This window comes from Sphingobacterium bovisgrunnientis, from assembly GCF_009829085.1.
GTDB lineage: Bacteria > Bacteroidota > Bacteroidia > Sphingobacteriales > Sphingobacteriaceae > Sphingobacterium > Sphingobacterium bovisgrunnientis.
This window is the reverse complement of the sequence record NZ_WUQY01000013.1, coordinates 1-57,671: the sequence shown is the minus strand read 5'-3', so window position 1 is coordinate 57,671 and position 57,671 is coordinate 1. Positions and strand designations below refer to the sequence as shown.

Sequence of the window (57,671 nt, the reverse complement as noted above, 5' to 3'; positions counted from 1 at the left end):
GTCTCGTCAGATTTACGGCCTTTAGTAATATAATAAAGACCCAATACCATATCTTGTGAAGGTACAGTAACTGGAGAACCGTTTGCAGGGTTAAGAATATTGTGTGCCGCCAACATTAAGATTTGTGCTTCCAAAATTGCAGCATTACCTAATGGTAAGTGAACCGCCATCTGGTCACCATCGAAATCGGCGTTGAACGCTGTACACACTAATGGGTGCAATTGAATCGCTTTACCTTCTACTAATGTAGGTTGGAAAGCTTGAATACCCAAACGGTGAAGCGTAGGCGCACGGTTAAGTAATACTGGGTGTCCTTTTAATACATTCTCAAGGATATCCCATACGATAGGATCTTTACGATCTACGATTTTCTTAGCCGATTTTACAGTTTTTACAACACCACGCTCGATCATTTTACGAATGATGAATGGTTTGTAAAGCTCTGCAGCCATATCTTTAGGAAGACCACACTCGTGTAATTTCAAGTGAGGACCAACAACAATTACCGAACGAGCGGAGTAATCCACACGTTTACCTAATAAGTTTTGACGGAAACGACCTTGTTTACCTTTCAAAATATCAGATAATGATTTCAACGCACGGTTACCTTCTGTTTTCACAGCGTTAACTTTACGTGAGTTATCAAATAACGAATCAACAGCTTCTTGAAGCATACGTTTTTCGTTACGTAAGATTACTTCTGGTGCTTTGATTTCGATCAAACGTTTCAAACGGTTGTTACGGATAATCACACGACGGTATAAGTCATTTAAATCCGAAGTCGCGAAACGACCACCATCCAAAGGAACTAAAGGACGTAACTCTGGTGGAATGATAGGAACGATCTTCACAATCATCCATTCTGGACGATTTTCAATACGGTCTCTAGAACCACGGAAAGCTTCTACAACGTGGAGACGTTTTAACGCTTCGTTTTTACGTTGTTGTGAAGTTTCATTAGCTGCTTGGTGACGTAAATCGTATGATAATTTATCTAAATCAATGCGTTTTAATAATTCTTCCAACGCCTCAGCACCCATTTTAGCAACGAATTTTTGAGGGTCGTGATCATCAAGATATTGGTTTTCTTTTGGTAAAGTATCTAAAATATCTAAATACTCTTCTTCTGTCAAGAAATCCATAAAAGAAATACCATCATCTTCTTTGATACCTGCTTGAATAACAACGTATCTCTCGTAGTAGATGATCATATCTAATTTCTTCGTAGGAAGACCTAATAAGTAACCAATTTTATTAGGAAGAGAACGGAAGTACCAAATGTGTGCAACAGGCACAACTAATGCGATGTGTCCCATACGCTCACGACGTACTTTTTTCTCCGTAACCTCCACACCACAACGGTCACACACTATACCTTTATAACGGATACGTTTGTATTTACCACAGTGACATTCGTAATCCTTTACTGGACCGAAGATACGCTCACAGAATAAACCATCACGTTCAGGTTTGTATGTACGATAGTTGATCGTTTCTGGTTTAGTAACCTCACCGCTTGAACGCTCCAAAATAGTTTCTGGAGAAGCTAAGCTAATCGTGATTGAAGTAAAGTTACTTTTAATTTTATTATCTTTTTTGTAAGACATACGTTGTATAACTTAAAGATGTATGTTAGAGCATAAGAGGCTCTTCACCTCTTATGCTTGAATATTACTTGATTAATCTAATGTGATATCTAAACCTAGACCACGCAACTCGTGTACTAATACGTTGAATGATTCAGGAACTGATGGCGTTGGTAAGTTGTTACCTTTTACGATAGCTTCGTAAGTTTTAGCACGACCTACAACATCATCCGACTTCACAGTTAAGATCTCTTGTAAGATGTTAGATGCACCGAATGCCTCAAGAGCCCAAACCTCCATCTCACCAAAACGCTGACCACCGAATTGAGCTTTACCACCCAATGGTTGTTGTGTAATCAATGAGTATGGTCCGATCGAACGTGCGTGCATTTTGTCATCAACCATGTGACCTAATTTCAACATGTAGATAACACCAACAGTAGTTGGTTGATCAAAACGCTCTCCTGTCAAACCGTTGTACAAGTATGTACGACCTGATTTCGGTAATCCCGCTTTCTCTACCCACTCTTCTACTTGATCCATTTCAGCACCATCGAAGATTGGCGTAGCGAACTTCATACCTAATTTTTGACCAGCCCATCCAAGAACTGTTTCATAAATCTGGCCTAAGTTCATACGAGAAGGTACACCTAGAGGGTTCAATACGATATCTACTGGAGTACCATCTTCTAAGAATGGCATATCTTCATCACGTACAATACGTGCGACGATACCTTTGTTACCGTGACGACCTGCCATCTTATCACCCACTTTCAATTTACGTTTCTTAGCTACATAAACTTTAGCCATCTGAACAATACCAGAAGGAAGCTCATCACCTACAGAAACTGCAAATTTATCGCGTTTGAATGCACCTAATTCTTCATTTAACTTAATGTTGTAATAGTGCAATGCCAATTTGATTAACTCATTTTTATCTTCATCTGTAGTCCATCCAAACGGGTTAATGTTTGCATAGTCAAGATCAGTTAAGATTTTTTGAGTGAATTTAGCACCTTTAGCTACTAACAACTCTTTATAAACGTTATAGATACCTTGGCTAGTTTTACCATTCACAATAGTGAATAATTTCTCTACCAATCGCTCTTTTAGTACTCTTACGTTTTTCTCATGCGTAATTTCCAATTTTTCTAAAGCTTTTCTTTCGACTTCTTTAGACATTTTCTTCGCACGTGAGAATAACTTCGTATCGATAACTACACCTTTAATAGAAGGAGGAGTTTTCAAAGAAGCATCTTTTACGTCACCAGCTTTGTCACCAAATATTGCACGTAATAATTTCTCTTCTGGAGAAGGATCTGATTCACCTTTAGGTGTAATCTTACCAATTAAGATGTCACCCTCAACTACTTCAGCACCTACACGGATAATACCATTTTCGTCCAAATCTTTAGTAGCTTCTTCCGAAACGTTAGGAATATCAGCTGTAAGCTCTTCTTCACCACGTTTTGTATCACGTACTTCTAATTCAAACTCTTCGATGTGAAGTGAAGTAAAAATATCTTGAGAAACAACACGCTCAGAGATTACGATCGCATCCTCAAAGTTGTAACCTTGCCAAGGCATGAAAGCCACTTTCAAGTTACGACCTAATGCTAACTCGCCATCTTCTGTTGCATATCCCTCACACAATACTTGTCCTTTAGTAACTTTTTGACCTTTCTTAACGATAGGCTTCAAGTTGATACAAGTATTTTGGTTGGTTTTCTTAAATTTAATTAAACGGTAAGTTTTGATGTCATCATCAAATGATACTAAACGCTCATCTTCATTACGTTCGTAACGGATTTTGATTTCTTCAGCATCAACATATTCAACAACACCATTACCTTCTGCATTGATCAACGTACGTGAATCCGAAGCCACGCGACCTTCCAAACCAGTACCTACGATTGGCGCTTGAGGGCGCAATAATGGTACAGCCTGGCGCTGCATGTTCGATCCCATCAACGCACGGTTGGCATCATCATGCTCCAAGAAAGGAATTAATGAAGCCGCGATCGAAGTAATTTGGTTTGGAGCAACGTCCATATAATCCAATTTCTCAGGATCGATAATCGGGAAGTCACCCTCGTATCTAGCTTTTACTTTTGGATCTTCAAAATTACCTTTATCATCATAGTAAGCATTCGCTTGCGCGATTGTCTTACCATCTTCGTCCTCTGCAGATAAATAAACTACAGGCTCATCAACTACGACTTTACCGTCTCTTACTTTACGGTAAGGAGTCTCGATAAATCCTAAGTTGTTGATTTTAGCGTGAACAGATAAAGATGAAATCAAACCAATGTTTGGTCCCTCAGGAGTTTCGATAGTACACAAACGACCGTAATGCGTGTAGTGAACGTCACGAACCTCGAAACCAGCACGCTCACGTGAAAGACCACCTGGACCTAACGCTGATAAACGACGCTTGTGCGTAATCTCAGCTAATGGATTTGTTTGGTCCATGAATTGAGAAAGCTGATTCGTACCGAAGAACGAATTGATTACTGATGACAATGTACGTGCATTGATCAAATCAGTAGGTGTAAATACTTCGTTGTCACGAATATTCATACGCTCACGAATAGTACGTGCCATACGAGCTAGACCAACACCGAATTGTGCATACAACTGCTCACCAACAGTACGTACACGACGATTTGACAAGTGGTCAATATCATCTACCTCTGCTTTAGAATTGATCAAGTTGATCAAATATTTCACAATAGCGATGATATCTTGACGAGTCAATACTTTAGTTTCAGGAGGTGTATCTAACTTCAACTTACGGTTGATACGGTAACGACCTACATCACCTAAATCATAACGCTTGTCTGAGAAGAATAAACGATCGATGATACCACGTGCAGTTTCCTCATCAGGTGGTTCAGCGTTACGCAATTGACGATAGATATGTTCTACCGCTTCTTTCTCTGAGTTAGACGTATCCTTTTGTAAAGTGTTATATATGATTGAATAGTCCGCATTGTTTGACTCATCTTCTTTTGCTAAGATAATAGACTTAACTCCAGCTTCGATGATCAAATCAATATGATCTTCTTCTAATACAGTTTCACGTTCAAAGATAATTTCGTTACGATCGATAGACACTACTTCACCAGTATCCTCATCTACGAAATCTTCTGTCCATTTATTCAATACCCTTGCCGCTAGACGACGACCAACGTATTTCTTAAGACCCGTTTTACTAACTTTTACTTCGTCAGCTAAGTCAAACAATTCTAAGATATCTTTATCTGAATCGTAACCAATAGCACGTAATAAAGTAGTAACTGGGAATTTTTTCTTACGATCGATATACGCGTACATTACGTTATTCACGTCTGTCGCGAATTCAATCCAAGATCCTTTAAAAGGAATTACCCTTGCCGAATAAAGTTTTGTACCATTTGTGTGTCTACTCTGACCAAAGAATACACCAGGAGAACGGTGTAACTGAGATACGATTACACGCTCTGCACCATTGATAACGAAAGTACCTTTTGGTGTCATGTATGGAATTGTACCTAAGTATACATCTTGTACGATAGTTTCGAAATCTTCGTGTTCTTCATCATTACAAGACAACTTCAATTTTGCTTTCAAAGGCACGCTATAAGTCAAGCCACGCTCGATACATTCTTGGATATCATAGCGAGGAGGATCAATGAAATAATCCAAAAACTCTAGCACGAATATGTTTCTTGAATCAGAAATAGGGAAGTTTTCTGCGAAAACCTTGTACAACCCTTCCTGATGGCGGTTATCAGAAGTAGTTTCTAATTGAAAAAACTCCCTGAAAGACTCCAATTGCACGTCCAAGAAATCCGGATAATCAATTACCTTCTTACTTGTAGCAAAGTTTACTCTTTCGTTTTGAATATTATTGTTTGCCAAGGGAATAAGATTTTAGTTTAAAAAAACTGAACTTAATGTTTGCTGTTTTTGTATGATATATTCACACGCCAGCACACGTATGAAAAGACTAATATTATATTAAAACGGGAATAGACTCTGATAAATTACCAGAGTCTAATCTCGTTTTGATGGTATTTGAAATTATTTAATCTCAACTACAGCACCAGCTTCTTCTAATTGTTTTTTCAAAGCTTCAGCTTCGTCTTTAGAAACACCAGCTTTTAATTCTTTAGGAGCACCGTCAACTAAATCTTTAGCTTCTTTCAATCCTAAACCAGCTAAGTCTTTTACTAATTTAACTACAGCTAATTTTTGACCACCAGCTTCTTTCAAGATAACGTCGAATGAAGTTTTCTCTTCAGCAGCAGCAGGGCCTTCAGCTGGAGCAGCAGCAACTGCAACAGCAGCAGCAGCAGGCTCGATACCGTACTCGTCTTTTAAGATATCAGCTAATTCTTTAACTTCTTTTACCGTTAAGTTAACTAACTGTTCAGCAAGTTGTTTTAAATCTGCCATTTTATTTTGATTTTTGAATGTTCTTTTTAAAAATATTGTTAATTAAATCTCGAACTTTTTTATTGTAATAAGGTGTTCGTTAACCTCTTTGTTCTAAAGTCTTTAACACACCTGAAATAGTATTTCCGCCTGATGAAAGCGCAGAAATAACGTTTTTCGCTGGTGATTGAAGAGCCGCGATAATATCTGCAACAAGTTCGTCCTTCGATTTAAGAGTTACTAAAGCATTTAATTGATCGTCACCAACAAAAGCTGTCTCTTGAATATAAGCTGCTTTTAATACTGGTTTGTCACCTGCTTTACGTAAATCTTTAATCAATTTAGCTGGAGCGTTACCTGTCTCAGAGAACAATAATGTAGAAGCACCTTTCAATACGCCTACTAATTCTTCTGATTCGATACCTGCTTCGATTAAAGCTTTCTCAATTAAAGTGTTTTTAGCCACTTGCATGATAATACCTTGCTCGAAACATTTACGACGGATTCCATTGATCTTTTCAACAGATAAATCAGCAGTGTCAGTAATATAGAAGTTACCGTAAGATTTAATCTGCTCTGCTAAAGCTTGAACAATTTCTTGTTTTTCTTCTTTTCTCATGATTAAATACCTGCTACTGATTTAGTTTCTACATGAATACCCGGGCTCATCGTAGATGAGATATGGATACTCTTGAAGTATGTTCCCTTAGCCGCTGAAGGTTTTAATTTTGAAAGCACTTGTAATACTTCTAATGCGTTCTCATAAATCTTCTCTGCCGGGAAAGACACTTTTCCTACCGAAGTATGGATGATACCTGTCTTGTCAACTTTAAAATCGATCTTACCGCCTTTTACGTCTGTTACAGCTTTACCTACTTCTGTAGTTACTGTACCAGTCTTAGGGTTAGGCATTAAGTTTCTTGGACCTAAAATACGACCCAATTTACCTACTTTAGCCATTACCGAAGGCATAGTGATGATAATGTCAACGTCAGTCCAACCACCTTCAATTTTACTGATGTACTCATCAAGACCTACGTAATCTGCACCTGCAGCTTTAGCTTCTTCTTCCTTATCAGGAGTAACTAATGCTAAAACGCGAACAGTCTTACCAGTTCCGTGAGGTAACGTCGCAATACCACGAACCATCTGATTCGCTTTACGTGGATCTACGCCCAAACGTACGTCGATATCCACTGAAGCATCAAATTTTGTTGTAGTAATCTCTTTCACTAAAGCAGAAGCCTCAGCCAAAGTATACGCTTTACCAGCTTCAATTTTGGATAGTGCCGCTTTTTGATTTTTTGTTAATCTAGCCACTTTCTTAAACTGATTTCGTTAATTAATTTTTCCAAGGAGCGTCACCTGAAACAGTGATACCCATACTACGCGCTGTACCAGCTACCATGCTCATTGCAGATTCTACAGTGAAAGCATTTAAGTCAGTCATTTTGTCTTTTGCAATCGTCTCTACTTGCTCCCAAGTAATTGAAGCAACTTTCTTACGATTTGGCTCACCTGATCCACTTTTTAATTTAGCAGCATCTTTCAATTGAACAGCTACCGGTGGAGTTTTGATGATAAAATCAAATGACTTGTCAGCATAAACAGTAATCACTACTGGTAATACTTGACCTGGTTTGTCTTGCGTACGAGCATTGAACTGCTTACAGAAATCCATGATATTCACACCCTTAGCACCTAAAGCAGGTCCTACTGGAGGAGATGGATTGGCTGCACCGCCCTTTACTTGTAATTTTACTAACGCACTGACTTCTTTTGCCATTTTGTTTTGAATTTAATTTGTTAAATGTTTGTTAGTAAGTTGGAAGCAATACTTGTAACATTTATATCGGTTAGCGTTAAAACAGAAGTTTTCACAACTAAACGAGGTGCAAAGATAATAAGAATATTTGATTCACAAAATAGTTGCTCACAAATATTTATTAAATATTCTTTTTTATTTAAAATGATTGAGCCTACAGTCATTAGCCACGTCTATCGTGCGAAATAAATAATGATAGCGAAACACAAAAAAGCTTCATATTTTCATAAGAAGCTTTTTCGTATATTTTATAATAAATCTATTATTCCTTTTCTACTTGCATGTAGTTCAATTCAAGTGGAGTCTTACGACCGAATACTTTAACCATTACAGTTAACTTTTTCTTATCCTCATGAACCTCTTCAATCTCACCTGTAAATCCGTTGAAAGGTCCATCAGTAACTTTTACAGACTCTCCAACGTAATAAGTAACGTTGATTGATTCGCCTTGCTCAGCCATCTCATCCACTTTACCCAAAATTCTATTAACTTCAGATGGACGCAATGGAATAGCCACACCTGCTTTATCTCCTAAGAAACCAATTACACTGTTCAAATTCTTGATCGCGTGTTCAATCTCCCCATCAAGAGCAGCTTCAATCAACACATATCCAGGATAGTAATTACGCTCTTTAGCGACCTTTTTTCCGTCGCGCATTTGGTAATACTTTTCCATCGGAATTAATACTTGAGGCACTAAATGTTGAATACCCAATCTACTAACTTCCGCTTCTACGTATTGTTTTACTTTCTTCTCTTTACCACTTACAGCACGTACTACGTACCACTTTAAACTTTGATCAGCCATAATGTCTTCTAGATAAAACCTTACTTAGTACCGTACAACAACTCCAACACGTTACTTGAAGCTTTGTCCATTAACAATACTACTAAAGCTATGATCAACGAAGCTACAAGGACTACGACTGCATGATTTTGCAATTGAGACCAAGTAGGCCAAGTAACTTTCTCAGTCACCTCTTGATAAGACTCTTTAAAAAAATCAAGTACGTTAGCCATTGTTTGATTATTTAAGTTATTTAGCAGGGATACTAGGATTCGAACCCAGACCAATGGTTTTGGAGACCACGATACTAACCATTATACTATATCCCTGTGTTTTTTTTTGATGATGCAAATATAGTGTTCTAAACCTATTAGAACAAATATTTTTTGCATTTTTTATATGTTTTAAAGAACAATTTTGTGTTGGAAAAAATAAGCTAATCAGCATCAGCCGATTAGCTTATTTTATTATTTTATTAATCTAAAAAAAGATTAAATGATTTCAGTTACCTGACCAGCACCTACTGTACGACCACCCTCACGGATAGCGAAACGTAGACCTTTTTCCATTGCAATTGCAGAGATTAATTTAACTGTAATTGTAACGTTATCACCTGGCATAACCATTTCAGTACCTTCTGGCAACATGATCTCTCCTGTTACGTCTGTTGTACGGAAATAGAATTGAGGACGGTATTTGTTGAAGAATGGAGTGTGACGACCACCTTCTGCTTTTGACAATACGTAAACCTCAGCTTTGAAGTGATCGTGAGGAGTTACTGAACCTGGTTTAACGATAACCATACCACGTTTGATATCAGTTTTCTCAATACCACGTAATAATAAACCTACGTTATCACCTGCTTCACCGTAATCTAAGATTTTACGGAACATCTCAACACCTGTTACTGTAGATTTTAAATCTTCAGCACCCATACCTAAGATTTCAACTGGATCACCAGAGTTGATCACACCTCTTTCGATACGACCTGTAGCTACTGTACCACGACCTGTGATCGAGAATACGTCCTCTACTGGCATCAAGAAAGGTAAGTCAGTTAAACGTGGAGGAATTGGAATGTAGTTATCTACAGCGTCCATTAATTCCATCACTTTAGCAACCCACTCAGGCTCACCATTCAATGCACCTAAAGCAGAACCTTGGATTACTGGAATATCATCACCTGGGAATTCGTAGAATGACAATAACTCACGTACTTCCATTTCTACTAACTCTAATAACTCAGGATCATCTACTAAGTCAACTTTGTTTAAGAATACTACTAACGCTGGTACACCTACCTGACGAGCTAACAAGATGTGCTCACGAGTTTGAGGCATAGGACCATCAGTTGCAGCAACAACGATGATAGCACCGTCCATTTGAGCAGCACCAGTTACCATGTTCTTAACGTAATCGGCGTGACCTGGACAGTCAACGTGTGCATAGTGACGACTTGCAGTTGAGTACTCAACGTGCGCTGTATTAATCGTGATACCACGCTCTTTTTCTTCAGGAGCAGAGTCAATTGAATCAAATGAACGAGCTTCTGATAAACCTGCATCCGCTAATACTTTAGTGATAGCTGCAGTTGTAGTTGTTTTACCGTGGTCAACGTGACCGATAGTACCAATGTTTAAGTGGGGTTTACTACGGTCAAATTTCTCTTTTGCCATGTTTATGCGAATTAGTAATTATTAAATATTTCTTTATATAAATTCTTTACAAAAATAGTAAACTTTTTTGACGAGCCAAAGATGGGATTTGAACCCACGACCTCTTCCTTACCAAGGAAGTGCTCTACCCCTGAGCTACTTCGGCTTTTAATTAAAAAGCTCATTTACGGAATTATGCCTCCACCTTACATATTTAAATCATGAAAGATAGAGACTGAAAAACCTTGAAAATGAGCGGAAGACGAGGTTCGAACTCGCGACCTATAGCTTGGAAGGCTATCGCTCTACCAACTGAGCTACTTCCGCTTTTTGTTTTTAATATATGAAATACTAAAAACAACAAATTTAGTGTGGAGGGAGAAGGATTCGAACCTTCGAAGCCGAAGCAACGGATTTACAGTCCGTCCCATTTGACCGCTCTGGAACCCCTCCAGACCTGCGATGTCTCGCATTTAGAGCCTCCTATCGGAATCGAACCAATGACCTACTGATTACAAGTCAGTTGCTCTACCAGCTGAGCTAAGGAGGCTTACTATTATTTTTGTCTTTTCAAACTCTCGAAGAACATCTACCCTTCCGGGCAGCTGGTGCAAAGATAGAAAAATTCATTTCAAACTTGCAAGAGAATTTTTTAAAAACTTTTACTTTTCTATTTCTTAAAGAACTCTATTCAAAAACGCTCACAAATCGACAACTGTGATCGTTTTTGATGTTGCAAAGATAGACACCGACATGACATTTCAAAAATTTTTACATAAAAAAACATACGAGAATCATCCATTAAGCTGATATGCAGTCTGATAATTTTTCAATATGAAATTAACACCTACTTCACAAGAAGCATTGACGCATCTTTGGCACGATAATTTCCAACAGTGATGCATGAAAAAGTATGTATCTATTTTTCTATTTTTAATATGCGCCCATATTGCACTAGCTCAAGACTCTACAAATTTTATTGAAAAAATAATAAAAAAAACTTTCTCTTCGCAAGGTGACACCACTAGAAATGGGAGCTATTTTGTAGTACCTGCGTTTTCATACGCGCAAGAAACAGGCCCAGAATTTGGTGTCGCAGCAACTTATAATTTTTATTTAGACAAAAATAGCCTTGTAAGCCGTACATCAAACATCACTCTAATTAGCACTATTACCACAAAAAAGCAGAAAAAAATTAATATTACATCCGATTTATGGACCAAAGACAATGACTACCATATCTTATTAGAGTTACGCGCAAGAGAATGGCCATTCAATTTTTACGGCATTGGAAATGATACATGGAAAGCAGATGAAGATTATTTGGATCAGACACTATACCGTTTCAAGGCCGATATTGAAAAGAAGATATTACCAAGGTTTTATGTAGGTGTAAATACCAGCTATGACAATTATAAATTCAAAGATGTTGAAGCAGACGGCATCTTTGAATCCAACAGCATCATTGGTAAAACTGGTGGTCAATACATTACCTTAGGTCTATCTGCATTATTCGACACACGTGATGTGACAACATATACAAATAAAGGTTTTTACGGTCGTATAAAATATGCCTATGCCCCTAAATTTTTTACCTACGAGGATTTTAATGGGTCATTGTTAGAAACTGACCTGCGTGGCTTTCACCCATTGAATCGAAAACTAAATTTTGCTGGGCAAATACTTTACCGTGGAACATTTGGCGAAAACATTCCTTTTTATACTTTACGCGATCTTGGGGGAGACATGACAATGCGTGGATACTATTTAGGAAGATACAAAGACAAAAATTATTTAGCCACACAAGCAGAACTTCGCTATCGCTTACATCCTAGATTCGGCCTATCAGGTTTTGTCGGCGCCGGCACCACTTTCTCAAAACAGCATAAGGCACGGTTTATACCAACGTATGGTGCTGGACTTCGCTATTTCTTTAGTATTGAGCACAGCAGTAGTATACGTCTCGATTACGCCTTTGGCGAAAAAAAGCCAGGAGAAGAGCGACAATCTGGATTTTACTTAAGTATAAGTGAAGCTTTTTAGTAGTAAAAATAGGGATAGCGCAACTTAAAATTTTCTTTGGGTTGCTCTTTTCGTTTACAAATTATTCCAAATTCAAACAAATCAATTAACACTACAAAATCTTTATGTGCTTGCATAGTTTTCCAAAGTTTTCGATGATAAGAACAATCATTAATGTCTTTCACGAAAATCATAAAATAGGAATTTTGAAGAACTAACAAATCTGCAAAAGAATGTTGCTTAAAATCAGTAATTAAAAAAGAAAATTCTGTCAATCCTTTTGAAAGATAATACGCGATAATATCCTCTATCAACGAATCACAACGAGTAATGTTCTTATTATATATCAACTCATCCGCCAGAGCATATACAAAAGGTGAGTGTGTGCCATGACGAGTATTTGAAGTGATGTAATGCTTGATTTTCTGCAGAAAATAAATCATTTTGCAAAAATACATATATTGATTTACATTATTAAGACAGTTCATTTTTAATAAATCAATAGATTTAACTAAATTTATATATGAATGAGAGAGAGATTAAAGCGATAATATCTTTATTAGACGATCCAGACACTGAAATTTTCAACCAATTGGAAGAACGCCTTGTTACTGCAGGACCAGATGTAATTCCTTTGTTAGAAGAAAATTGGGAGTCTTCATTTGATCCATTATCGCAATCTCGGATTGAAAATATTATTCATAAAATCCAATTTGATCAGATAAAATATGACCTTCAATTTTGGGATCTCAAAAATAGCGACGACCTATTAGAGGGATTACTTATTATAAATAGGTACCAATACCCAAATTTGGATGAGAATAATGTGTTGTTAACTATTTCTGAACTTAAACGTAACGCTTGGTTTCAACTTATGTATGACATGAGTCCGTTGGAGAAAGTCAAACTGTTAAATAATGTATTGTTTCGTGAATTTGGATTATCGGGAAATACAACAAATTATCATGACCCACAAAATTCGTTTATACATAAAGTTTTAGAAAGCAAAAAAGGCAACCCTATATCTTTATCCTGTGTATATAGCATAATTGCACAACAGCTAGATATCCCTGTTTATGGAATTAATCTTCCAAAACATTTTATAGTAGCCTACATAGAAGATACAGAACAACCTCCCCTATTTTATATCAATGCTTTTAACAGAGGACAAGTAATGCATCATAACGACATATATTCCTTTTTAAAACAATTAAACCTCCCTCCTAATGAGGAGTACACCATGCCGTGTACGAATAAAGCCATTATCAAACGCGTACTTCGCAATTTAATAACGGCTTATGAGAATATTGGAAGTCCTCAGAAAAAAGAGGAAATAGACATCCTTTTAAAAATTATTGAAGACTAACGAGTATCCAGGGATATACTTTCTGGTGTTTTACCGTTAAAATCTAATGAAGCATTGGGAGCTACATCTCCCTCATCACTAATTAAATAACGAAAAACACTTTTAGCGCCAGGATCAGCTACATAAATATACTTTCCATCGTCTCGGGTGTCAATTGCAACATCGATTGGCTGCTTCAATTTTGTAGTCAAACCTTTGATAACACGAGTAGGAGAGATTTCTTTTGTCGTGGTGTTTGAAGAGAAATTCTCAAAAATTAAAATTCTACCATCCTCGATTACATTACCATTGATAGAGTAATCTGTCATCACTAAAATATCCTTTATTCTTGAATACGAAATGCCACGAAGATTTCTAGAGCCGTTCACAGTAAGTGAAAACGTAGGATTCACATTTAATAATGTATCCTGACTATCTATAAATTTTTGTGTTAAATCTTTATACACTTCAACCCCTCCTTCTGTTCCGGTCTTAACAACAAAAACATCCTTTTCATAAACAGTAAGTGCCCATGGAACGAAATTTAAAGGCAACCTAAAAGATGGCACTCTGAATGCACCTGAGTTTTGTGGCCTTAAGAAAACATACATATTACCATTAGCATCTCTATTTGACTTATTTGTTGCTAGTAAATAATCATTAGAAAGCGAAACACCTACATTTACTACCGTATAATATAACCCTCTTATATTATCAAATCTACGATTGGAAATTTTACCTCTAGACGAAATATCACCTCTAATATTGACATTCATTACATATATACTCGTATCATTTGTTCCTGGAGTGTTTAAACTAGATTGAAAAATCATCCCCCCATTTGGTGCAAAATGAATAGTACGCGCACCTTTAGCCCCAGAATTGTAAGAATACAAGGAATCAACAGATGGAAAACTATCCTCATCAGCTTGATCAATTACATAAATGTTATTCAAATTTTCTGATGCCCCAATTTGGTAATCAGAAGTGGAAATATAAAGTCTAGATATATCTTTGATTTCTCGTGAAGGAGGCTCGTCGTCATCTCGTTGACACGCAATAACACTTATTAATAAAGCGGGTATGAGGTATAAAAATAAAATTTTACGCATAAAAATTGAATCGATTACTAGATTACAAATGTATACATTTTTGTCTGTAAGTATTTAAACGAAAATAGCAATCTAAACGTTACAAAAATGAAATAACTTTCAAAAGCCATTAGATTTGCGTAAAATTGCAGAAGATTACCATTTGTCATATGGAAACGAAAAAAGAATTTGTAAGAGAAAAACTCACTTTACCAAACCAAGGCAAGAAATTGTTATTACATTCTTGCTGTGCACCATGTGCTGGAGAGGTAATGGAGGCACTAATTGCTTCCGACATTGAGTTTACAATTTATTTTTACAATCCAAATATTCATCCACGCAAAGAATATGACATTCGCAAAGAAGAAAATATTCGCTTTGCAGAGAAACACAACATACCTTTCATAGATGCTGACTATGATGTAGATCATTGGTTTGAGTTAGCAAAAGGCATGGAAAATGAACCTGAAAAAGGAATAAGATGCACAATGTGCTTCGATATGCGATTTGAAAAAACAGCTGAATATGCTGCCGAAAATGGATTTGATGTCATATCCAGCTCTTTAGGGATTTCGCGGTGGAAGAACATGGATCAGATAAACGATTGTGGTGTTCGCGCCGCATCTCGTCATCCAGACATGGATTATTGGACATTAAATTGGCGTAAAAAAGGTGGAGGTGCACGTATGTTGGAAATTAGTAAACGTGAACGATTTTATATGCAAGAGTACTGTGGTTGTGCATATTCCCTTCGTGACACCAACAAATGGCGTATGGCTAATGGTCGTGAGAAAATAGAATTGGGGGTAAAATATTATGGAGATAATGAATAATTATTTCATAAAATAATTGCATCCTAAAATATAAAACATTAATTTTGCAGGCTCAAATACAGGATTGTGAAGTATCTAAAACAATATAGAATTCCGTTTTCGGGATTAGCAGCAGGAAAGCACGATTTTGATTTTGAGATAAACGATAAGTTCTTTGACTGCTACGAGCATTCATTAGTAAAGAAAGGTAATCTGACTGCCAACGTTTCTCTTCAAAAACAAGAGACGATGTTAATTGTGAATTTTGACATCAAAGGCACAATCAAATTAACTTGCGACGTTTGCTTGACCGAATTTGACGCTCCTGTTTCCTTTGATGAAAAACTTATAGTTAAGTTTGTAAACGAGGAATGGGACAACGAAACTGATGAGGTTATCATTTTGAATAAAACAGATCACGAGCTAGATATAGCGAACCTATTGTACGAATATATAAACGTGCAAGTTCCATATTACGCTAAATGCACTGAGCAAGGAGTAAATATCACTTGTGATCCAGAAATGCTAGCTAAAATCAGTACAGAAGAAGGAATCGAAATAGAAGAAGAAAACATTGACCCACGTTGGGCCGCATTAAAGAATATTAAAAACAATTAAAAAAACATATACGAGATGGCACATCCAAAACGTAAAACTTCGAAATCAAGAAGAGACAAAAGAAGAACGCACTATAAGGCTGAGAAACCTACATTGACAGTATGTAAAGAAACTGGTGCTGTACACGTACCTCACAAAGCGTACGAAGTTGATGGTAACTTATTTTACAACGGTAAATTAATCGTTGAAAGAACAGCTGCAGTCTAAAAATATCTTTGGATAAAACATCCCAAATTGAGTAAAAAATAGATTTTTTTGCTTTACTTTGGGATGTTTTTGCGTATTATTGAAGTAGAAAAATAATAACGGATGAAGATAGGATTAGACGTTCTAGGTGGGGATTATGCCCCCAAATCAAACATATTAGGTGCAATTGAAGCACAAAAAAGTCTATCATCAGATCAACGAATAGTATTATTCGGAGACGAAGAAGATACAAAAAAACGCATAGAAGAAGCAGGTGCAGATCCATCATTATTTGATTATGTACATGCTCCTGAAAGTATTTCTATGCATGAGCATCCCACAAAGGCTATCACCCAAAAACCAAACTCAAGTATCGCAAAAGGATTTGAGTTGTTGAAAAATGGGGTGATAGATTCATTTTCTTCAGCAGGTAATACTGGCGCTATGCTAGTAGGCGCTATGTTTAGTGTAAAAACTATTACAGGCGTACTTCGCCCAGCAATAGCTACTAATGTTCCAAAGCTAAAAGAAGGATTCGGCATACTTCTCGATGTAGGTGCCAATGCTGATTGTAAGCCTGAAATGTTAAACCAGTTTGCGATTCTTGGAAGCTTATATGCCGAGCATATGTATAATGTCTCCAATCCCAAAGTTGCATTGGTAAACATTGGCGAAGAAGAAGAAAAAGGTAATGCCCTAACAATCTCAACCTATCCATTACTTAAATCAAACACTAAAATTAATTTCATTGGTAATGCCGAAGGCCGTGACTTATTCTCGGATCATGCCGATGTATATGTATGTGACGGTTACACAGGAAATGTGGTTCTTAAATTAGCCGAATCATTCTATGTTGTTACTTTGAAAAAAGGTTTTAAAGATGATTTCTTTGATAGGTTCAACTATGAGCAATATGGAGGTAGTCCAATTCTAGGTGTCAATGCACCGGTGCTTATCGGGCATGGCATTTCCACTCCTACTGCAATTAAAAATATGGTATTACTATCCAAAGGTATGATCGAATCGAAATTTATCGATAAGATAAAAACTGCTTTTAACTAACATTATATGTCTAAAATTCACGCGGCTATTACGGCGGTAAACGGATATGTTCCGGATTATGTTCTTACGAACAAGGAACTAGAAACTATGGTGGACACGAACGACGAATGGATCGTCTCTCGTACAGGTATTAAAGAACGTCGTATTCTAAAAGGAGAAGGATTAGCAACCTCAGATCTTGCTGTACCAGCGGTAAAAGGTCTTCTTGAAAAAAGAGGTATATCTGCCGAAGAAATCGATTTAATAATATTCTGTACTAGTACACCAGACATGTTATTTCCTGCTACTGCAAATATATTAGCAGATAAAATCGGGGCAAAGAACGCTTGGGGTTATGACTTACAAGCTGCTTGTTCAGGTTTTCTTTTTGGTTTGACGACAGGTACACAATTTATTGAGTCTGGCAAACACAAAAAAGTATTAGTAGTCGGTGGAGATAAAATGTCTTCAGTAGTCAACTATACTGACAGAAATACATGTATTCTATTTGGTGACGGATGTGGAGCGGTATTATTAGAACCAAACGACGAAGGTAACGGCATCCAAGATACAATCTTAAAAACTGACGGCTCAGGTGGTCAATTTTTAAATATCAAAGGTGGTGGCTCATTGAATCCAGCTTCGCATGAAACTATTGAGGCAGGTCTACACTATGCTTATCAAGAAGGACGCACAGTATTCAAATTTGCTGTTACAAATATGGCTGATGTTGCACATAGCATCATGGAACGCAATAACCTGACAGCTGATAATGTTGCGTGGTTGGTTCCTCATCAAGCGAACAAAAGAATCATTGATGCTACTGCCGAACGTGCGGGACTACCAGAAGAAAAAGTGATGGTAAACATCCATAAATACGGAAACACTACAAGTGGTACTATCCCATTATGTCTATGGGAATGGGAAAGCCAATTGAAGAAAGGTGATAATTTAATATTAGCAGCTTTCGGTGGCGGATTTACTTGGGGATCAGTTTATTTAAAATGGGCTTATTAAGCTAAGTCAATTTTTTGCTATATTTATCGACTATTTTTTAATAATTAATTAACAAATTGACAAAACCTACTATCATGAGTATGGACATTAAACAAATTCAAGACTTGATTAAATTCGTATCTAAATCAGGTGTGAATGAAGTATCGATTGAAGAGAAAGATTTCAAAATCACGATAAAAACAAATCAAGAACCGACTTATGTAACAGCAAGCGTTCCAGCAGCTATCCCTGCTCCTGCTCCTGTACAAGCGGCGACTCCAGCAGCTCCTGTAGCGACGACACCAGTGGCTCCTGCAGCATCTGATGATTCTAAATACATCACTGTAAAATCGCCAATGATTGGTACATTCTACCGTTCACCAGGTCCTGATAAAGCAGTATTCGTAAATGTAGGTGACGAAATCACTTCTGGTAAGACATTATGTATTATCGAGGCGATGAAATTATTCAATGAAATCGAATCGGAAGTTTCTGGTAAAATCGTTAAAATATTAGTGAACGACGCACAACCAGTTGAATACGATCAACCATTATTCTTAGTTGATCCAAACTAATCTCTAGCTGCCTTCGCGCAGCTTTTTGAGTTTAAATAGATGCTATGCTAACATAGTACAATTGGTTTATTTAGTCATTCCTTATGTTCAAAAAAATATTAATAGCAAATAGAGGGGAAATCGCTCTACGTATCATCCGCACATGTCGCGAGATGGGTATCAAGAGTGTGGCTGTATATTCTACAGCGGATAAAGATAGTTTGCATGTACGTTTTGCTGATGAAGCGGTATGTATCGGTCCTCCTGCGAGTAAAGATTCTTATTTAAATATTCCTAATATCATTTCGGCTGCAGAGTTAACTAATGCTGACGCCATTCACCCTGGTTATGGTTTTCTTTCTGAAAACGCTAAATTCTCAGCTATCTGTGCGGAGTACGGTATCAAATTTATCGGTGCGACTGCGAATCAGATTGAACGCATGGGCGATAAAGCTTCAGCTAAAGACACCATGAAAAAAGCCGGTGTACCAACAGTACCTGGATCAGATGGTTTAATTCCTGACGTAAAAACAGGTATTAAATTAGCTAATGAAATTGGTTATCCTGTCATTATCAAGGCTACTGCTGGTGGTGGTGGTCGTGGTATGCGTATCATTTGGAAAGATGAAGATTTCGAGTCTAACTGGGATTCAGCACGTCAAGAATCTGCTGCTGCATTTGGTAATGATGGTATTTACTTAGAGAAATACGTTGAAGAGCCTCGTCACATTGAAATCCAAGTAATCGGTGATCAATACGGCAAAGTATGTCACTTGTCAGAGCGCGATTGTTCTATTCAACGTCGTCACCAAAAATTAGTAGAAGAAGCTCCATCTCCATTTATTACGCCCGAGTTGCGTGCACAGATGGGTGAAGCTGCGATCAAAGGTGCAACAGCTGTAAATTATGAAGGTGCTGGAACCATTGAGTTCTTAGTGGACAAACACCGCAATTTCTATTTCATGGAAATGAATACGCGTATTCAGGTAGAGCACCCGGTAACTGAAGAAGTAATTAACTTCGATTTGATCAAAGAGCAAATCAAAGTGGCTGCAGGTATTCCTATTTCTGGTAAGAGCTACGAGCCGACAATGCATGCCATTGAATGCCGTATCAATGCAGAAGATCCATTCAATAATTTCCGTCCTTCACCAGGCAAAATCACAAATTTCCACTCACCAGGTGGTCATGGTGTGCGTGTCGATACACACGTATATGCTGGATATACTATTCCGCCAAACTATGACTCTATGATTGCGAAATTAATCTGTACAGCACAGACTCGTGAAGAAGCTATCGCAACGATGGAAAGAGCATTAAGTGAATTTGTAATTGAAGGTGTGAAGACTACTATTCCTTTGCATTTGCGATTAATGCGTGATCCAAACTTTAGAGCAGGTAATTTTACAACGAAATTTATGGAAACTTTCGACCTTTCGGAATACCCGGAAGAAGAGGAAGCGTAAAAATTTTGTTTTGATATTCAATTCATACCATTCTTATCCCAAAGAATGGTATTTTTGTTTTCACTACTAAAAACTAGATATGTCAAATAAAAAACTAATTGACGCCATAAAAGATAAAGGAAAGACACTCGAAGCGGAAATGTCATTTTTCCAGCACCTAGAAGTATTACGATGGCACATCATTAGATCCGTAATAGCAATAGCAGTTTTTGCGATACTTTCATTTTCATTTTATGATTTCGTATTCAACCAAATCATTATGGGGCCAAAGAATTTAGATTTCTGGACGTACCGCATGATGTGTAAGGTTGGAGAATTAATGAATTTAGATGGTTTTTGTGTTGATAAAATTCCTTTTAATATTATAAATACGGAATTAGCGGGTCAGTTTATGTTACAAATAAACTCCTGTTTATTGATGGCACTTGCCTTAGGTTTTCCATATCTCTTATTTGAAATTTGGTTGTTTGTGAAGCCTGCATTGACAGAAGTCGAGCGCAAGTCGGCAAGTGGTTTTGTATTCTATGCGACTATATTATTTGCTTTAGGGGCATTATTTGGCTACTACATTGTCGTTCCTTTGTCTGTTAACTTTTTAGCTAATGTATCATTGAGCGCGGAAATAACAAACCAGATCAAAATTGACTCCTATCTGTCGACTATAGCGACATTAACATTGGGTTGTGGTGTAGTATTTTTATTGCCGATTTTGATATTTATCCTATCCAAACTTGGCTTTATGACGCCGCAATTTATGCGTGCGAGTAGACGTTATGCGGTAGTAATTATATTAATCATTGCTGCTATTATTACGCCTACAGCGGACATTATCACACTATTAACGGTGAGTGCCCCAATGTTTATATTGTACGAGTTGAGTATTTCTGTTTCGGCAAATGTACAGCGTAAGAGAGAATTAAAAGAAAAAGAATTTTATAAGAACTAATATATAATACTATGAAAATTGCAATAGGTAGCGATCACGCAGGATTTGATTATAAAACTCCAATCGTAGAGTTTTTGAAAGAATTGGGACATGAGGTTAGTGATTTCGGACCTTCGACAGCTGATTCTGTAGACTATCCAGACTATGCACATCCAGTAGCTTCTTCGGTAGAAAATCAAGAGAATGAATTGGGAATTTTGATTTGCGGTAGTGCAAATGGAGTAGCTATTACGGCAAATAAACATCAAGGAATACGTGCGACAATTGCATGGCAAAATGAAATTGCGGCATTAGCACGTCAACATAATAACGCGAATGTATTGTGTATTCCTGCGCGTTTTATAGATTTAGAATTAGCTAAAAAAATTACGAATACATTTATTACAACGGAATTTGAAGGCGGTAGACATGCTACACGTGTGAACAAAATTTCTTGTGCATAATTTAATATACACCTACTATGAGAAAAATCCTTTCCTTACTTTTCATTCTACCTGTTGCATACAGTTGTTCGGTGGCTCAAAATCCATCTAAATATGCCAATCTGATTACAGAAGAATCTTCAAAAGAATATTTAACTATTCTAGCAAGCAAAGAATTTGCTGGTAGAGGAACAGGCCAAGAAGGCGGTAAAAAAACGGTTAAATACGCGGAAGATCAGTTCAAATCTTTTGGTTTGCAACCAATCGTGAATGGATCATATCTACAGCAGGTTCCATTATTACAGACCTCCTATAAGGTTGACTCTTTTACGCTAGGAAACCAAACACTAGTATATGGACAGGATTTCTATGTGCAGGGAGATAATAGCACGGCGTCATTCAATGCTAATGAGATTGTGTTCGTAGGCTATGGCATTCAAGATGATAAATTCAATGAATTAAAAAATACAGACATCGCCGGTAAAGTGGTGTTACTTATCAACGAAGGTGAACCTGTAGACGCAGAAGGAAAATCGATCATCACAGGCACTACTTCAAAATCTACATGGTCATCAAGCCGTTTCAAGAGACTTCAAGAAATTATGAAGTTGAATCCAAAATTAATCCTTGCGGCAAGTTCTCAAAATGAGGAAATGATCAAACGCATGAATAATCGTGGCATGATGGGACGTGTGGCTTTGGATAAAGGTAATGCCAATCAAAATCAACGAGTTTCTATTCCGGTTGTACATATCAAAACATCATTAGCTGATCATTTGTTAGCACAAGCAAATACAAGTGTAGAGAAATTCAAAGCACAAAATCTTGCTACCCCAGCGCAACCTCAAGTTATAAAAAGTGCGCTGAACGCTTCTATGGGCGTAAAAAATGAGAAATTTAGCGACCCAAATGTTATTGGTTACATAGAAGGTACAGATCTTAAAAATGAAGTGGTAGTAGTATGTGGTCACTGGGATCATGACGGCATTTTACCTGACGGCACATTCTTCCCTGGAGCTGATGACAATGGTTCGGGTACTGTTGGTGTTGTAGAAATTGCTAAAGCTTTTGCAAAAGCTAAAAAAGAAGGCAAAGGTCCACGTCGTAGCATTTTATTTATCGCATTAGCAGCAGAAGAAAAAGGCTTATTAGGTTCGCAATATTACGTTGAAAATCCAATTATTCCTTTAACGCAAACTGTAGCTTGTCTTAATATTGATATGATTGGTCGTATTGATGACAAACACTTGAACGGGGATCATAACTACATTCACGTGATTGGTGTTAATAAATTGAGTACGGATCTTAAACCAATTGTTGAAAAAGCAAACGCTGAGACAAAAATGAAATTGGATTATGACTACGATCATCCAGAAGAACCAATGCGCTTGTATTACCGTTCGGATCACTACAATTTTGCGAAGAATGGTATTCCATCGTTATTTTTCTTCTCTGGATTGCACCCTCACTACCATACACCAGAAGATACTGTTGACAAAATAGACTTCCCTATGATGGTAAAACGTGAGAGATTGATTTTCTTTACCGCTTGGGAAATAGCAAATAGAGATAAAAAACCAGTTGTAGATATGTCGCTTGAAGAAGCACAAGGTACTGGAAGGTAATTAAAAATACTTATACTAAATAATAAAGCTAGGTCATTAACCTAGCTTTATTATTTTAAGATTTTATATGTATCGTATCGCGGTGAATTGTTTTGAACTTTTCATCTTGATATTCTAAGAAATAGCGGTTTGGAAGTAGCTTGATTTTTATCTTTTCTTCCTTATGTTTTGAATCTAGAATATGGAAATAGTTAATTCCTGTTTCGGTCTCATATTCCGCGAAGAGTTTTAAATAAACTTTTCCTTTCGCATCTTGAATAGTTTCAGGGACGACAATTTCTGTATCTAGAGCTTTTTCTGAAATATTCTCCGCGATTTTCCAATTGTTTCTATAAATCTTTTGCTGTGAATCTTGTAGGTTTATTGCATTGATCTTCGCTAGATAGTCCAATTTGCAAAATTTGCAATTCAGATGTTTTTCACTGCTAATATAATATACTAGACTCAACATTTTTTTACCCTTGTCAAAAGGAATCAATACCTGACGAATGTCTAATCTCCCTAGTTCAAAGTCCTTTTGCAGGTAATATTGATCTTTACCGACTTCCCTCTTTTCAAAACCCACAGTATTTGGTAAATTCTTTTGATGTAAAACTGCTAAAAGATGGTATTGAGGCGATGAATTCGGAACAGCAGAAAAAAGAACTTTTGAACCTCTATTCTTTAGACCAATTTTCTTAAGTACATCTATATCTTGAGCATAAAACTTATTCAACTTAACTCCTGTCTCTCCACCATCTTGATAAGGATAGAAATTCATATACGTCCACACATTTATTTTCAATGCAGGATTAAAATATTCATCCACATCTTCCACAAAAACACTTTCCTTCGCAAACTTGCGAGATGAGCAACTTGATAAGAAAAATAGTACTATCATACTAATAATCCTAACCTTCATATTACATTCTAGTAAGGTCAAGACGTATAGGTAAAGAATATGCAACACGTACAGATTTACCATTTTGAATTCCAGGTGACCATCTCTTAGAAGTTTTTAAAACAGCAATCGCTGCATTTCCTGTACCATGTCCTAAATCTCTTACCACTTTTAAATCACTAAGTGCGCCATCTTTTTCAACAACAAAAGTAACTTGAACTGTCCCCTTTACTTCGGCATCAATTGCAGCTTGGGGATATTTATAATTATCACCTAACCATTTACGATAAGCATTTAATCCTCCAGGAGGCTCTGGTTGAATCTCTACTTGAGAAAACGTTTCATTTCCTTCAACTATTTTTGTTATTTTTCCACCAAACTTACCTTGAATTGTATCTTGCGCACTCTCTGAATTACCATCCATATCCGTCAAATCTAACCGTATTGGCAAGGTGAATTCATAGCGTACTTTACGACCATTTTGAATAGCAGGTTTCCATTTTGGGGATTTTTTTAGCAGCTCCACAGCAGCTTCACCAGTTCCATGACCTATATCTTCTACAATTTTAATATCCGACAACGAGCCATCTTTTTCGACTACAAAATTTGTTCTGATAGTTCCTTTGACACCAGCATCAATAGCAGCTTGTGGGTATTGATAATTTTCACCTATCCACTTACGAAATTCATCAATACTTTCTGGAGGCTCCGGATTTATCTCTGTTTCGATAAAAATTTCATTACCGCCTACTTTTATCGTATCATTAGCCATAATTTGAACTAATGGATTTACAGATTCTAGATGTGACTGCTTAAATACAGTAGAATTTTCAATCTGCACTGACATATCCGATGTTGGCAACTTCACATCTTCCATTTTTGATTCAACCTTTGCTACAACAGTTTTTGCTCTGGAGGTGTTAAAAACTACAGTTGATATTCCAACAACCAATACAGCTGGAATTATGCCTAAATACAAAAAGCGTTTATTGTTTGATGATTTATTCTTAAATAACATCATGATTCTTTTCTTTAAAAACGATTGATTGGAAAACTCATGCACCAATACATTTTGTGGCACTTTGAGCGCATGAGCCACTAATAACTCGGCATAAGCTACTTTATCTTCCGAACTCAATTCATCCGCTATACATTCATGCTGAAATTTGATTTCCTTGCTCATATGATACACCACAGGATTAAACCAGTTCAAAGCCTTGAACAACTCCATAAATAGTACATCATAACTGTGTCCTAGCTCGATATGAATTTGTTCGTGTCGTTCAATGCTTTTATAGGAATTGACTTCTTTACCTAAAAACATTTTATTGAAGAAGGAGAAACCCAAAAAAGGTGCATCAGCTTGAAACATTTTGCGCACATTCCACAGTCGCCAAAATATGATTGATACACTTGCAATCAAACCAACGATATAAATCCATTTTAGAACATCTACCAAGTACAAGGAAGAATTTTGCTGTGCATAGAGGACAATTGGTATATCAATAAACTCGTGTACATTGACCATAGGAATAATAATATCATCCTCAAAAAATGTGGATAAATCTATAAATAATCCAATCGGAATCAGTAATGCGAAAAATGCTGTGCTGAGTAAATAAACTCTGTTCCATTGGAAAAAAGTTAATTTACGAAAGCTGAAATAGTATAAGCTATAACTTAGGACGACAGCTATATTGACTAATAGCAGATAAATTACCATAACGTAAGTTTATAAGTAGTTTATAATTTTATTTGTGCTTGTTGATAATGTTCAAAATATCGTCCAGATCTTTGACATCCAATTTGTTCTCTTCCAAAAAGAAAGAAAGCATCTGTTTGGGTGAATTTTCAAAATAACCACTCAACAATTTGTCTGCTACGACTTTCTTGTAGTCTTCTTTGCTGATCGTTGGAATATATTTATGACTCTTACCATAAGCCTCGTGATTCACAAAACCCTTGGTCTCGAGAATACGAATTATTGTAGAAACAGTATTATATGCAGGCTTTGGCTCAGGTAGACGTTCGATCACTTCTTTTACGAAGCCTCCTCCCATCTCCCACAATTCATGCATAATTTGCTCTTCTGCCTTTGTAAGTTCTTTGATTTCGTCCATAACTCTATTAATAAAAATTAAATTGGCACGTCTGCCTATAATCGATTACTAAAACTAATCTAAAACTATATTTTTAGTTTTACAACTATTTTTTTAGTTTTCGCAAAAAAAAGGCTTCCATACTACAGTGAGTATGAAAGCCTAAACCTATTTGTAACAAAGAATTTTTTAATTAGAATTTACTCGAAGCTAATTTTCGAACCACATCTGCTAATAAATCAATCTCCGCAAATGTATTATAGAATGCAAAGGAAGGACGAACAGAATTTTCAAAGCCTAATCGACGCAAAATTGGTTGCGCACAATGGTGTCCCGTACGCACAGCTATACCATGATCGTTCAATACCTTACCCACTTCTTCATTGCTAAATCCATCTATGGTAAAAGACATGACGCTAGCTTTATCTTTCGCTGTCCCTATCAATTTCACTTTCGTTATTTGTTTAAATAAACTAGTCGCATAATCCAAAAGTTCATGTTCGTATTTTGCAATGCGATCAATTCCGATTTTTTGGACATAATCCAGCGCTGCTGCTAAACCTACTGCATCCGCAATATTACCAGTTCCTGCTTCAAAGCGATTGGGTGCAGGGTGAAAAATTGTCTTTTCGAAAGTAACATCCTGAATCATATTTCCACCACCTTGGTAAGGTTGCGTTTGATTAAGCAATTCTTCTTTTCCATAAACCGCACCTATTCCAGTAGGTCCAAAAATTTTGTGTCCAGAGAAAACAAAGAAATCTGGATTCAAATCTTGAACATCTACTTTGATATGCGAATAGATTGTGCACCATCCAGCAACACTTTAGCACCAGCTGAATGCGCTATCTCAATGATTTGCTTCGCAGGTGTTACCGTGCCTAACGCATTACTGACGTGGGTAAAAGATACAAGTTTCGTTTTATCCGTGAATAGTTTTTTATATTCATCGATAAGCAATTCACCAGCATCGTTTACTGGAATAACCTTAATCTTGAAGCCATTTTTCTGACTTAACAATTGCCATGGCACGATATTCGCGTGATGCTCCAGATTCGAAATAATAATTTCATCACCTTCTTTGAGATTTTCAGCACCCCAGCTATTGGCTATAAGATTAATAGATTCCGTTGTTCCACGTGTAAAGATGATTTCGTTTACAGACTTTGCGTTGATAAAAGATTTTATCGTTTCACGAGCTTTCTCATAGGCATCCGTAGCACGCGCAGCTAATTCATGTGCCGCCCGGAGAATATTCGAATTTTCGTGTTGGTAAAAATAAGCCAAACGATCAATCACCACTTGTGGCTTCTGTGTCGTCGCTGCATTGTCAAACCAAACCAACGGACGACCATTTACGTATTCACTCAAAATCGGAAAATCCTTGCGGATAGCATACACATCAAAATTGGAACTGCGATCTTGGAGTAAATCATTTCCTACAAATGAATATGGACTTCCTAAAGGACTAATAGCAGCATTGAATGTTGTATAGGTTTCCTTTGCAAAAGGAATGTCATCTCCGTATTCAGGTTGATAAGAAATTGGATTATTAAACGCAAAGATATCTTTCGGAATCAAATCCTCTTAGGATGCCGAATTCGCACCAAGATTCGATTGATAGGCGTAAGAATCAGCGAATATCTCGGATATATCTTCCAAACCAGCCGATTGCGACGGATTTGCATAGGAATTTAAAGCATCTCTACCTTCTTGTTTGAAATGTGGAGAACTCCCATCCCCAGCTTGTGCTAATGGGAACTTACCTTCATCTCGAAGTAAAGGATCTTTTAGACTCGTCTGCGGATTCGCTATATTAAATTCTTTATCATGCGCACTGATTTGATCGTAATCCGTAGTCACTTTACGTTGAAAGACACCAGAATCCGAATGACTCACATGCGCAAGTTGATTAAAACCCGATAATCCTTTGAATAAGTGATTGACAACCGATTCTAACTCCTTGTCAGAAGGAATATTATTGAATTGTGACATGTAATTAGTTTAAAATGTGAATACTGCATTATTAATCTTGCATAAAAATCAAGAATTATTAATACTTGTATTCGTGATAATTTGTAACATCCACATCTTCCAATACAGCCAATGCATCATCTACCAATACAACCAATGAGCAGTATAACGAAATCAAATACGAAGCAATAGCTTTGTCGTTGATCCCTGTGAATTTTACCGATAAACCTGGAGTTTGCTCACCAGGAAGATTAGGCTGATATAGTCCTACGACGCCTTGTTTACTTTCTCCTGTTCTTACCAGAATGATTTTTGTTTTTCCTTTCACAATTGGCACTTTATCGGATGGAATAAGAGGAATTCCTCTCCAGGTAATGAATTGCGTACCAAATAATGAAACTGTCGGAGGCGGAACACCTTTACGTGTACATTCTCTACCAAAAGCAGCAATAGCTTGTGGATGTAACAAGAAAAAACTAGGATTTTTCCACACTTTTGTTAATAACTCATCCAAATCGTCTGGTGTTGGAGGTCCTAAACGCGTCTTGATAACTTGTTTCTTTGCAACACTATTCAACAATCCATAATCTGCATTGTTAATTAATTCACTTTCTTGTCTTTCTTTGATTTTCTCAATAGCTAGACGTAATTGTTCACTAATCTGATTGTAAGGCTTACTATACAAATCCGATACACGTGTGTGAATATCAATTAAAGTATTTACTGCACTCAAATTGTATTCTCTGGGATTCTCATCGTAATCCACAAAAGTGTGGGGCAATACACTTTCATCACGACGTGAACAATCTACTTGGATTCCTTCTTCGCCTACAACACGATTTAATCGGAAAACACCAGATTCTACAGGCAACCATTGTAACAATAAGGTAATCCATCTCGGTGTGATACTTTCTAATTGAGGTGCGGTACGGGTAGCAATGGCTAGGTGTCTCGCTGCTACATCGCCTAAGGCGGTTTGATTTTCTTTTGTACTCATGCGTTATTTTAATACTACGAATTAATGTAAAACTATTTAATCTACTATATCTATAGTAAATATAGATTAATGTATTTAAAACAAAAAATTTTAGTTAAAATAATTTATATTAACTCGTATTATAATAATACAATTCGTCCTGACTTGTCCCCTTGTAGAACTAAGAAAATATATTCATTTGATAATCAGTTTTTTATTTAATAAAAAATCGTAATTTGTCGCACTAAGGGTGTTCTATGTTGCGAATTCGTACAATAAAAACAGGTTCTGAAGCAAGAGCTGTTCAGGTGATTTATTATTTAAACCGCAAAAGGGTTATTTATAAACATATTGGTTCTGCTAAGACCGATTCCGAACTTGAAACCATGCTAGTGGTAGCCCAAGATTTCATTGACAATTACGCACCAACACTCCCTTTTGAAATAGAAACAAAATTTGACAACCTACTTTACCTTGATAAAGCCGATTTCTTAGGAGTCTACTATACCTATTTGTACGAGATTCTCTCAGCAATTATTATAAAAGTGGGATTATCGGGGATAAATAAACAATTTCTTTTAGATCTGGTCATTATGCGCATACTGGATCCTTCCTCAAAATTACGTTCTATAGAATTACTTGAAACCTGTTTTGGTATCAAGCATAGCCGGAAATCTTTCTACAAATCAGCCCGAAATTGGTTAAGCTTAAAGGAAGAGGTCGAACAAATCGTAATTAAATTTCTCAAGGAGAATTATGATTTCAATTTCGAACTATTGTTTTACGATGTAACTACATTGTATTTTGAGACATTTGATGCTGATGAATTTCGAAAGCAAGGGTTTTCAAAAGATAATAAATCCCTACAGCCACAAATCTTAGTGGCCTTAATGGTTACTCCAGAAGGCTTTCCTGTAGGTTATGAGGTATTTCCAGGAAATACCTTTGAGGGGCATACCATTCTTCCCGTGGTTAAGGCTTTCATCCAAAAGCACAGTATTAAACAGTTTACAATAGTAGCGGACGCTGCTATGATCAGTAATGATAATGTGGAAGAGCTTAGAAAGGCAGGTGTTAACTACATTGTTGGTGCCCGATTGGGCAATATTGGGAATGAGCTCTTCCAACGGATTCATAGTAGTTTAGTCCGAGAGGATGGAAACACTATTCGACTACAGACAGAAAAGGGATATTTGATTTGCAGTTTCTCAAATACAAGATATCGAAAGGATAAGTATGAAATGGAAAAGCAAATACAGCGTGCAGAAATCTTACTGAAAGAGCCTGGTAAAATCAAGAAAGTAAAATTCTTGAAAACCGATAACAAAGAACCTGCATTGAATAATGAATTGATCAATCGAACAAAGGTTCTTCTTGGAATTAAAGGTTATTACACAAACCTAGAGGAGTCTATTGTAGATAATGAGACCGTAATTAGTAGATACCAGGATTTATATAAAATTGAGCAAGCCTTCAGAATCTCTAAAAATGACCTCAAAACAAGGCCCATTTTTCATTTCAAGGAAGAGCCAATAAAATTACATTTACTAATCTGTTTTAAGGCATTAGTCATTTCAAAGCACATTGAATTAACCACCAATGTTTCTATCAAAAAGTTTGTAACTGAACTCAAAAAAGTGACCGACGCTAGAATGTTTAGTCAAATCACTAACAAGGAAATGAGAATAAGAGCCAAAATGATGCCTATAGTGGAGGATTTAATACGGAAATTAAATCTGCCGCACTAAAAGGCACAAGTCAGGAAAAAATTTTAGTTAAAATAATTTTTATTAACTCGTATTATAATAATACAATTCGTGTTAGACTATTAATCCATTCGCCACCTACGATTGGATTTTTTCTCTGCATTTTTAGATTTACGATCGAGTCTAGCTAATATTTTGGAACGAGGCACTTTGGTAGGAATTCTTCTTTTGCTGGGTTTTAGTGATTCTTGAATAAGAAAAACAAGTTTATCAAAAGCGATTTCCTTGTTTGCTAACTGACTACGACTTTCCGAAGAATCAATTTGAATTAATCCCTCCGATTGTAGTCTATTTTTAAACGCTGAGCGAACCTTAGAACGTTGTACATCATTAAGAAGAATTGAATGTTCAAAATCCCAAATCAAACTCACTTTTGTTTCCACTTTATTCACATTCTGTCCTCCAGCACCAGAAGATCGAGCTGTTTTGTATTTGATTTCTTTTCTTAATTCCTCCAAATTTATAATCATAACACAAAGATTACGATTTTATTGCAAATCGAATGTAAAACCTTCCTTAACTTTGGTTGTTTTAAAATTATAAATAAATCTTCATGAAAATAGGTATTGTTTGTTATCCAACATTTGGTGGATCCGGCGTCGTGGCGACAGAATTGGGTAAAGGTCTCGCGTCTAAAGGTCACGAAGTACATTTTATAACCTACAATAAACCTGCGCGATTGGATTTCTTTTTAGAAAATCTATATTACCATGAAGTATCTATTTCTCAATATCCCCTATTTGATTTTCCGCCTTATGAATCTGCTTTAGCGAGTAAACTAGTGGATGTTGTACGCTTTGAAAAATTGGATGTTTTACACGTACACTATGCCATCCCACATGCTTCAGCAGCCTATTTAGCAAAGCAAATATTGAAGACTTACGGAATTAATATTCCTGTAGTCACCACATTACACGGTACAGATATCACACTTGTCGGAAAAGATAAAACCTTCAAACCTGTTGTTACATTTTCGATCAATGAATCTGATGGTGTGACGACGGTTTCCGAGAATTTAAAAAGTCAAACTTTAGAGTCATTTGACATTACGAGAGACATTAAGGTGATTCCAAACTTTATTGATTTGACACGTTTCGTGAGTAAAAATCGTGAACATTTCAAAAAAGCGATTGCACCTGGAAATGAACGTATATTAGTGCACACCTCAAACTTTCGTAAGGTAAAAAATACACAAGATGTGGTTCGTATCTTTCATCAAGTATCCCAAACTATTCCAAGTAAATTATTAATGGTCGGTGATGGACCAGAACGTAGCAATGCTGAAGAGCTTTCGCGTCAATTAGGCATTTCAAACTCTGTTCGTTTTTTAGGTAAACAAGATGCTGTGGAAGAGATTTTATCTGTTTCTGATTTATTCCTTATGCCTTCATCATCCGAAAGTTTTGGTTTGGCAGCATTGGAAGCAATGGCTTGTAGAGTACCTATTATTTCAACAAATATCGGCGGCTTGCCCGAATTGAATGAACAAGGTGTAACTGGATTTCTGAGTAATGTCGGCGACATTGAGGAAATGTCCAAACATGCTATTCATATTTTGGAAGACTGCAATCGTTTAGAGAAATTTAAGCAAGCAGCATACGAACACGCTCAAAAATTTGAAATCAGCAAAATATTGCCTTTGTATGAAGAGTACTACGAAGAAGCAATCTCGAATTCAAAAAAATAAAACAATTACTTTCTCTATATTAGATAGCAGCAAAAAAATTATATCTTTGTCTTTTGGAAATCTTCCAAAGAAAAAACTATATGAAATATAAACGTATCCTACTAAAACTCAGCGGCGAAGCCCTTATGGGTGAGCAAAATTATGGTATCGACATCAATCGCGTAGCTCAATACGCAAAAGATATCAAAGAAATTCATTCTCAAGGTCTTGAAATTGCAATCGTAATCGGAGGTGGTAATATCTACCGCGGATTAAGTGCAGAAAAAGCTGGAATGGACAGAGTACAAGCAGATTATATGGGCATGTTGGCTACAGTAATCAACAGCATGGCTTTGCAAGATGCTTTAGAAAAAGTAGGTTTAAAAACAAGATTGCTTACAGCTATTAAGATGGAACAAATCTGTGAGCCATTTATTCGTCGTAGAGCAGTAAGACATTTAGAAAAAGGAAGAATAGTAATTTTTGGTGCAGGTACTGGCAACCCATACTTCACTACAGATACAGCTGCTTCTTTACGTGCAATTGAAATCAATGCTGATGCAGTATTAAAAGGAACACGAGTAGACGGTATTTACACAGCTGATCCAGAAAAAGATCCTTCAGCTACTAAATACGAACATATTTCATTCAACGAAGTATACCAAAAAGGCCTTAACGTAATGGATATGACAGCCTTTACGTTGTGCCAAGAAAATAATCTTCCAATCATTGTATTTGATATGAATAAACCAGGCAATTTGAAAAAATTAGCAGATGGTGAACATATCGGTACAGTAGTAAGCTAAGTATAAAATATTAAAACATATGAACGAACTGATTTCTATTGAATTGGATGACTGCAAAGAGAAAATGACTAAAGCAGTCGCACATACGGAGACAGAACTGACTAAAATCCGTGCTGGTAAAGCTACACCATCTATGTTGGATGGTATTAATGTAGATTACTACGGATCGGCAACTCCACTTTCTCAAGTAGCGAATGTGAACACGACGGACGCACGTACTATCGTGATTCAGCCATGGGAAAAAAACATGTTAGGAACAATCGAAAAAGCAATTATCGATTCTAATATTGGTCTTAACCCACAGAATGATGGCGTAGTTATTCGTTTAGTAGTACCTCCTCTTACAGAAGAAAGAAGACGTGATTTAGTTAAAAAAGCGAAAGAAGAAACAGAAAAAGGTCGTGTAGCGGTACGTAATATTCGTAAAGATGCGAACGAATCTATCAAAAAATTGAAAAATGATGGTGCTTCTGAGGATGAAATCAAAGTAGGTGAAGCTGAAGTACAGAAATTGACTGATACATATATTGCTAAAGTTGATACATTAGCTGAATTGAAAGAAAAAGATATTATGACGGTATAATCCTTATAATCTCTTTATGCTACACAAAGGGCTTCCATACGACATGGTAGCCCTTTGTTTTAAAGTTAATTTTATTATATTTACGTTACCATCGTAAAATCAATTATGGGCTCTTTTATTTATCTTTCATGGTGCGTACTAAATGGTGTAAGTTTCATACTTCTCCTCTACTACTTTTTCAAATGTATATCACTAATTAACAAAAAAACAGGAGTTATACCCGCTCTAATTTTCTTTATTGCACTTCCTTCATTATTGTCGAGCTATAACAATGCAAACCAACCAAAAGAAACTAAAGAATCTAATTTTATAACGTTCAATAAGCCCTCAAACAATATTGGAAGCCCCTATCACAATTATTATGTGATTGATGATAAACAATTTGCTAGATTATTTATATCATTAATGTATCAAAAATCTATTGATCCACAGCAATACTCACCATTGAGTGCGGGAACAAACTTATCTGGTCTAGTTGCTGGTGTAAAATGGAAGCAAATATCATTAAACATTACTCCATTAGGAAATAACTCTTTCCAATATGATGTATCAGGGCAATACGAATTTTCGTTAATAGGAATCAAAATATATAACCAATCAAAACGATTTGAGGGGGAAATTGTTTTTGATTAAAACTTAATAATCAACACTAACATGCAAAATTCAAGAAGACAATTTTTAAAACAAGCTGGAATTGGCGCTATGAGTGCTTATTTCGGTTCATCCTTACTTACAGCATGTAGCGATGCTAAAAAAACAACTTTAACAGGTAGTCCAATTAAGAATATAGGTATACAAATTTATTCCCTACGTGATTTATTAAACGATGATCCCAAATTAACACTAGAAACTGTTGCCAAAATTGGATACACGCATATAGAGACTTTTGGAGTTGATCTTGCGAATAACTCTTTTTGGGGCGTAAAAGTTCCTGACTTAAAGAAAATATTACATGACAACGGTTTGTCTACATTTAGTGGGCATTATGATATGAGTAAATACCTAGATCGTAACAATAACGATAAAGAAAGTGTCGAAAAATATATTGAAACAGCAGCAGAGTTAGGGCAGAAATACGTGATTGCACCTGTTAACCCTATGCATGATTTGAATAATTTGAAAATAGAAGATTATCAGTATGCAGCCGATCAACTGAATAAAGCGGGTGAAATGGCAAAAAAAGCCGGCATTAAAATAGGTTATCACAATCATTTTTGGGAATTCAGAGAGTTTGCTAATAATACCAGAGGATTGGACATTATGTTGGCTTTCACTGAAAAAGATTTAGTGGCTTTTGAACTGGATTTATTCTGGATTGAAAAAGCTGGTTTAAATCCATTAACGTATTTTGACAAATATCCTGGAAGATTTGAGATGTGGCATGTAAAAGACATGGATAAACAATTTACTACGCCAGTAATCGGAGAAAATTTTGATCAATTGCCGTTGGATTCAATATTCAAAGAAGTGAAATATACAGAAGTTGGTTCTGGAAATATTGACTTTACAAATATTGTACAAGCTGCCGAAAAATCGGGATTGGTTCACGCTTTTGTGGAGCAAGATGATATTTATTTGCCAAATAAATTTGAGAGCGTTAAGAAAAGTTATGATTACGTGCAGAAGTATTTAGCAAAATAAGAAAAGGGACTTAAAGTCCCTTTTCTTATTTTAGAAATCCATATTTTCTACTTCGGTTGCTGTTTCCTCAACTTTTTCTTTTAATCCCTTTTTGAAATTTAAAAGATTAGAAGTAATATCAGCATCATTTGTCGCTATAATTTGAGCGGCTAAGATACCCGCATTTTTAGCAGCATTCAAAGCTACTGTGGCTACAGGAATACCATTTGGCATCTGTAGAATTGATAACACCGAATCCCAACCATCAATAGAGTTAGACGATTTTACAGGAACACCTATGACAGGTAAGTGTGTAATCGAGGCTACCATACCTGGCAAGTGCGCAGCACCACCCGCTCCAGCAACAATAACTTTCAAACCTCTTCCAGCAGCATTTTCAGCATACTCAAACATACGATGAGGTGTACGGTGTGCCGAAACAATTGTTACTTCGAAAGATACACCTAATTCTTTTAAAACATCTACAGCATCTTGCATGACAGGAAGATCTGATTTACTTCCCATAATAATGCCGACTTGCACCGATTGTGAACTCATAAATTTTTATGCAATAACTTTTAATATTTCTTGTACTTTGCGGGCATTGCTAATTGCCAATTCCCTATCGGCATTTACAATACATACGTGTCCCATTTTGCGGAAAGGCTTTGTATACTTCTTACCATATAAATGAATATACACGCCATCCATAGCTAACACATCTTCTACACCTTCATATTTTGCTAATCCCTCGTAACCTTCTTCTCCCAAAAGATTAATCATTACAGCATTTGAACGTGCGCTTGTATCACCCAAAGGTAAGTTGAAAATTGCGCGCATATGCTGTGCAAATTGCGAAGTAAAGTTCCCTTCAATAGTTTGATGACCCGAATTGTGTGGGCGTGGGGCCAATTCATTCACTAAAATCTCACCTGTTTTTGTTAGGAACATTTCGACAGCTAACAATCCTACTATTTGCAAGTCATTAGCAATTTTCTTAGCTAATTCTTCTGCTTGTTGTTGTATTTCAAAACTATATGTTGATGGCGAAATCAAAAATTCTACCAAGTTAGCTTCAGGATTAAATTCCATCTCGACCATAGGAAAAGTCTTTACTTCACCTCTGTCATTACGTGCCACGATAACAGCAATTTCTTTTTCGAAATCAACGATTTCTTCGATGATAGATGGCTCTGTAAACGCTTTCGCTAAATCATCTTCAGTACGAATCATCTTCACTCCCTTACCATCGTATCCATCTTTACGCAATTTTTGAACGTAAGGAATAGAAAGATTAGCGGTTTTCAATGAATCAATATTTGAAATAAATTGAAATGCTGATGTAGGAATATCATTTTGTTTGAAGAATTGCTTTTGCAATCCTTTATCTTGAATCAAACGAATAACACGAGATTGTGGATATACGACAACGCCTTCATCTTCTAATGCTTCTAAAGCATCCACATTCACTTTCTCGATTTCGATAGTGATCATGTCCAAATCTTTCCCAAAATTGTAGACTGTATCATAATCACTCAATGAGCCACATTCGAAATGTTGACATAGTTTGCGACACGGTGCATTTTTATCCGGATCCAACACATGTACATTCACGTTGTAATTGATAGCTTCCTGGATAAACATGCGGCCTAACTGACCACCACCAAGAATGCCTAACTGCAACTCACCATAAAAATCTTTTGCCATATTATATTTAACTATTAAACAGTCTCTTCAAAATACTTATCTTGAAAGATTTGCTCACTTTCAATTTTCTTTTGTAATTCTAAAAATGCGCCTATTAAGGCTTCAGGACGTGGAGGACATCCTTGCACATATATATCCACAGGTATAATTTTGTCCACACCTTTCACCACATGATAACCATGTTGCCAATACGGACCACCACAATTTGAGCATGATCCCATTGAAATCACATAGCGCGGTTCTGGCATTTGCTCGTATAATCTTTTGATACGATCCGCCATTTTGAACGTAACCGTTCCAGCAATAATCATCACATCCGATTGACGAGGGGAAGGTCGGGGGAATACGCCAAAACGATCCAAATCATAGGTCGAAGCCATCGCACCCATCATTTCGATCGCGCAGCAGGCAATACCAAAACTCATAGGCCACATCGACGAAAGACGAGCCCAATTCAATAAGTCATCAATCTTAGCGACGACGACACCATCGGATTTAAGTTGTTGCTCTAGATTGGTCATGCGTTTGGTTTTTTAAATCTTGGTTTGAAGCCAACAGAAGTCTTCGGTTGTACCGTTTCTTCCTTCACTTCTTCGACTACTTCGGTCGCTTTATAATCTTTGACTAGATATTGTCTGCTATTCAAAGCTTCATAAGCACTTAATGGAATACCCGTATCAACAGTAGGAATTTTATGTTTTGGTTTTACCCAATTCAGATCACCACGCACCCAAACATATACTAATCCTAAAATCAATATGCCTAAGAAAATTGCCATTTCAATCATCGTAAACCATCCCCAACGCGCATCTGCAGCAATTAATTCCGATTGCCCAAAGACTGTAGCCCACGGAAATACGAAAACCAATTCCACATCAAATAAAAGGAATACTAAAGCAATGACATAAAATCTTGGATTGAATTGTACCCACGAACTTCCGGTCGTTTCCTCACCGCATTCGTACGTACTTAATTTGATTGGATTAGGTTTATTGGGTGCCAATAATTTGGCCATAAACATAGTCACACACACCAAAAGAATACCTACTACTCCGATTAAGAGAATAGATCCATATGCTGAGAGCTGTGTGGGGTGATCGTCCATGCTACAAAATTAACAATTAATTCTTTACCGCTAAAATTAAGCAACAAAAATCATTTATAAAAACAAAACCAAGTCATTTAAAGACTTGGTTTTGAAAATTCTTTATTATTGAATTCCTATTTAAAATGGTTTTCCTGGCATCTTTGGCATGTTGCGCATCATTTTCGCCGCCATAGCCGGATTAGACATTTGCTTCATCACCTTACGCATATCCATGAATTGTTTTAACAGTTTATTTACTTCGTCAATGTTTGTACCCGAGCCTTTAGCGATACGCGTTCTTCTGCGTTGATCTATAGCATCTGGATTTTCACGCTCAAATGGTGTCATCGAATCTATAATAGCCTCAATAGGTTTGAAAGCGTCATCCTCAATTTCTACATCTTTCAACGCTTTACCAGCTCCTGGAATCATACCAATCAAATCTTTCATGTTACCCATTTTTTTGATTTGTTGGATTTGCGAACGGAAGTCATTGAAATCAAATTTATTTTTGCGGATTTTCTTTTGAAGTTCAGCTGCTTGCTTTTCGTCAAATTGTTGTTGTGCACGCTCTACTAAGGAAACAACGTCACCCATACCCAAAATACGAGAGGCCATACGATCTGGATAGAATACATCCAAAGCTTCCATCTTCTCCCCCGTACCAATGAATTTGATAGGCTTATTGACAACAGATTTAATCGATAAAGCCGCACCACCGCGAGTATCACCATCTAATTTGGTTAATACTACGCCTGTAAAATCCAAACGATCGTTAAACGTTTTGGCAGTGTTTACCGCATCTTGACCAGTCATGGAATCCACAACAAAAAGAATTTCTTGTGGTTGAGTCGCCTCTTTAACTGCTGTAATTTCATTCATCAACGCTTCGTCTATAGCCAAACGACCAGCCGTATCGATGATGATTACATTATTTCCATTTCTTTTTCCTTCTTCTACACCCGCCTTTGCGATAGCAATAGGATCTGTAGAATTACGATCTGTGTATACTGGTACCCCAACTTGGCCCCCCAAAACTTCCAATTGATCAATCGCAGCTGGACGATAAACGTCACCTGCAACCAATAATGGCTTTTTACCTTTCGTAGTTTTTAAATAGTTTGCTAATTTTCCCGTAAAGGTTGTTTTACCCGCACCGTTCAAACCAGCTATCAAGATTACAGTGGGATTCTTCGATAAATCAAGATCTGTAACAGTACCGCCCATTAAAGCTGTCAACTCATCATTCATGATTTTTGTCAACAACTGACCAGGAGAGATACTAGTCAATACATTTTCACCCAAAGCTTTTTGCTTCACGTCATCCGTAAAAGTTTTGGCTGTTTTATAATTCACATCGGCATCTAACAATGCTTTGCGAATTTCTTTCATCGTCTCCGCGACGTTGATTTCTGTAATATTTCCTTGTCCTTTTAATACTTTAAAGGCTCTATCTAATTTATCTTGAAGATTTGAAAACATAGTTAATCTTTTGAAATTCTTATGCTAAGCGACAAAGTTACAAAATTGCTTCGAAAGGAGATTCATGCAAAACACAAATCACCAAAAAAGGGATAAAATAATTATCCCTTTCCACTATTTAATTCTAAAATTTATTAATCTCTACGACCCATTAACATACTCGCATAGTACAATAAAGTTACTAATGCTGATAAAGCCGCTATTACATAAGTCATCGCTGCCCATTTCAATGCATCTTTTGCGCCATCATGTTCTTCCACATTATGCGTGATATTCGCTGTATTCAACCAAGCTAAAGCTCTTTTTGACGCATCAAATTCTACAGGCAATGTAATAAAACTGAAAACAGTAGTAACTGCTAATGCTGCAACACCAATTTGAAGCAACAAGAGATTATTAGAGAAAATCGCTAACATTACACCAATCATCAAAGTAAATGATACTATTTTAGAAGCTACATTAACAATCGGCACCATTGACGAACGGAACTGCAACCATGAATACGCTGTAGCGTGCTGAATAGCGTGTCCACATTCGTGTGCTGACACAGCAGCCGCTGCTACACTACGCCCGTGATATACTTCAGGACTTAAATTTACCGTACGATCAGCTGGATTGTAGTGATCCGTCAATTGACCTTCTACCGAAATAATCTTTACGTCGTATATATTACTATCGTGAAGCATCTTTTGCGCAATCTCCGCTCCTGAAAGACCAGAAGTCAGCGGCATTTCTGAATACTTCTTAAACTTATTCTTAAATCTCGTTTGGACAATCATACTTATGATTCCAATTCCTATTAACAAAACCCAAATTGCCATATCTTTTTATAATTTATATTTCTATTTATTTACAGTTCTATATCAAAACAAATTCCAAAAATAATATTAGGTTAAATATCCTATATTTTAATGTCAACTTGTCAATGATGAACCTCAAATATACTAAAACACCGTCAAAATAACAGCAATAAAAAAGGATTTTCACCGAAATGAAAATCCTTTTTTTTATCACACAATGATATTAATTATACTGAAAACTCAAATTATGTTCTTCAATTAATCTTCTCAAATTACTTAACGCATAACGCATTCTACCTAAAGCTGTATTAATACTTACCTCCGTGACTTCAGCTATATCTTTGAAGCTCATATCACAAAAATGACGCATAATAAGCACTTCCTTTTGGTCATCAGGCAACAGCTGTATAAGTTTCTTCAAATCCACATCTACTTGATTTCTGACCATCTTACGTTCAACATCATCATCTGCAAAATCCATCACTTCAAAAATATCATAACCATCCCCAGTAATGACTGTAGGACTACGTTTCTCCTTGCGGAAATAATCAATGACCATATTGTAAGCAATACGAACCACCCAAGGTAAAAATTTACCTTCTTCATTGTATCCTCCAGATTTGATCGTATTAATAACTTTAATGAATGTCTCTTGAAATATATCTTCAGCGACATACTCATCTTTAACACGCATATATATTGAGGTATATATCTTACTCTTGTATCGATCTATCAATATTTTCAACCCATTCTCATCGCCACTGGCATATAGATGAATCAGTTGTTGATCGGTCATGTTATTTAAATTTTTCATAACAATTTCCTATTTAAGTTACAGCAAAAATTAATTTTAGAGTAAGCGTGTTTCGATAAGCGTTTGTTTTAGTTATGTTTTAAAATTCAATAGCTAATTGTAGGTATAAAAGTAGTAGAAATTCTACATAAATTCAAAAGACTTAGCTTTTATTTAACATTAATTCACAGTCACATTAGATATAAACTAACAACAAAAAAGCACCAAAGTTTGATTTGGTGCTTTTAAAATTATTTATTTACAATTCTCTTACTTATATAATGGAAATTTTGCCATTAAATCTTTCACTTTACCGTGAATAGCATTTAATTGAGCTTCATTACCGCGATTTTTCAATGCTTCGTCGATTAATTCACCAATTTGAATCATTTCTGCCTCTTTAACACCACGAGTTGTGATTGCTGCAGTACCAAAACGAACACCTGAAGTCACAAAAGGAGAACGTGTATCAAAAGGAACCATGTTTTTATTCGTTGTGATACCTGCTTGACCTAATACAGCCTCTGCCTCCTTACCCGAAATATCTTTATTACGTAAGTCCACCAACATTAAGTGGTTATCTGTACCGCCAGAAATGATTTTGTAATCTCTATCGATAAAGAATTTAGCTAATACTTGTGCATTTGCTTGTACTTGCTTAGCATATGCTAAGTATTCATCAGTCAAAGCCTCTCCGTAAGCAATTGCTTTTGCTGCGATAGTGTGTTCCAATGGTCCACCCTGTGTACCTGGGAATACCGCTAAATCTAACAATTGTGTAATAGTACGAGTTTCACCTTTAGGAGTTTTAGCTCCCCAAGTGTTTTCGAAATCTTTACCTACCATGATCATACCACCACGAGGACCACGCAATGTCTTGTGCGTAGTTGTCGTCACGATATGACAGTGCGGAAGTGGATCTGCTAATAATCCTTTAGCAATAAGACCCGCAGGGTGCGAAATATCCGCCATTAATAAAGCGCCGATTTCATCAGCTACTTTACGAATACGCGCGTAGTCCCAATCACGAGAATATGCGGAAGCACCACAGATAATCATTTTTGGCTTTTCGCGTAATGCAGTCTCTTCTAAAGATTCGTAATCAATCAGACCTGTATCTTCTTTTACTCCGTAGAATAATGGTTGGTAAATCTTACCCGATAAGTTTGCTGGAGAACCATGTGTTAAGTGACCACCATGCGACAAATCTAAACCTAAAATCTTATCACCTGGTTTAATAGTAGCTAAAAATACAGCTGCATTAGCTTGTGCACCAGAGTGAGGCTGAACGTTAACCCATTCTGCACCGAATAATTTCTTAGCTCTTTCTATCGCGATAGTTTCAATTTCATCAACTACCTCACAACCGCCGTAATAGCGTTTTCCTGGAAGTCCTTCTGCATATTTGTTTGTCAAAACAGAACCTGCAGCTTCCATTACTTGTTTACTTACGAAGTTTTCTGAAGCAATTAATTCGATACCTTCTTCTTGGCGTTTTAGCTCGTCAGCGATTAGATTAAAGATGGCTTGATCTCTTTCCATTATACTTAATTATTGTTGGATGCGTAATTCACTTTATTTTGTCGCAAATATACGATTATCTTATCTTTTCTTTAAATTCTTTAACACTTCTTTTTCAAAAGAATGCATGTACAGTAAATTCTTCATTAAAGAGATATGATTCTTTCGAAAAATAAAATTTTATTAGGCAGAAAGCTCCTTTTTTAGAATAAGTTGTGCCGTTTCGTATGGATTTACATCCAATTCGGACACATGCTTCAAGATCATCCCAACATATGTATCTGTAGTCGCATCAGCTGGAACTACTTTACTGGTATTTTTAAACAATGCTATCGTACTATCTTTTAAATCTTTGACAACAGTCCAAGCAGCATCCGAAACATAAAGTTGTTGCGTAAAATTATGCTGATATTCATTTTCAATATCCTGAATTATGGCTTGTTTATACTGCTCAATAGTAAGATTTGGCGCATGATTTCGCAATAGAACCTGGTAGGGTGTAATGCGATAAGCGAACAATATCAATCGTTCATAAGCTGCAAACTGTAATTGTTGTGTGTTCTTAACAAGCTCCTTATTTTGATTAATAGCATTTACTTTCAGAAAAAGGCTCTCAACTTTGGGCCATATCACATAAAAACCTAAGACTAATGCCACCAATACGCCGAACCCAATGATAAATAATTGCTTTAGCAATTCGATAAATTCCATTTTATTTCAATGTTTATAAATTGTCAAAAAATATAAGGTTGATTTTTAATGTCTAAAAATATGTAATTTTGTTTAACAATCAATTCGGAAAGGTTATTACTATGAGTACTGAAAATATAACAGCAACAGGTCCAGTTACTTTAACTACGGGCGCGGTAGCAGAATTAAAAAAATTAATAGATCAACAAGAGTTAGGTGCAGAATTTGGTCTTCGTCTAGGCGTAGAAGGCGGTGGCTGCTCAGGAATGAGTTATATCTTGGGATTTGATCAGAAAAAAGAAGGCGATTCAGAGTATGAAATCGAAGGAATTCGCATTTTTATGAACAAGGCACATGGCATGTATCTGGCAGGTATGGAAGTTGATTTCAAAAATGGCCTAGATGCACGTGGCTTTACTTTCAACAACCCAAATGCAACTAGCACCTGCGGTTGTGGATCGAGTTTCTCTGCATAATAATTTTATTTTATATACAAGAAAAGCACTTCGATTGAAGTGCTTTTCTTGTATACGTAGATTTCTAATAAATTAGTTCCAAATAATCTATTAAAGGTGTTCAACAGATATAGCATAAACAGCACTGCAAGGTTTAACAACTAAATTGTTATGAAACTTTTTTAGAACATATCTTAAATTTGGACTATTCAATTCTCGACCAATCCTAGCAATATCTGGACTTTCTAAAAATTCCTGTTCTGACCATTTTTGATCATATACAAAAGGTATTTTCCCTTCTAGATGTATACTATTACTAATCGGTTCAATAAAATATAATGTTAAAGAATCTTTATACAAAAAGAAAGACTCTCCATAATCTATATCCTCCACAGTAATTTCATTACCAATTTTATTTACCTTAAATTCATGTCGACTGTATATTGGACGTCCATATCTAATTGGGGACAAATATTTAATTGGATTAATTATCAAATAATCATCTAATTGTTTTTTCAACCACGAATTCTCTGATTGTGTGGTCATTTCTATATTCGATTTATTATAGGCAAAATATAGCTTAAATTGAGCACTAAATTTATTAGGAATTTCTTCCAACGTTTTTAAGTACTTTTTGAATGAATCACAAAATTTTCTATTACCTCCACCAAATTCTGCACTGATACCTAGATTAGGAAATCCCACGTTTTCAACATTTTTTAAATGATCATACTCATATACATCTACTATTTGCATATTAGACATCAAATCATTAACCCCAAGTATCATATAAATTATTGAATCTTGAATACTTTCATTATTTACAACAAACTTATTCATAAGCCTATATTCATCTTTACTCCAATACACAGAGTCTTTAATTCGATATAATGTTGGCCCATTTGTGAAGATTAATCCACTACTACTTAATGGAATATTTAATCTCCATCCCTTGTTGTTAAAAAAAGTCTGAAAGTCTTTAGAAAGCTTTATCAAATTTGATTCATTTTCTGACTGAGGATAGGCTCTATATAAGAGTAAAAGATAGAACAATACAATAGAAAATCGTTTCATACCTCAATGATGCTAAAATTGATTTTATTCCACAAGAAATCTAATCCGAAATTCATAAATACTTATCTAACTATGCTTCGCTTTTTTCACCTTCCATTTTCAAAGTTAAATCGTTAAATTAGCGACCTTTGAAAAATTGATATAAAATACGTGATGTACAAGGAATATAAGCAGTTAAATTTACCGGAAATCGGAAAGGAAGTTTTAAGACGTTGGGGTGCGGAGGATATCTTCGCAAAGAGTATTTCGAATCGTCCTGCAAGCAAACCATACACTTTTTATGAAGGTCCGCCTTCGGCGAATGGTATGCCGGGCATTCACCACGTAATGGCTCGTACGATTAAGGATATTTTCTGTCGTTATAAAACTTTAAAAGGTTACCAAGTAAAACGTAAAGGTGGTTGGGATACGCACGGTCTTCCGATTGAGTTGGCTGTGGAGAAATCTTTAGGCATTACCAAAGAAGACATCGGAACGAAAATTTCTGTTGAAGACTACAACAATGCTTGTCGCAAAGAGGTCATGAAATACACGGATGTATGGAATGACTTGACAGAAAAAATGGGGTATTGGGTAGACTTGGAAAATCCATATATTACTTATCAAAACGAATATATCGAGACATTGTGGTTCTTGTTGAAAGACTTATACAAAAAAGGTCTTTTGTACAAGGGTTACACTATTCAGCCGTACTCACCTGCCGCAGGTACAGGATTGAGTTCACACGAATTGAACCAACCAGGCACGTACAAAGATGTGAAAGACACAACTATCGTTGCTGAATTCCGCGTTGACAAATCGCAAGTTCATCCGTTGATTAATACCTTAGTAGAATCAGCAGATGAAGATGTAGCATTCATCGCGTGGACAACTACACCTTGGACATTGCCAAGTAACTCGGCTTTGGCTGTAGGTTCAAAAATTGAATACGTAAAAATCAAAACTTTCAACCAATACACTGGTTCTCCAGTTTCGGTTGTATTGGCGAAAAACTTAATCAGCAAACATTTCAAAGCTGAAGGAGAAAACGCTTCATTCCAAGATTACAAAGTAGGTGATAAAATCGTTCCTTGGGAACAAGTAGCTGAATTTACTGGTGCCGAATTGGTAGGTTTACGTTACCACCAATTGTTACCTTATATTACTTCTGAGGAATTATTGGAAAAAGCATTCCGCGTAATTCCTGGTGATTTCGTTACGACAGAAGATGGTACAGGTATCGTTCACATCGCGCCTACCTACGGTGCGGATGACTTTCGTGTAGCCAAAGAAGCTGGTGTACCAGCTATTTTGGTAAAAGATGAAAATGGCAAAGAAGGACCTACAGTAGATCGCACTGGTCGCTTTGTAAAAGAAGTAACTGATTTTGCAGGCCGTTTCGTAAAGGAAGAATACTATTCGGAAGAAGAACGCGCTGATAAAGATTTCCGTCCTACAGATGTATTAATCGCGATCAAATTAAAAGAAGATAACAAAGCGTTCGACGTTAAGAAATACGAACACACCTACCCACACTGTTGGCGTACTGATAAACCCGTATTGTATTATCCTTTGGATAGTTGGTTTATCAAAACTACAGCGGTAAAAGAGAAATTGGTAGAATTGAACAAAACAATCAATTGGAAACCAGAGGCGACGGGATCAGGGCGTTTTGGAAATTGGTTAGAAAACTTAGTAGACTGGAACTTGTCACGTTCTAGATATTGGGGAACACCACTACCAATCTGGAGAACGGAGGATGAAAACGAAGAAATCTGTATCGGTTCGATGATAGAATTGAAACAATATTTAGAAGCTTCTTTGCAATCAGATGTTCTTACACTTGACGAAAAATCTGTTAACAAAGAATATTTAGATAAATTCGGTTCAGAGAAATTAGATCTTCACCGTCCTTATGTTGACCATATTGTTTTGGTTTCAGAATCAGGCCAGAAAATGTTCCGTGAATTGGACTTAATTGATGTATGGTTTGATTCAGGAGCGATGCCTTATGCACAATGGGGATTAGATTACGATAAATTAGCAGCTGGCGACCCTCTTCCTTTCAAATCGGAATACAATTCAGCATTTCCTGCTGACTTCATCGCGGAAGGTGTTGACCAGACTCGTGGATGGTTCTTTACGCTTCACGCTATTTCGACAATGGTTCGTGGCTCGGTAGCGTTCAAAAACGTTGTATCTAACGGATTGGTATTAGACAAAAATGGAAACAAAATGTCTAAACGTCTTGGAAACGGTGTCGATCCATTTGCGACTATTGATAAATATTCGGCAGATGCGACACGTTGGTACATGATCAGCAACGCATCTCCTTGGGACAATTTGAAATTCAACGAAGAAGGTTTAGATGAAGTTCGTCGTAAATTCTTCGGTACATTATATAACACATACGCTTTCTTCGCATTATACGCGAATATCGATAAATTCAGCTACGCTGAAGCAGAGATTGTAATTGAAGATCGTCCTGAAATAGATAGATGGATTATCTCCTTGCTGAATAGTTTGAGCAAAGAAGTTGATGGATTCTATGCAGATTACGAACCAACAAAAGCGGCTCGTGCTATACAGAATTTTGTGGATGAGCATTTGAGTAACTGGTACGTGCGTCTGTGTCGTCGTCGTTTTTGGAAAGGTGAATATACAGAAGATAAGATTTCGGCTTATCAAACATTGTATACGTGTTTGGATACGATTGCGAAATTAATGGCGCCAGTTTCGCCGTTCTTCGCGGATCAATTGTATTTGGATTTAAACAATGCTACGAAGAAAGAAAACTTTGAGTCGGTGCACTTGGCTGACTTCCCTGCATACCACACGGAGTTGGTAGACAAAGCTTTGGAAGAAAGAATGGCTATTGCACAAGATATTTCTTCATTGACATTGTCACTACGTAAAAAAGTAGGTATAAACGTACGTCAACCATTAAGCAAAATTTTGGTTCCTGTATTGGATGCAGCATTCCAAGAAAAAGTAGAAAAGGTGAAAGATTTAATTTTGTCGGAGACAAATATCAAAGACATCGAATTCATCACGGATACGACGGGAATTATTAAGAAAAAAATCAAACCAAACTTCAAAGCATTAGGTGCTAAAGTCGGTAAAGATATGAAAGTTGTTAGCACAGCTATTCAAGCATTAGGTGCAGAAGATATTACAGCATTAGAGAAAAATGGATCATTAGCGCTTGCAGATACAAGCTATACGATTACTTTGGAAGATGTTGAAATCATTGCAGAAGACGTAGCTGGCTGGCAAGTTGCTAACTTAGGTAATTTGACTGTGGCTTTGGATATCCAAATTACGCCAGAATTAAAGCAAGAAGGTATTGCGCGTGAATTAATCAACCGTCTTCAAAATCTACGTAAAGAGAAGAACTTTGAGGTAACAGATCGTATCAAAGTTCAGCTAAGTAGAAATAATGAGATCGAAGAAGCTGCCAAAAATAATTTATCGTATATTTGCACAGAAATACTAGCTGATTCATTTGATTTTATGGATGTTGTAAGCACCAACGACAGTATAGAGATCAATGAAAGTAAACTTGAGGTATTAATCGAAAAATATTAGATTATGGGAGAAAACACAGAAAAAACACGTTACAGCGACGTTGAGCTTCAAGAATTCAAAGGCATTATTCTTGAGAAATTGAGAATTGCTAGAGAAGAGCTTGATGCATTGACCAAAACTTTGAGTGGAGGTAATGCCAACGGAACAGATGATACCGCAGGTACTTATAAGACGTTAGAGGATGGTTCAGCTACATTAGAGAAAGAGCAAACAAATCAATTGGCTGCTCGTCAAAGAAAGTTCATGGACAATCTAGAAGCTGCCCTTGTACGTATTGAAAATAAAACTTACGGCATCTGTAGAGAAACAGGTAAATTAATTCAAAAAGAGCGTTTGAAAGCTGTACCTCATACTACTTTGAGTATTGAGGCAAAAAACAAACAATACTAAACACGAAAATTAAAAAGCGAAAAATAGCCTTTGCAATGCTTATATTGTAAAGGCTATTTTATGAAAATAATATGAAAGGCTATACTAAACCCTTAGTTCTAATTACGATAATCCTATTAATAGACCAAATCTCTAAGTTTTGGGTGAAATTAAATATGACCATTGGTCAAGATTTCCATATCATTAGTGATAAAGTATTAATCCACTTTATCGAAAATCCAGGAATGGCCTACGGCATGGAATTCGGTGGTGAATATGGCAAATTATTTTTAACAGTATTCCGTATTATTGCCGTTTGCGGTATTGGTTACGGATTACATTATATGATTCAGAACAAATACAATCGTGGTTTTATTTTAAATGTCGCTTTGATATTTGCTGGAGCCGTTGGTAATATAATTGATTCAGTATTTTACGGAGTTATTTTCAGTGAAAGCACCTATTTTGAGAAAGCCTCTTTATTTCCAGAAGCTGGTGGATATGCATCTTTGCTTCATGGCAAAGTCGTAGATATGTTTTATTTTCCATTAATAAATGGAACTTTCCCAACTTGGTTTCCAATATGGGGTGGTGAAGACTTTCTGTTTTTTAGACCTGTTTTTAATGTAGCAGACTCCGCTATTTCAGTAGGTGTATTCCTAATATTAATTTTCCAGAAAAGATATTTCAAAGAAGAACATCAAGAAAAAGAAACGCCGCATAGCGAAATACGTGAAGACTAAAACAAAGGGCTAGACATTGAAATCTAGCCCTTTGTTATTATATTTACCACTAACTACATAAGTTTATGAAAAGACATTTTTTCTTCTTCACAGCACTCTTATTCTTATTAAGTTTTAAACTTAGCGCACAAGAAATTGACATCAATAGATTGAAAAAACACATCTATTTTTTGGCAGACGACAAAATGAAAGGGCGCGCTACAGGTTCTAAAGAACTAGCAAAATCTGCTAAATATATTGAGAAAGAATTCAAAAAATACAAGTTGAGACCGCTGGGAACAAAAGGATATAGACAAGCCTTCGAAGCTAAAGTTCGTCGTGTCATTGTGCCAGATAGTATTCGACAAGCTGAAAATATTATTGGCTTTTTGGACAATGAAGCGCCTTACACCATTGTTGTAGGTGCACATTACGATCACCTTGGACACGGTGATTTTGGTGGAACTCGAGATACTTCTCATATTGGACATATTCACAATGGTGCGGATGATAATGCTTCTGGTGTAGCTGGATTATTGGAATTAGCAAGATATTACAGCACCAACAAGGTTAAAGAGAAATTTAATATTCTATTTATCGCCCTCTCAGCTGAGGAATTAGGGCTAGTTGGGTCAAGATATTGGACTGAAAACCCCACTCTCCCATTGGAAAAAATCCACTGGATGCTCAATATGGATATGATCGGCCGCTACAATCCAGATAATGGATTAGCAGTGATTGGTTATGGCACGAGTTCTAAGTTTCCAGCTATATTTGATGGTGTCACCAGCAGCATCAAATTCAACAAAAGTAAGGACGGAAATGGTGGCTCGGATCAAACTTCTTTTTATAAGAAAAATATTCCGGTACTATTTTTTCACACTGGCGGTCATGATGATTACCATAAAGCCACCGATGATGCAGACAAAATTGATTATGAAGCTTTGAAGGCAATATTAGAATTGGAAATAAAAGTAATTGATAACTCTATGTTGCAAGACAAAATGGATTTTATTTGGACAAATTAAATATGCGCGTACTACTAACTGGTTCAAATGGATTTTTGGGACAAAAATTTTCCGAGAAACTTTCTGAATATTCCGAAATAAAAGCTGTCTTAGGTATTTCAAAATCTGAAAATAGAAATCCATATTTGAATGCCGATACATTTCAACAGTTGGATCTGTTGGATTTTGAAGCTTTGGAAAAAACTATCATAAATTTTCAGCCTACACATATTTTGCACACCGCAGCATTGACTAGTGTCGAAGTGTGTGAACAACAACCTGAATTGGCGCAAAAAATCAATGTCGAATTACCGAAAAAGTTAGCAGAGATTTGTAAAAAACTATCTATTCATTATACTTTTCTGTCTACTGATTTTGTCTTTGATGGAAAAAATGGCCCATACAAAGAAACAGACGCAGTAAGTGCAACAAATGAGTACGGGCAAAGTAAAATTGACGCAGAAAAAGCTATTTTAGCTAACAATGAGGAAACAGCTATACTTCGTACAATTTTGGTTTACGGAGCTATTCCAGACAAAAACCGAAGCAATCTCGTGCTTTGGGCAAAGAAGCAATTGGAAAATGGAGCAAGTATAAAGGTAGTTTCGGATCAATGGCGCATGCCGACTTTGGTCGATGATTTAGCGGATGCTTGTTATTTAGCTATGCAAAAAAACGCCTCTGGAATTTTTCACATTTCAGGCAATGAAATGATGAGTGTCTTAGAAGCTGTAGAAAAATTAGCTGACACGTGGAACTATGATAAAACGCTCATCACCCCCATAAAAGCGGCTGAAATTGGTCAGGCTACAAACAGGCCCCGCAAAACTGGATTTATATTAAATAAAGCTGAACAAATATTAAGTTATAAGCCTACACCTTTTGTTGTATCTTTGCACAAAATCGAAGAACAGTTAAAAAAATATAATAGCTAGATGGAAGCAAAAAAAGCACACGAATCCTATACCGAAATGAATGAGTTGGTATTGCCCAACGACACCAATACATTTGGAAACTTGATGGGTGGAAGACTATTGTATTGGATGGATATTTGTTCGGCTATGGCTGCACAAAAACATTGTAGCAATGTGGTAGTAACAGTTTCGGTGGATAATGTATCTTTCAAACGTTCCATCAAATTGGGTGAAGTAGTGACTATTCAAGCGCAAGTAACTCGCGCTTTCAACTCTTCAGTGGAAGTCCGAATGGAAATATTTGCCCAAAATCTTCCAAAAGGAACTAAAGAAAAAAGTAACGAAGCCTATTATACTTTCGTAGCACTAGATCCAGAAGGAAAACCAAAAGTAGTACCTGAATTAATTCCAGAGACAGATAAAGAAAAACAACTTTTTGAAGAGGCGTTACAACGTCGTGAGTTACGCTTAATACTAGCAGGAAAATTAAAACCCGAAAATGCACCCGCATTGAAAAATATAGTAGGACTTTTCGATCACAAAGGATAAAAATAAAGCCTTAGCTAATCAGCTAAGGCTTTATTTTTATGTTATGTATTGCCTAATTCCACAATGCGATCAAATTCTTCTGGCTTCAGTGGCATGACTGATAGTCGACCTTGTTTGACTAAAGCGACGTCTTGTAGTAATTCGTCTGCTTTAACCATTTCTAGTGTAACAGGCTTTTTAAATGTTTCCACAGGTGCCAAATCTACGACTACCCATCTTGGATCTTCGGTAGTAGGATCTTGGTAAAACTCCTTCACCACTTTTGCCATTCCCACAACCTCTTTACCTTCATTACTGTGATAAAATAAAACCAAATCGCCTTCTTTCATCGCTTTCATATTATTGCGCGCTTGAAAATTGCGAACACCATCCCAAAAGGTTTGACCATCCTTATTGAACTGTTCCCAACTGTATTTGAATGGTTCCGATTTTACTAAAAAATAATTCATTTTAAAAAGTCAAAAGTTAGAAGTAAATAATCTATGAACTAGCCTTGTTGCTCTAAAACTTCCATTTTCTCCGCGAAATGGGCACAGTAATCACGCAAATCACCAATTACCTTTTCTGCCATTGGATCACCTCCCGAAGCACGTAAAAATGAATCACCCATAGTTTGCATTGTCTCATAGAAGAAACGTTTCATTTCATCATAAGGCATATCCTTTGTCCAAAGATCGATACGCATAGAATTTTTATATTGTGCATCCCACAAGGCCAAGAACATTGCTTTCGCAGGCAAAGATTCTTCGTTTTGTCCATCTGTAGATGACCAATTTATAGTATCTGGCACATTGTTTTCATCCAATGCAACGTTCAATTTTATTTCTGCTGTTTTCATTTACTGTAATTTCAATATAATCATCAACATTCCTACAATCAGTATAAAAGCGATTTGCAGGAACCACACTTTTTTCATATCCTTAAATATTAGCCTGAAGGCTAAGTCAACCAAACTAATCACCACGACCAACAACAATAACCATCCCCATGAAAAAATCATTTCTTGGTTGGATTGCCATTCTGAAATAATCCAAACCAATATGACGGCCAATGTGATATTTAAGGGTGTAAGTTTCACTGTTAGGTATTTTTAAATTTCTTTCCCTTTTTCTTCACACCATCCTTATTTACAGGTTGACGTTTTAATTTTCCAGCTTTCTTCTTCGCATTGATACGTCTAGTTTCTTCAATTTTAGCGGCATGCTTTTTCTCGTGGAATGCACCTTGATAATCTGGATTATCCTTTTTCTTTTGGTTATCAATTTCACGAGCGATAGTTTGACGCTCTTCATAAGGTGTTTTCTCCACAAAAACATCTTCTGGCAATTCCGCCACAGGAATAGACTGTCTAATTAATTTTTCAATCTTCGCCACATAATACATTTCGCTTTCATTTGCGAATGTAATAGAATCACCTTTTTGGAAAGCACGACCCGTTCTACCAATTCTGTGTACATAGTCTTCGATGATAATCGGCACATCAAAGTTGATAACATGGCTCACATTGGATACATCCAATCCCCTAGCCGCCACATCGGTAGCTACAAGAAAACGAATTTCACCAGATTTGAAAGCATTTATAGAGTTAATACGTGTATTCTGTCCTTTATTGGCATGAATTACGCGTACATTTTCAGCGCCATATTTTCTTTCCACAAAAGCATACACATTGTCCGCTACTTCTTTTGTTTTACAAAATATAATCACACGATGAAAGACTTCATCATTTTGGAACAAATGCTGTAGTAAATTGATTTTGGTTTTAAGATTTGGTGCGTGATACAAAACTTGGGACACACTAATTGCTGGCGTTGCTTGTTCTGTAACTTCTATCACCGTTGGGAAAGCTAAAAAATCTCCAGCTATCTTGCGAACCAATTCACTCATTGTTGCTGAGAAAAGTAAGTTTTGACGCTTACGCGGCACCACTTCAAGAATACGATGAATTTTGGAAATAAACCCCATATCCATCATCTTATCCGCTTCATCCATCACCAAGAATTTCAGTGATTTCGTATTGATATGACCTTCTAAATATAATTCCAAAAAGCGACCTGGTGTAGCTACGATAATGTCGCAACCTTTCTCTAATTGTTCTTTTTGTGTTTTAGGGCCCAAACCTCCAAATATCAAAACCGTACGTAAATCTAAATAGGTAGAATACGTTTTGATACTTTCTTCGATTTGCATAGCGAGCTCACGAGTAGGTGTCAATATCAATGCACGAGGGTCATTGCCTTGAGCGTATTTCAACTTCATCAACATAGGCAACACAAAAGCGGCAGTTTTTCCTGTTCCAGTTTGTGCAATACCCATCACGTCCTGCCCTGCTAGGATAGGTGTAATAGCTTTTTGCTGAATTTCGGTAGGTACTTCATACCCAGCCTCGGCTATTGCATTAAGTATTTGTTTATTGAGTTTGAAATCTTCGAATGATGCTTGCATCCCGCAAAGATAGGCAAAACCTCCGATTATCTTCGGTATAGAAAATCTATAAAAAGTAAACTTTCACGCAATTGAAATTTTGTTTTACGAATGATTAAAACCAATTTTGCTTTAATTAAAAGAAAATTAGATGAAAAAATTTGTAGTATTAGTAGTACTGTGTGTTACGAGTCTTGCAGCGATGGCGGACGAGGGTATGTGGTTCTTGATGCATCTCAAACGTCTCAATGAGGCTGACATGCAGAAAAAAGGTCTTAAATTGACTGCTGAAGAAATTTATAGTATCAATAATTCTAGCCTTAAAGATGCTATCGTGCAGTTCAATGGCGGATGTACAGCAGAAATTGTTTCCAAAACAGGTTTGGTGTTCACCAACCACCACTGTGGATACGGTGCTATCGCTGAATTATCAACAAAAGAAAATGATTATTTAACAAATGGTTTTTGGGCAAAAAATAATGCAGAAGAACTAAAACCGAAATCTCTTTTTGTACGATTCTTTGTACGTATGGATGACGTTTCTAAGCGCATATTAGGATTAGTGAATGATTCTATGTCCGAAAAAGAACGCAATACAATCATTCAGCAAGAGATTGCAAAAATCGAAAAAGAAAATTCAGAAAATGGTAAATACATAGTAAATGTACGTTCATTTTACAATGGCAATGAGTTTTACTATTTCGTGTACCAAGATTACCACGATGTGCGTTTAGTGGGTACACCTCCTAATAGCATTGGTAAGTTTGGTGGTGATACGGACAACTGGGAATGGCCACGTCATACAGGTGACTTTGCAGTTTTCCGCGTTTATGGAGACAAAGATGGTAATCCAGCAGCTTACGCAAAAGAGAATATTCCATTGAAACCTAAATACCATTTACCGATTAGCTTAAAAGGTTTTGAAGAAGGTGACTTCTCGATGATCTTAGGTTATCCAGGTCGTACCAACCGTTGGATGCCTGCTGCTGGTATTGACCAAAACGTAAACTTTGCTTATCCAGCTTGGGTAGAAGCTTCAAAAGTTGGTATGGATGCAATGAAACGTCACATGGACAAAGACCAAACGGTGAATATTAACTATGCATCAAAATATTCTGGGGTAGCCAATTATTGGAAAAACCGCCAAGGAATGATCGATGCATTGACGAAGCATAAAACATCTGCAACGAAACGCAAAGCAGAGAAAAAATTCAACAAATGGGCAAATAAACCGGCTAATAAAACACAGTACGGCGATGTAATTAAAACTATCGAGGATTATTACGCGGCAACTAATTTGAAAGCAAGACACGACAATTACTTAATCGGTATGATTCGTTCGTCTACGTTTGCAATGCTACCTTATTCATTGGGTAATGGATTGGCGCAGTATGCTGCTTCTAATGAAGCGAAACGTCAGGAAATGGCCCCTCGCTTGGAAGCTTTCATCGCAGATAATTACGATAAAGCTTATATTCCATTAGAAATTGATGTATTAGTTGATGAATTGAACTTGTACGTTGCAAAAGGCGGTGATAATATTGCGCCGTATATTGCGGAATTGGCTAAACAAAACAACAATCAATTTAATGGAGTTATTAAATCAGCTTTCGAAACTAGTATTTTTGGTTCTAAAGAGAAATTAGCGGCATTCATCGCTAATCCAGATGCTGCTACGTTGCAAAATGATCCATTATTCAAAATTTCCAAAGATATAGCGGACAAATACCGCGAAAAAACGGATGAGCAACAATTAGCTGATGATAATTTCCAAGCAGCTCACCGCAAATATATTGCAGGTTTCTTAGCACAAAATCCCAAAGCTAAATACTATCCAGATGCTAACAGCACGTTGCGTTTGACGTATGGTACAATTCGCGCATTACCAAAAGATCCACGTAATGATGCGAAAATTAACAACTACACTACATTGACAGGAACTATAGCGAAGTACAAACCAAACGACGAAGAATTTGACTTACCTAAAAAGTTAATGGAGCTAGAAGAGAAAAAAGATTATGGTCGCTACGCGGACAAAGCAGGTTATATGCCGGTGAATTTCTTATCAGATCAAGATATCACTGGAGGTAACTCAGGCTCACCGGTATTGAATGGAAATGGTGAGCTGATAGGTATTGCATTTGATGGCAATATTGAAGCAATGGCAGGCGATGTGATATTCGATCCAAAATTACAACGTACGATATCAGTTGACATTCGTTATGTGTTATTTATAATAGATAAGTACGCGGGAGCTCAAAATATTATAAATGAGTTGACGATTAGGGACTAAATTTCTACAAAATCACCTTTTTTTTGCTAAAAAGTGTGATTTTGTTGTTTTTATGTTTTTATGTTTTGTATATTTATTACATCTTAGTATATAAAATAGAACTAAATTATATTTAATAAAAATGGAAAACTACACAAAATTAAAAGAACTAGTAGCTTCTATCGAAGCTGACGCTGAAAAATTCTTCAACAACGGTAACTCAGCTGCGGGTACTCGTGTACGTAAAGGTTTACAAGAAATTAAAACTTTAGCGCAAGATATTCGTAACGAAGTTACAAATAAGAAAAACGAAGGTAAATAATCTTTGTATAACGTATTAAAAAAGAAAAGGCTCACCGAAAGTGAGCCTTTTTCTTGACTTTGGCTAGTTTCTCATATATGAAAGAAGAAACAGCATTATTCATGATTTTACCTTGTTTCGCTAATTTATTTTCAATGTTCACGAAGTCGG

The 57,671-nt window shown here is 36.5% G+C and carries 58 protein-coding genes, 5 tRNA genes and 1 pseudogene (1 of these 64 running past the window's edge); 27 read left to right on the top strand and 37 right to left on the bottom strand.

Features of this window, described 5'->3' with window-relative positions:
• The 14 genes from rpoC to GOQ16_RS08265 all read right to left on the bottom strand — a co-directional run.
• A protein-coding gene (gene rpoC, locus GOQ16_RS08330) for a DNA-directed RNA polymerase subunit beta' (protein ID WP_160068861.1) crosses the window boundary here: on the bottom strand, positions 1–1,607 show its 5' end (the start). 2,668 nt of this gene lie to the left of the window's left edge; 1,607 of the gene's 4,275 nt are visible here — the first part of the coding sequence; it begins with the start codon at positions 1,605–1,607; its stop codon lies beyond the left edge, outside the window.
• Positions 1,608–1,679: 72 nt separating this feature from the next.
• Positions 1,680–5,489 (bottom strand): DNA-directed RNA polymerase subunit beta, encoded by a 3,810-nt coding sequence (rpoB, locus tag GOQ16_RS08325; RefSeq protein ID WP_160068860.1) that lies wholly within the window; start codon positions 5,487–5,489, stop codon positions 1,680–1,682.
• A gap of 162 nt (positions 5,490–5,651) precedes the next feature.
• Positions 5,652–6,026: a 50S ribosomal protein L7/L12 gene (gene rplL, locus GOQ16_RS08320; RefSeq protein ID WP_149913094.1), complete on the bottom strand. Its 375-nt coding sequence runs from the start codon at positions 6,024–6,026 to the stop codon at positions 5,652–5,654.
• Between the two features lie 79 nt (positions 6,027–6,105).
• The gene (gene rplJ, locus GOQ16_RS08315; protein ID WP_160068859.1) at positions 6,106–6,624 is read right to left on the bottom strand and encodes a 50S ribosomal protein L10; all 519 of its coding nucleotides are present in this window, start codon (positions 6,622–6,624) and stop codon (positions 6,106–6,108) included.
• Positions 6,625–6,626: 2 nt separating this feature from the next.
• Complete coding sequence (gene rplA / locus GOQ16_RS08310) at positions 6,627–7,325, bottom strand: 50S ribosomal protein L1 (protein ID WP_149913096.1); 699 nt, start codon at positions 7,323–7,325, stop codon at positions 6,627–6,629.
• Positions 7,326–7,347: 22 nt separating this feature from the next.
• Positions 7,348–7,791 carry a 50S ribosomal protein L11 gene (gene rplK, locus GOQ16_RS08305; protein WP_149913097.1) on the bottom strand — a complete coding sequence of 148 codons (444 nt, stop codon included), beginning with the start codon at positions 7,789–7,791 and terminating at the stop codon, positions 7,348–7,350.
• 301 nt (positions 7,792–8,092) lie between these two features.
• Entirely contained in the window at positions 8,093–8,638 is a 546-nt protein-coding gene (gene nusG, locus GOQ16_RS08300) for a transcription termination/antitermination protein NusG (protein ID WP_149913099.1), read from the bottom strand.
• Between the two features lie 20 nt (positions 8,639–8,658).
• Positions 8,659–8,850, bottom strand: a complete 192-nt coding sequence (gene secE, locus GOQ16_RS08295; RefSeq protein ID WP_149913100.1) for a preprotein translocase subunit SecE — start codon at positions 8,848–8,850, stop codon at positions 8,659–8,661.
• Positions 8,851–8,874: 24 nt separating this feature from the next.
• A tRNA-Trp gene (locus GOQ16_RS08290) sits at positions 8,875–8,946 on the bottom strand.
• A gap of 162 nt (positions 8,947–9,108) precedes the next feature.
• Positions 9,109–10,293, bottom strand: coding sequence for an elongation factor Tu (tuf, locus tag GOQ16_RS08285; protein WP_160068858.1), 1,185 nt, complete (start codon positions 10,291–10,293; stop codon positions 9,109–9,111).
• Positions 10,294–10,366: 73 nt separating this feature from the next.
• Positions 10,367–10,438: transfer RNA gene (locus GOQ16_RS08280), tRNA-Thr, on the bottom strand.
• An 88-nt stretch (positions 10,439–10,526) separates the two neighbouring features.
• A tRNA-Gly gene (locus tag GOQ16_RS08275) sits at positions 10,527–10,599 on the bottom strand.
• Positions 10,600–10,644: 45 nt separating this feature from the next.
• Positions 10,645–10,725: transfer RNA gene (locus GOQ16_RS08270), tRNA-Tyr, on the bottom strand.
• Positions 10,726–10,749: 24 nt separating this feature from the next.
• Positions 10,750–10,822: transfer RNA gene (locus GOQ16_RS08265), tRNA-Thr, on the bottom strand.
• Positions 10,823–11,175: 353 nt separating this feature from the next.
• Here GOQ16_RS08265 and GOQ16_RS08260 point away from each other — a divergent pair.
• A complete protein-coding gene (locus GOQ16_RS08260) occupies positions 11,176–12,315 on the top strand; it encodes a BamA/TamA family outer membrane protein (RefSeq protein ID WP_160068857.1) in 1,140 nt (379 codons plus the stop codon).
• Here GOQ16_RS08260 and GOQ16_RS08255 read toward each other — a convergent pair.
• Complete coding sequence (locus GOQ16_RS08255; RefSeq protein ID WP_160068856.1) at positions 12,312–12,737, bottom strand: hypothetical protein; 426 nt, start codon at positions 12,735–12,737, stop codon at positions 12,312–12,314. The two genes, GOQ16_RS08260 and GOQ16_RS08255, sit on opposite strands and share 4 nt — an antisense overlap.
• An 80-nt stretch (positions 12,738–12,817) precedes the next feature.
• On the opposite strand from GOQ16_RS08255, the gene GOQ16_RS08250 reads away from it, so the two are divergent.
• Positions 12,818–13,660 carry a transglutaminase-like domain-containing protein gene (locus GOQ16_RS08250; RefSeq protein ID WP_149913104.1) on the top strand — a complete coding sequence of 281 codons (843 nt, stop codon included), beginning with the start codon at positions 12,818–12,820 and terminating at the stop codon, positions 13,658–13,660.
• Here the strand turns inward: GOQ16_RS08250 and GOQ16_RS08245 are convergent.
• Positions 13,657–14,751, bottom strand: coding sequence for a hypothetical protein (locus GOQ16_RS08245; RefSeq protein ID WP_160068855.1), 1,095 nt, complete (start codon positions 14,749–14,751; stop codon positions 13,657–13,659). The two genes, GOQ16_RS08250 and GOQ16_RS08245, sit on opposite strands and share 4 nt — an antisense overlap.
• 149 nt (positions 14,752–14,900) lie before the next feature.
• On the opposite strand from GOQ16_RS08245, the gene GOQ16_RS08240 reads away from it, so the two are divergent.
• The 10 genes from GOQ16_RS08240 (at position 14,901) to GOQ16_RS08195 (ending at position 23,396) form a co-directional block, all read left to right on the top strand.
• Entirely contained in the window at positions 14,901–15,563 is a 663-nt protein-coding gene (locus tag GOQ16_RS08240; RefSeq protein ID WP_160068854.1) for an epoxyqueuosine reductase QueH, read from the top strand.
• A 66-nt stretch (positions 15,564–15,629) separates the two neighbouring features.
• Entirely contained in the window at positions 15,630–16,160 is a 531-nt protein-coding gene (locus GOQ16_RS08235; protein ID WP_160068853.1) for a YceD family protein, read from the top strand.
• Between the two features lie 15 nt (positions 16,161–16,175).
• Positions 16,176–16,367 carry a 50S ribosomal protein L32 gene (rpmF, locus tag GOQ16_RS08230; protein WP_149913108.1) on the top strand — a complete coding sequence of 64 codons (192 nt, stop codon included), beginning with the start codon at positions 16,176–16,178 and terminating at the stop codon, positions 16,365–16,367.
• A gap of 102 nt (positions 16,368–16,469) precedes the next feature.
• Complete coding sequence (gene plsX / locus GOQ16_RS08225) at positions 16,470–17,408, top strand: phosphate acyltransferase PlsX (RefSeq protein WP_160068852.1); 939 nt, start codon at positions 16,470–16,472, stop codon at positions 17,406–17,408.
• Between the two features lie 6 nt (positions 17,409–17,414).
• Positions 17,415–18,404 carry a beta-ketoacyl-ACP synthase III gene (locus tag GOQ16_RS08220; protein WP_160068851.1) on the top strand — a complete coding sequence of 330 codons (990 nt, stop codon included), beginning with the start codon at positions 17,415–17,417 and terminating at the stop codon, positions 18,402–18,404.
• A gap of 74 nt (positions 18,405–18,478) precedes the next feature.
• On the top strand, positions 18,479–18,958 hold the full coding sequence (gene accB / locus GOQ16_RS08215; RefSeq protein WP_204987452.1) for an acetyl-CoA carboxylase biotin carboxyl carrier protein: 480 nt from the start codon (positions 18,479–18,481) through the stop codon (positions 18,956–18,958).
• A gap of 83 nt (positions 18,959–19,041) precedes the next feature.
• Entirely contained in the window at positions 19,042–20,403 is a 1,362-nt protein-coding gene (gene accC / locus GOQ16_RS08210; RefSeq protein ID WP_149913112.1) for an acetyl-CoA carboxylase biotin carboxylase subunit, read from the top strand.
• A 79-nt stretch (positions 20,404–20,482) separates the two neighbouring features.
• Positions 20,483–21,349: a twin-arginine translocase subunit TatC gene (gene tatC, locus GOQ16_RS08205; protein ID WP_149913113.1), complete on the top strand. Its 867-nt coding sequence runs from the start codon at positions 20,483–20,485 to the stop codon at positions 21,347–21,349.
• Positions 21,350–21,360: 11 nt separating this feature from the next.
• The gene (gene rpiB / locus GOQ16_RS08200) at positions 21,361–21,792 is read left to right on the top strand and encodes a ribose 5-phosphate isomerase B (RefSeq protein WP_160068850.1); all 432 of its coding nucleotides are present in this window, start codon (positions 21,361–21,363) and stop codon (positions 21,790–21,792) included.
• Between the two features lie 17 nt (positions 21,793–21,809).
• Positions 21,810–23,396, top strand: coding sequence for a M28 family peptidase (locus GOQ16_RS08195; RefSeq protein WP_160068849.1), 1,587 nt, complete (start codon positions 21,810–21,812; stop codon positions 23,394–23,396).
• A gap of 55 nt (positions 23,397–23,451) precedes the next feature.
• Here the strand turns inward: GOQ16_RS08195 and GOQ16_RS08190 are convergent, their stop codons facing one another.
• From GOQ16_RS08190 to GOQ16_RS08165, 6 genes and pseudogenes are all read right to left on the bottom strand, one after another.
• Complete coding sequence (locus GOQ16_RS08190; protein ID WP_160068848.1) at positions 23,452–24,276, bottom strand: hypothetical protein; 825 nt, start codon at positions 24,274–24,276, stop codon at positions 23,452–23,454.
• Between the two features lie 22 nt (positions 24,277–24,298).
• Complete coding sequence (locus tag GOQ16_RS17875; RefSeq protein WP_160068847.1) at positions 24,299–25,999, bottom strand: M56 family metallopeptidase; 1,701 nt, start codon at positions 25,997–25,999, stop codon at positions 24,299–24,301.
• A 28-nt stretch (positions 26,000–26,027) separates the two neighbouring features.
• On the bottom strand, positions 26,028–26,396 hold the full coding sequence (locus GOQ16_RS08180; RefSeq protein WP_160068846.1) for a BlaI/MecI/CopY family transcriptional regulator: 369 nt from the start codon (positions 26,394–26,396) through the stop codon (positions 26,028–26,030).
• A 172-nt stretch (positions 26,397–26,568) separates the two neighbouring features.
• Positions 26,569–27,674, bottom strand: a pseudogene (locus tag GOQ16_RS08175) (SufS family cysteine desulfurase).
• Positions 27,675–27,962: 288 nt separating this feature from the next.
• Positions 27,963–28,370, bottom strand: a complete 408-nt coding sequence (locus GOQ16_RS08170) for a hypothetical protein (RefSeq protein WP_160068845.1) — start codon at positions 28,368–28,370, stop codon at positions 27,963–27,965.
• A gap of 58 nt (positions 28,371–28,428) precedes the next feature.
• A complete protein-coding gene (locus GOQ16_RS08165) occupies positions 28,429–29,346 on the bottom strand; it encodes a family 2A encapsulin nanocompartment shell protein (RefSeq protein ID WP_160068844.1) in 918 nt (305 codons plus the stop codon).
• Positions 29,347–29,582: 236 nt separating this feature from the next.
• Between GOQ16_RS08165 and GOQ16_RS08160 the strand changes: the two genes are divergently transcribed.
• Positions 29,583–31,073 carry an IS1634 family transposase gene (locus tag GOQ16_RS08160; protein WP_160068843.1) on the top strand — a complete coding sequence of 497 codons (1,491 nt, stop codon included), beginning with the start codon at positions 29,583–29,585 and terminating at the stop codon, positions 31,071–31,073.
• An 80-nt stretch (positions 31,074–31,153) separates the two neighbouring features.
• On the opposite strand, the gene arfB is transcribed toward GOQ16_RS08160, so the two are convergent.
• Positions 31,154–31,561, bottom strand: a complete 408-nt coding sequence (gene arfB / locus GOQ16_RS08155) for an alternative ribosome rescue aminoacyl-tRNA hydrolase ArfB (protein ID WP_160068842.1) — start codon at positions 31,559–31,561, stop codon at positions 31,154–31,156.
• A gap of 83 nt (positions 31,562–31,644) precedes the next feature.
• On the opposite strand from arfB, the gene bshA reads away from it, so the two are divergent.
• From bshA to GOQ16_RS08130, 5 genes are all read left to right on the top strand, one after another.
• Entirely contained in the window at positions 31,645–32,778 is a 1,134-nt protein-coding gene (bshA, locus tag GOQ16_RS08150) for an N-acetyl-alpha-D-glucosaminyl L-malate synthase BshA (protein ID WP_160068841.1), read from the top strand.
• 80 nt (positions 32,779–32,858) lie between these two features.
• A complete protein-coding gene (pyrH, locus tag GOQ16_RS08145) occupies positions 32,859–33,563 on the top strand; it encodes a UMP kinase (protein ID WP_160068840.1) in 705 nt (234 codons plus the stop codon).
• Between the two features lie 19 nt (positions 33,564–33,582).
• Positions 33,583–34,146, top strand: a complete 564-nt coding sequence (frr, locus tag GOQ16_RS08140) for a ribosome recycling factor (protein WP_160068839.1) — start codon at positions 33,583–33,585, stop codon at positions 34,144–34,146.
• 105 nt (positions 34,147–34,251) lie between these two features.
• A complete protein-coding gene (locus GOQ16_RS08135; protein WP_160068838.1) occupies positions 34,252–34,779 on the top strand; it encodes a hypothetical protein in 528 nt (175 codons plus the stop codon).
• A gap of 21 nt (positions 34,780–34,800) precedes the next feature.
• A complete protein-coding gene (locus GOQ16_RS08130; protein WP_160068837.1) occupies positions 34,801–35,787 on the top strand; it encodes a sugar phosphate isomerase/epimerase family protein in 987 nt (328 codons plus the stop codon).
• A gap of 30 nt (positions 35,788–35,817) precedes the next feature.
• Here GOQ16_RS08130 and purE read toward each other — a convergent pair whose 3' ends face one another.
• The 9 genes from purE to GOQ16_RS08085 all read right to left on the bottom strand — a co-directional run bounded on the left by purE (position 35,818) and on the right by GOQ16_RS08085 (position 43,867).
• Positions 35,818–36,324 (bottom strand): 5-(carboxyamino)imidazole ribonucleotide mutase, encoded by a 507-nt coding sequence (gene purE, locus GOQ16_RS08125; RefSeq protein WP_160068836.1) that lies wholly within the window; start codon positions 36,322–36,324, stop codon positions 35,818–35,820.
• 6 nt (positions 36,325–36,330) lie between these two features.
• Positions 36,331–37,473, bottom strand: a complete 1,143-nt coding sequence (locus tag GOQ16_RS08120; RefSeq protein WP_160068835.1) for a 5-(carboxyamino)imidazole ribonucleotide synthase — start codon at positions 37,471–37,473, stop codon at positions 36,331–36,333.
• Between the two features lie 14 nt (positions 37,474–37,487).
• Positions 37,488–37,994, bottom strand: coding sequence for an NADH-quinone oxidoreductase subunit B (locus GOQ16_RS08115; protein ID WP_149913131.1), 507 nt, complete (start codon positions 37,992–37,994; stop codon positions 37,488–37,490).
• Positions 37,991–38,578 carry an NADH-quinone oxidoreductase subunit A gene (locus GOQ16_RS08110; protein WP_160068834.1) on the bottom strand — a complete coding sequence of 196 codons (588 nt, stop codon included), beginning with the start codon at positions 38,576–38,578 and terminating at the stop codon, positions 37,991–37,993. The genes GOQ16_RS08115 and GOQ16_RS08110 overlap by 4 nt, the downstream gene beginning before the upstream one ends.
• Before the next feature lie 120 nt (positions 38,579–38,698).
• The gene (gene ffh, locus GOQ16_RS08105; RefSeq protein ID WP_160068833.1) at positions 38,699–40,042 is read right to left on the bottom strand and encodes a signal recognition particle protein; all 1,344 of its coding nucleotides are present in this window, start codon (positions 40,040–40,042) and stop codon (positions 38,699–38,701) included.
• 134 nt (positions 40,043–40,176) lie between these two features.
• A complete protein-coding gene (locus GOQ16_RS08100) occupies positions 40,177–40,863 on the bottom strand; it encodes a zinc metallopeptidase (protein ID WP_160068832.1) in 687 nt (228 codons plus the stop codon).
• A 202-nt stretch (positions 40,864–41,065) separates the two neighbouring features.
• Positions 41,066–41,656: an RNA polymerase sigma factor gene (locus GOQ16_RS08095; protein ID WP_160068831.1), complete on the bottom strand. Its 591-nt coding sequence runs from the start codon at positions 41,654–41,656 to the stop codon at positions 41,066–41,068.
• Between the two features lie 249 nt (positions 41,657–41,905).
• Complete coding sequence (glyA, locus tag GOQ16_RS08090; RefSeq protein WP_160068830.1) at positions 41,906–43,177, bottom strand: serine hydroxymethyltransferase; 1,272 nt, start codon at positions 43,175–43,177, stop codon at positions 41,906–41,908.
• A gap of 162 nt (positions 43,178–43,339) precedes the next feature.
• Positions 43,340–43,867, bottom strand: a complete 528-nt coding sequence (locus GOQ16_RS08085) for a DUF7935 family protein (protein WP_160068829.1) — start codon at positions 43,865–43,867, stop codon at positions 43,340–43,342.
• A 101-nt stretch (positions 43,868–43,968) separates the two neighbouring features.
• Between GOQ16_RS08085 and GOQ16_RS08080 the strand changes: the two genes are divergently transcribed.
• On the top strand, positions 43,969–44,322 hold the full coding sequence (locus GOQ16_RS08080; protein ID WP_160068828.1) for a HesB/IscA family protein: 354 nt from the start codon (positions 43,969–43,971) through the stop codon (positions 44,320–44,322).
• Positions 44,323–44,412: 90 nt separating this feature from the next.
• On the opposite strand, the gene GOQ16_RS08075 is transcribed toward GOQ16_RS08080, so the two are convergent.
• Positions 44,413–45,375 carry a hypothetical protein gene (locus GOQ16_RS08075; RefSeq protein WP_160068827.1) on the bottom strand — a complete coding sequence of 321 codons (963 nt, stop codon included), beginning with the start codon at positions 45,373–45,375 and terminating at the stop codon, positions 44,413–44,415.
• Between the two features lie 153 nt (positions 45,376–45,528).
• Here GOQ16_RS08075 and ileS point away from each other — a divergent pair, with 153 nt between their 5' ends.
• The 6 genes from ileS (at position 45,529) to GOQ16_RS08045 (ending at position 52,503) form a co-directional block, all read left to right on the top strand.
• On the top strand, positions 45,529–48,942 hold the full coding sequence (ileS, locus tag GOQ16_RS08070; protein ID WP_160068826.1) for an isoleucine--tRNA ligase: 3,414 nt from the start codon (positions 45,529–45,531) through the stop codon (positions 48,940–48,942).
• Between the two features lie 3 nt (positions 48,943–48,945).
• Positions 48,946–49,332: a TraR/DksA family transcriptional regulator gene (locus GOQ16_RS08065; RefSeq protein ID WP_149913140.1), complete on the top strand. Its 387-nt coding sequence runs from the start codon at positions 48,946–48,948 to the stop codon at positions 49,330–49,332.
• A gap of 71 nt (positions 49,333–49,403) precedes the next feature.
• On the top strand, positions 49,404–50,054 hold the full coding sequence (locus GOQ16_RS08060) for a lipoprotein signal peptidase (protein WP_149913141.1): 651 nt from the start codon (positions 49,404–49,406) through the stop codon (positions 50,052–50,054).
• Between the two features lie 65 nt (positions 50,055–50,119).
• Positions 50,120–51,061 (top strand): M20/M25/M40 family metallo-hydrolase, encoded by a 942-nt coding sequence (locus tag GOQ16_RS08055; protein ID WP_160068825.1) that lies wholly within the window; start codon positions 50,120–50,122, stop codon positions 51,059–51,061.
• Positions 51,062–51,063: 2 nt separating this feature from the next.
• Positions 51,064–51,975: an SDR family oxidoreductase gene (locus tag GOQ16_RS08050; protein ID WP_160068824.1), complete on the top strand. Its 912-nt coding sequence runs from the start codon at positions 51,064–51,066 to the stop codon at positions 51,973–51,975.
• Entirely contained in the window at positions 51,976–52,503 is a 528-nt protein-coding gene (locus tag GOQ16_RS08045; RefSeq protein ID WP_149913144.1) for an acyl-CoA thioesterase, read from the top strand.
• Between the two features lie 41 nt (positions 52,504–52,544).
• Here GOQ16_RS08045 and GOQ16_RS08040 read toward each other — a convergent pair whose 3' ends face one another.
• Genes GOQ16_RS08040 through GOQ16_RS08025 form a run of 4 tightly spaced genes read right to left on the bottom strand, consistent with a single transcriptional unit; the run spans position 52,545 to position 54,948 of the window.
• Complete coding sequence (locus tag GOQ16_RS08040) at positions 52,545–52,952, bottom strand: EVE domain-containing protein (protein WP_160068823.1); 408 nt, start codon at positions 52,950–52,952, stop codon at positions 52,545–52,547.
• Between the two features lie 38 nt (positions 52,953–52,990).
• Entirely contained in the window at positions 52,991–53,341 is a 351-nt protein-coding gene (gldC, locus tag GOQ16_RS08035; protein ID WP_149913146.1) for a gliding motility protein GldC, read from the bottom strand.
• Positions 53,342–53,581, bottom strand: coding sequence for a hypothetical protein (locus GOQ16_RS08030; protein WP_160068822.1), 240 nt, complete (start codon positions 53,579–53,581; stop codon positions 53,342–53,344). It lies immediately after the preceding gene.
• Between the two features lie 2 nt (positions 53,582–53,583).
• The gene (locus tag GOQ16_RS08025; RefSeq protein WP_160068821.1) at positions 53,584–54,948 is read right to left on the bottom strand and encodes a DEAD/DEAH box helicase; all 1,365 of its coding nucleotides are present in this window, start codon (positions 54,946–54,948) and stop codon (positions 53,584–53,586) included.
• A gap of 130 nt (positions 54,949–55,078) precedes the next feature.
• Here GOQ16_RS08025 and GOQ16_RS08020 point away from each other — a divergent pair, with 130 nt between their 5' ends.
• Both GOQ16_RS08020 and GOQ16_RS08015 read left to right on the top strand, forming a co-directional pair.
• Positions 55,079–57,220 carry a S46 family peptidase gene (locus tag GOQ16_RS08020; RefSeq protein WP_160068820.1) on the top strand — a complete coding sequence of 714 codons (2,142 nt, stop codon included), beginning with the start codon at positions 55,079–55,081 and terminating at the stop codon, positions 57,218–57,220.
• A 121-nt stretch (positions 57,221–57,341) separates the two neighbouring features.
• Positions 57,342–57,521 carry a BF3379 family histone-like protein gene (locus tag GOQ16_RS08015; RefSeq protein WP_149913150.1) on the top strand — a complete coding sequence of 60 codons (180 nt, stop codon included), beginning with the start codon at positions 57,342–57,344 and terminating at the stop codon, positions 57,519–57,521.
• Positions 57,522–57,671 lie beyond the last annotated feature (150 nt).

Coding starts and splice junctions, on each gene's coding strand:
- tuf (WP_160068858.1), bottom strand. CDS start 10,293: ATGGCAAAAGAGAAATTTGACCGTAGTAAACCCCACTTAAACATTGGT.
- GOQ16_RS08120 (WP_160068835.1), bottom strand. CDS start 37,473: ATGGCAAAAGATTTTTATGGTGAGTTGCAGTTAGGCATTCTTGGTGGT.
- GOQ16_RS08050 (WP_160068824.1), top strand. CDS start 51,064: ATGCGCGTACTACTAACTGGTTCAAATGGATTTTTGGGACAAAAATTT.
- GOQ16_RS08015 (WP_149913150.1), top strand. CDS start 57,342: ATGGAAAACTACACAAAATTAAAAGAACTAGTAGCTTCTATCGAAGCT.
- ffh (WP_160068833.1), bottom strand. CDS start 40,042: ATGTTTTCAAATCTTCAAGATAAATTAGATAGAGCCTTTAAAGTATTA.
- rplJ (WP_160068859.1), bottom strand. CDS start 6,624: ATGAGAAAAGAAGAAAAACAAGAAATTGTTCAAGCTTTAGCAGAGCAG.
- GOQ16_RS08055 (WP_160068825.1), top strand. CDS start 50,120: ATGAAAAGACATTTTTTCTTCTTCACAGCACTCTTATTCTTATTAAGT.
- GOQ16_RS08025 (WP_160068821.1), bottom strand. CDS start 54,948: ATGCAAGCATCATTCGAAGATTTCAAACTCAATAAACAAATACTTAAT.
- GOQ16_RS08165 (WP_160068844.1), bottom strand. CDS start 29,346: ATGAGTACAAAAGAAAATCAAACCGCCTTAGGCGATGTAGCAGCGAGA.
- GOQ16_RS08065 (WP_149913140.1), top strand. CDS start 48,946: ATGGGAGAAAACACAGAAAAAACACGTTACAGCGACGTTGAGCTTCAA.
- accC (WP_149913112.1), top strand. CDS start 19,042: ATGTTCAAAAAAATATTAATAGCAAATAGAGGGGAAATCGCTCTACGT.
- rplL (WP_149913094.1), bottom strand. CDS start 6,026: ATGGCAGATTTAAAACAACTTGCTGAACAGTTAGTTAACTTAACGGTA.
- tatC (WP_149913113.1), top strand. CDS start 20,483: ATGTCAAATAAAAAACTAATTGACGCCATAAAAGATAAAGGAAAGACA.
- GOQ16_RS08130 (WP_160068837.1), top strand. CDS start 34,801: ATGCAAAATTCAAGAAGACAATTTTTAAAACAAGCTGGAATTGGCGCT.
- GOQ16_RS08045 (WP_149913144.1), top strand. CDS start 51,976: ATGGAAGCAAAAAAAGCACACGAATCCTATACCGAAATGAATGAGTTG.
- GOQ16_RS08180 (WP_160068846.1), bottom strand. CDS start 26,396: ATGGACGAAATCAAAGAACTTACAAAGGCAGAAGAGCAAATTATGCAT.
- frr (WP_160068839.1), top strand. CDS start 33,583: ATGAACGAACTGATTTCTATTGAATTGGATGACTGCAAAGAGAAAATG.
- GOQ16_RS08110 (WP_160068834.1), bottom strand. CDS start 38,578: ATGGACGATCACCCCACACAGCTCTCAGCATATGGATCTATTCTCTTA.
- rpmF (WP_149913108.1), top strand. CDS start 16,176: ATGGCACATCCAAAACGTAAAACTTCGAAATCAAGAAGAGACAAAAGA.
- pyrH (WP_160068840.1), top strand. CDS start 32,859: ATGAAATATAAACGTATCCTACTAAAACTCAGCGGCGAAGCCCTTATG.
- GOQ16_RS08135 (WP_160068838.1), top strand. CDS start 34,252: ATGGGCTCTTTTATTTATCTTTCATGGTGCGTACTAAATGGTGTAAGT.
- arfB (WP_160068842.1), bottom strand. CDS start 31,561: ATGATTATAAATTTGGAGGAATTAAGAAAAGAAATCAAATACAAAACA.
- GOQ16_RS08240 (WP_160068854.1), top strand. CDS start 14,901: ATGGAAACGAAAAAAGAATTTGTAAGAGAAAAACTCACTTTACCAAAC.
- GOQ16_RS08250 (WP_149913104.1), top strand. CDS start 12,818: ATGAATGAGAGAGAGATTAAAGCGATAATATCTTTATTAGACGATCCA.
- GOQ16_RS08190 (WP_160068848.1), bottom strand. CDS start 24,276: ATGATAGTACTATTTTTCTTATCAAGTTGCTCATCTCGCAAGTTTGCG.
- nusG (WP_149913099.1), bottom strand. CDS start 8,638: ATGGCTGATCAAAGTTTAAAGTGGTACGTAGTACGTGCTGTAAGTGGT.
- plsX (WP_160068852.1), top strand. CDS start 16,470: ATGAAGATAGGATTAGACGTTCTAGGTGGGGATTATGCCCCCAAATCA.
- GOQ16_RS08170 (WP_160068845.1), bottom strand. CDS start 28,370: ATGTCACAATTCAATAATATTCCTTCTGACAAGGAGTTAGAATCGGTT.
- bshA (WP_160068841.1), top strand. CDS start 31,645: ATGAAAATAGGTATTGTTTGTTATCCAACATTTGGTGGATCCGGCGTC.
- GOQ16_RS08060 (WP_149913141.1), top strand. CDS start 49,404: ATGAAAGGCTATACTAAACCCTTAGTTCTAATTACGATAATCCTATTA.
- GOQ16_RS08040 (WP_160068823.1), bottom strand. CDS start 52,952: ATGAATTATTTTTTAGTAAAATCGGAACCATTCAAATACAGTTGGGAA.
- GOQ16_RS08160 (WP_160068843.1), top strand. CDS start 29,583: ATGTTGCGAATTCGTACAATAAAAACAGGTTCTGAAGCAAGAGCTGTT.
- GOQ16_RS08080 (WP_160068828.1), top strand. CDS start 43,969: ATGAGTACTGAAAATATAACAGCAACAGGTCCAGTTACTTTAACTACG.
- GOQ16_RS08245 (WP_160068855.1), bottom strand. CDS start 14,751: ATGCGTAAAATTTTATTTTTATACCTCATACCCGCTTTATTAATAAGT.
- ileS (WP_160068826.1), top strand. CDS start 45,529: ATGTACAAGGAATATAAGCAGTTAAATTTACCGGAAATCGGAAAGGAA.
- GOQ16_RS08260 (WP_160068857.1), top strand. CDS start 11,176: ATGAAAAAGTATGTATCTATTTTTCTATTTTTAATATGCGCCCATATT.
- glyA (WP_160068830.1), bottom strand. CDS start 43,177: ATGGAAAGAGATCAAGCCATCTTTAATCTAATCGCTGACGAGCTAAAA.
- rpiB (WP_160068850.1), top strand. CDS start 21,361: ATGAAAATTGCAATAGGTAGCGATCACGCAGGATTTGATTATAAAACT.
- accB (WP_204987452.1), top strand. CDS start 18,479: ATGAGTATGGACATTAAACAAATTCAAGACTTGATTAAATTCGTATCT.
- purE (WP_160068836.1), bottom strand. CDS start 36,324: ATGAGTTCACAATCGGTGCAAGTCGGCATTATTATGGGAAGTAAATCA.
- GOQ16_RS08220 (WP_160068851.1), top strand. CDS start 17,415: ATGTCTAAAATTCACGCGGCTATTACGGCGGTAAACGGATATGTTCCG.
- secE (WP_149913100.1), bottom strand. CDS start 8,850: ATGGCTAACGTACTTGATTTTTTTAAAGAGTCTTATCAAGAGGTGACT.
- rplK (WP_149913097.1), bottom strand. CDS start 7,791: ATGGCAAAAGAAGTCAGTGCGTTAGTAAAATTACAAGTAAAGGGCGGT.
- GOQ16_RS08255 (WP_160068856.1), bottom strand. CDS start 12,737: ATGATTTATTTTCTGCAGAAAATCAAGCATTACATCACTTCAAATACT.
- GOQ16_RS08115 (WP_149913131.1), bottom strand. CDS start 37,994: ATGACCAATCTAGAGCAACAACTTAAATCCGATGGTGTCGTCGTCGCT.
- GOQ16_RS17875 (WP_160068847.1), bottom strand. CDS start 25,999: ATGGTAATTTATCTGCTATTAGTCAATATAGCTGTCGTCCTAAGTTAT.
- GOQ16_RS08020 (WP_160068820.1), top strand. CDS start 55,079: ATGAAAAAATTTGTAGTATTAGTAGTACTGTGTGTTACGAGTCTTGCA.
- GOQ16_RS08195 (WP_160068849.1), top strand. CDS start 21,810: ATGAGAAAAATCCTTTCCTTACTTTTCATTCTACCTGTTGCATACAGT.
- GOQ16_RS08075 (WP_160068827.1), bottom strand. CDS start 45,375: ATGAAACGATTTTCTATTGTATTGTTCTATCTTTTACTCTTATATAGA.
- GOQ16_RS08100 (WP_160068832.1), bottom strand. CDS start 40,863: ATGGCAATTTGGGTTTTGTTAATAGGAATTGGAATCATAAGTATGATT.
- GOQ16_RS08085 (WP_160068829.1), bottom strand. CDS start 43,867: ATGGAATTTATCGAATTGCTAAAGCAATTATTTATCATTGGGTTCGGC.
- GOQ16_RS08095 (WP_160068831.1), bottom strand. CDS start 41,656: ATGAAAAATTTAAATAACATGACCGATCAACAACTGATTCATCTATAT.
- gldC (WP_149913146.1), bottom strand. CDS start 53,341: ATGAAAACAGCAGAAATAAAATTGAACGTTGCATTGGATGAAAACAAT.